Annotated in this window: 41 protein-coding genes and 4 tRNA genes; 17 read left to right on the forward strand and 28 right to left on the reverse strand. The window is 38.6% G+C overall.

What is annotated here, in order from left to right; translation table 11 throughout:
• Nucleotides 1–45: 45 nt before the first annotated feature.
• From CDOM15925_RS08490 to CDOM15925_RS08525, 8 genes are all read right to left on the reverse strand, one after another.
• A tRNA-Arg gene (locus CDOM15925_RS08490) sits at nucleotides 46–122 on the reverse strand.
• A gap of 5 nt (nucleotides 123–127) precedes the next feature.
• Nucleotides 128–204 (reverse strand) — tRNA-His (locus CDOM15925_RS08495).
• Between the two features lie 8 nt (nucleotides 205–212).
• Nucleotides 213–290 (reverse strand) — tRNA-Pro (locus CDOM15925_RS08500).
• Nucleotides 291–456: 166 nt separating this feature from the next.
• Nucleotides 457–1,125: a DNA alkylation repair protein gene (locus CDOM15925_RS08505; protein ID WP_169942986.1), complete on the reverse strand. Its 669-nt coding sequence runs from the start codon at nucleotides 1,123–1,125 to the stop codon at nucleotides 457–459.
• Nucleotides 1,115–2,455: an MATE family efflux transporter gene (locus CDOM15925_RS08510; protein ID WP_169942987.1), complete on the reverse strand. Its 1,341-nt coding sequence runs from the start codon at nucleotides 2,453–2,455 to the stop codon at nucleotides 1,115–1,117. Before CDOM15925_RS08510 ends, CDOM15925_RS08505 begins: the two co-directional genes overlap by 11 nt.
• 420 nt (nucleotides 2,456–2,875) lie before the next feature.
• On the reverse strand, nucleotides 2,876–3,616 hold the full coding sequence (locus tag CDOM15925_RS08515; RefSeq protein ID WP_169942988.1) for a TerC family protein: 741 nt from the start codon (nucleotides 3,614–3,616) through the stop codon (nucleotides 2,876–2,878).
• A gap of 79 nt (nucleotides 3,617–3,695) precedes the next feature.
• Nucleotides 3,696–4,730 carry a threonine aldolase family protein gene (locus CDOM15925_RS08520; RefSeq protein ID WP_169942989.1) on the reverse strand — a complete coding sequence of 345 codons (1,035 nt, stop codon included), beginning with the start codon at nucleotides 4,728–4,730 and terminating at the stop codon, nucleotides 3,696–3,698.
• A gap of 394 nt (nucleotides 4,731–5,124) precedes the next feature.
• Nucleotides 5,125–5,199 (reverse strand) — tRNA-Glu (locus CDOM15925_RS08525).
• 66 nt (nucleotides 5,200–5,265) lie between these two features.
• Here CDOM15925_RS08525 and CDOM15925_RS08530 point away from each other — a divergent pair.
• Genes CDOM15925_RS08530 through CDOM15925_RS08550 form a run of 5 tightly spaced genes read left to right on the forward strand, consistent with a single transcriptional unit; the run spans nucleotide 5,266 to nucleotide 11,100 of the window.
• Nucleotides 5,266–5,745: a hypothetical protein gene (locus CDOM15925_RS08530; protein WP_169942990.1), complete on the forward strand. Its 480-nt coding sequence runs from the start codon at nucleotides 5,266–5,268 to the stop codon at nucleotides 5,743–5,745.
• Complete coding sequence (gene nfo / locus CDOM15925_RS08535; protein ID WP_169942991.1) at nucleotides 5,742–6,578, forward strand: deoxyribonuclease IV; 837 nt, start codon at nucleotides 5,742–5,744, stop codon at nucleotides 6,576–6,578. The genes CDOM15925_RS08530 and nfo overlap by 4 nt, the downstream gene beginning before the upstream one ends.
• A 10-nt stretch (nucleotides 6,579–6,588) precedes the next feature.
• The gene (locus CDOM15925_RS08540; protein WP_169942992.1) at nucleotides 6,589–7,818 is read left to right on the forward strand and encodes an OmpP1/FadL family transporter; all 1,230 of its coding nucleotides are present in this window, start codon (nucleotides 6,589–6,591) and stop codon (nucleotides 7,816–7,818) included.
• Nucleotides 7,819–7,826: 8 nt separating this feature from the next.
• Complete coding sequence (locus CDOM15925_RS08545) at nucleotides 7,827–9,389, forward strand: fatty acid--CoA ligase (RefSeq protein ID WP_169942993.1); 1,563 nt, start codon at nucleotides 7,827–7,829, stop codon at nucleotides 9,387–9,389.
• The gene (locus CDOM15925_RS08550; RefSeq protein WP_169942994.1) at nucleotides 9,373–11,100 is read left to right on the forward strand and encodes an ATP-binding protein; all 1,728 of its coding nucleotides are present in this window, start codon (nucleotides 9,373–9,375) and stop codon (nucleotides 11,098–11,100) included. Before CDOM15925_RS08545 ends, CDOM15925_RS08550 begins: the two co-directional genes overlap by 17 nt.
• 65 nt (nucleotides 11,101–11,165) lie before the next feature.
• Here CDOM15925_RS08550 and CDOM15925_RS08555 read toward each other — a convergent pair whose 3' ends face one another.
• The 8 genes from CDOM15925_RS08555 to CDOM15925_RS08590 all read right to left on the reverse strand — a co-directional run bounded on the left by CDOM15925_RS08555 (nucleotide 11,166) and on the right by CDOM15925_RS08590 (nucleotide 18,777).
• Nucleotides 11,166–12,521, reverse strand: a complete 1,356-nt coding sequence (locus tag CDOM15925_RS08555) for a coproporphyrinogen III oxidase family protein (RefSeq protein WP_169942995.1) — start codon at nucleotides 12,519–12,521, stop codon at nucleotides 11,166–11,168.
• 385 nt (nucleotides 12,522–12,906) lie between these two features.
• A complete protein-coding gene (locus CDOM15925_RS08560) occupies nucleotides 12,907–13,404 on the reverse strand; it encodes a YajQ family cyclic di-GMP-binding protein (RefSeq protein WP_169942996.1) in 498 nt (165 codons plus the stop codon).
• A complete protein-coding gene (locus CDOM15925_RS08565; RefSeq protein WP_169942997.1) occupies nucleotides 13,405–14,337 on the reverse strand; it encodes a D-2-hydroxyacid dehydrogenase in 933 nt (310 codons plus the stop codon).
• 2 nt (nucleotides 14,338–14,339) lie between these two features.
• A complete protein-coding gene (locus CDOM15925_RS08570) occupies nucleotides 14,340–15,521 on the reverse strand; it encodes a glutathionylspermidine synthase family protein (RefSeq protein ID WP_169942998.1) in 1,182 nt (393 codons plus the stop codon).
• Nucleotides 15,521–16,123 (reverse strand): UPF0323 family lipoprotein, encoded by a 603-nt coding sequence (locus tag CDOM15925_RS08575; protein ID WP_169942999.1) that lies wholly within the window; start codon nucleotides 16,121–16,123, stop codon nucleotides 15,521–15,523. The genes CDOM15925_RS08570 and CDOM15925_RS08575 overlap by 1 nt, the downstream gene beginning before the upstream one ends.
• Entirely contained in the window at nucleotides 16,120–16,857 is a 738-nt protein-coding gene (locus CDOM15925_RS08580) for a DNA-binding protein (RefSeq protein ID WP_169943000.1), read from the reverse strand. The genes CDOM15925_RS08575 and CDOM15925_RS08580 overlap by 4 nt, the downstream gene beginning before the upstream one ends.
• 95 nt (nucleotides 16,858–16,952) lie before the next feature.
• Entirely contained in the window at nucleotides 16,953–17,165 is a 213-nt protein-coding gene (gene rpsU, locus CDOM15925_RS08585) for a 30S ribosomal protein S21 (RefSeq protein ID WP_169943001.1), read from the reverse strand.
• A 112-nt stretch (nucleotides 17,166–17,277) separates the two neighbouring features.
• Nucleotides 17,278–18,777, reverse strand: a complete 1,500-nt coding sequence (locus CDOM15925_RS08590; RefSeq protein WP_169943002.1) for an FAD-dependent oxidoreductase — start codon at nucleotides 18,775–18,777, stop codon at nucleotides 17,278–17,280.
• A 149-nt stretch (nucleotides 18,778–18,926) separates the two neighbouring features.
• Here CDOM15925_RS08590 and ccoG point away from each other — a divergent pair, with 149 nt between their 5' ends.
• The 5 genes from ccoG to CDOM15925_RS08615 all read left to right on the forward strand — a co-directional run bounded on the left by ccoG (nucleotide 18,927) and on the right by CDOM15925_RS08615 (nucleotide 26,697).
• Nucleotides 18,927–20,270: a cytochrome c oxidase accessory protein CcoG gene (ccoG, locus tag CDOM15925_RS08595; RefSeq protein WP_169943003.1), complete on the forward strand. Its 1,344-nt coding sequence runs from the start codon at nucleotides 18,927–18,929 to the stop codon at nucleotides 20,268–20,270.
• A gap of 71 nt (nucleotides 20,271–20,341) precedes the next feature.
• Nucleotides 20,342–20,974: a TetR/AcrR family transcriptional regulator gene (locus CDOM15925_RS08600; RefSeq protein WP_169943004.1), complete on the forward strand. Its 633-nt coding sequence runs from the start codon at nucleotides 20,342–20,344 to the stop codon at nucleotides 20,972–20,974.
• 103 nt (nucleotides 20,975–21,077) lie between these two features.
• Complete coding sequence (locus tag CDOM15925_RS08605) at nucleotides 21,078–22,196, forward strand: efflux RND transporter periplasmic adaptor subunit (RefSeq protein WP_169943005.1); 1,119 nt, start codon at nucleotides 21,078–21,080, stop codon at nucleotides 22,194–22,196.
• Entirely contained in the window at nucleotides 22,197–25,334 is a 3,138-nt protein-coding gene (locus CDOM15925_RS08610) for an efflux RND transporter permease subunit (protein WP_169943006.1), read from the forward strand. It abuts the gene before it with no gap.
• Nucleotides 25,327–26,697 carry an efflux transporter outer membrane subunit gene (locus CDOM15925_RS08615; protein ID WP_169943007.1) on the forward strand — a complete coding sequence of 457 codons (1,371 nt, stop codon included), beginning with the start codon at nucleotides 25,327–25,329 and terminating at the stop codon, nucleotides 26,695–26,697. The genes CDOM15925_RS08610 and CDOM15925_RS08615 overlap by 8 nt, the downstream gene beginning before the upstream one ends.
• A 43-nt stretch (nucleotides 26,698–26,740) precedes the next feature.
• On the opposite strand, the gene purN is transcribed toward CDOM15925_RS08615, so the two are convergent.
• Genes purN through tig form a run of 7 tightly spaced genes read right to left on the reverse strand, consistent with a single transcriptional unit; the run spans nucleotide 26,741 to nucleotide 33,739 of the window.
• Nucleotides 26,741–27,319, reverse strand: coding sequence for a phosphoribosylglycinamide formyltransferase (gene purN, locus CDOM15925_RS08620; protein WP_169943008.1), 579 nt, complete (start codon nucleotides 27,317–27,319; stop codon nucleotides 26,741–26,743).
• The gene (locus CDOM15925_RS08625; protein WP_169943009.1) at nucleotides 27,301–28,710 is read right to left on the reverse strand and encodes an NAD(P)H-hydrate dehydratase; all 1,410 of its coding nucleotides are present in this window, start codon (nucleotides 28,708–28,710) and stop codon (nucleotides 27,301–27,303) included. Before CDOM15925_RS08625 ends, purN begins: the two co-directional genes overlap by 19 nt.
• Nucleotides 28,707–30,227: a YifB family Mg chelatase-like AAA ATPase gene (locus CDOM15925_RS08630; protein WP_169943010.1), complete on the reverse strand. Its 1,521-nt coding sequence runs from the start codon at nucleotides 30,225–30,227 to the stop codon at nucleotides 28,707–28,709. Before CDOM15925_RS08630 ends, CDOM15925_RS08625 begins: the two co-directional genes overlap by 4 nt.
• On the reverse strand, nucleotides 30,224–30,742 hold the full coding sequence (def, locus tag CDOM15925_RS08635) for a peptide deformylase (protein ID WP_169943011.1): 519 nt from the start codon (nucleotides 30,740–30,742) through the stop codon (nucleotides 30,224–30,226). The genes CDOM15925_RS08630 and def overlap by 4 nt, the downstream gene beginning before the upstream one ends.
• Nucleotides 30,742–31,761 (reverse strand): GGDEF domain-containing protein, encoded by a 1,020-nt coding sequence (locus tag CDOM15925_RS08640; RefSeq protein ID WP_169943012.1) that lies wholly within the window; start codon nucleotides 31,759–31,761, stop codon nucleotides 30,742–30,744. The genes def and CDOM15925_RS08640 overlap by 1 nt, the downstream gene beginning before the upstream one ends.
• Nucleotides 31,762–31,772: 11 nt before the next feature.
• On the reverse strand, nucleotides 31,773–32,363 hold the full coding sequence (gene clpP, locus CDOM15925_RS08645; RefSeq protein WP_169943013.1) for an ATP-dependent Clp endopeptidase proteolytic subunit ClpP: 591 nt from the start codon (nucleotides 32,361–32,363) through the stop codon (nucleotides 31,773–31,775).
• A complete protein-coding gene (tig, locus tag CDOM15925_RS08650; protein WP_169943014.1) occupies nucleotides 32,360–33,739 on the reverse strand; it encodes a trigger factor in 1,380 nt (459 codons plus the stop codon). The genes clpP and tig overlap by 4 nt, the downstream gene beginning before the upstream one ends.
• Before the next feature lie 133 nt (nucleotides 33,740–33,872).
• Here tig and folE point away from each other — a divergent pair, with 133 nt between their 5' ends.
• From folE to CDOM15925_RS08685, 7 genes are all read left to right on the forward strand, one after another.
• On the forward strand, nucleotides 33,873–34,460 hold the full coding sequence (folE, locus tag CDOM15925_RS08655; RefSeq protein ID WP_169943015.1) for a GTP cyclohydrolase I FolE: 588 nt from the start codon (nucleotides 33,873–33,875) through the stop codon (nucleotides 34,458–34,460).
• Nucleotides 34,460–35,764 carry a flagellar protein export ATPase FliI gene (gene fliI / locus CDOM15925_RS08660; RefSeq protein ID WP_169943016.1) on the forward strand — a complete coding sequence of 435 codons (1,305 nt, stop codon included), beginning with the start codon at nucleotides 34,460–34,462 and terminating at the stop codon, nucleotides 35,762–35,764. The genes folE and fliI overlap by 1 nt, the downstream gene beginning before the upstream one ends.
• Nucleotides 35,765–36,113: 349 nt before the next feature.
• Nucleotides 36,114–36,728, forward strand: a complete 615-nt coding sequence (locus CDOM15925_RS08665; protein WP_169943017.1) for a hypothetical protein — start codon at nucleotides 36,114–36,116, stop codon at nucleotides 36,726–36,728.
• Nucleotides 36,729–37,236: 508 nt separating this feature from the next.
• Nucleotides 37,237–38,427, forward strand: a complete 1,191-nt coding sequence (locus CDOM15925_RS08670; RefSeq protein WP_169943018.1) for a NifS family cysteine desulfurase — start codon at nucleotides 37,237–37,239, stop codon at nucleotides 38,425–38,427.
• Nucleotides 38,428–38,496: 69 nt separating this feature from the next.
• Nucleotides 38,497–39,489 carry an iron-sulfur cluster assembly scaffold protein gene (locus tag CDOM15925_RS08675; protein WP_169943019.1) on the forward strand — a complete coding sequence of 331 codons (993 nt, stop codon included), beginning with the start codon at nucleotides 38,497–38,499 and terminating at the stop codon, nucleotides 39,487–39,489.
• A 338-nt stretch (nucleotides 39,490–39,827) separates the two neighbouring features.
• The gene (locus CDOM15925_RS08680; RefSeq protein ID WP_169943020.1) at nucleotides 39,828–40,250 is read left to right on the forward strand and encodes a TOBE domain-containing protein; all 423 of its coding nucleotides are present in this window, start codon (nucleotides 39,828–39,830) and stop codon (nucleotides 40,248–40,250) included.
• A 167-nt stretch (nucleotides 40,251–40,417) separates the two neighbouring features.
• Nucleotides 40,418–40,987 (forward strand): YceI family protein, encoded by a 570-nt coding sequence (locus tag CDOM15925_RS08685; protein WP_169943021.1) that lies wholly within the window; start codon nucleotides 40,418–40,420, stop codon nucleotides 40,985–40,987.
• 76 nt (nucleotides 40,988–41,063) lie between these two features.
• Here the strand turns inward: CDOM15925_RS08685 and CDOM15925_RS08690 are convergent, their stop codons facing one another.
• The 5 genes from CDOM15925_RS08690 to CDOM15925_RS08710 form a co-directional block, all read right to left on the reverse strand.
• Nucleotides 41,064–41,858, reverse strand: coding sequence for a class I SAM-dependent methyltransferase (locus tag CDOM15925_RS08690; RefSeq protein WP_169943022.1), 795 nt, complete (start codon nucleotides 41,856–41,858; stop codon nucleotides 41,064–41,066).
• A 91-nt stretch (nucleotides 41,859–41,949) separates the two neighbouring features.
• Complete coding sequence (locus CDOM15925_RS08695) at nucleotides 41,950–42,687, reverse strand: ABC transporter ATP-binding protein (RefSeq protein ID WP_169943023.1); 738 nt, start codon at nucleotides 42,685–42,687, stop codon at nucleotides 41,950–41,952.
• The gene (locus CDOM15925_RS08700) at nucleotides 42,687–43,688 is read right to left on the reverse strand and encodes a FecCD family ABC transporter permease (RefSeq protein WP_169943024.1); all 1,002 of its coding nucleotides are present in this window, start codon (nucleotides 43,686–43,688) and stop codon (nucleotides 42,687–42,689) included. The genes CDOM15925_RS08695 and CDOM15925_RS08700 overlap by 1 nt, the downstream gene beginning before the upstream one ends.
• An 81-nt stretch (nucleotides 43,689–43,769) precedes the next feature.
• Nucleotides 43,770–44,813 carry an ABC transporter substrate-binding protein gene (locus CDOM15925_RS08705; RefSeq protein WP_169943025.1) on the reverse strand — a complete coding sequence of 348 codons (1,044 nt, stop codon included), beginning with the start codon at nucleotides 44,811–44,813 and terminating at the stop codon, nucleotides 43,770–43,772.
• 144 nt (nucleotides 44,814–44,957) lie between these two features.
• A partial coding sequence (locus CDOM15925_RS08710) for a TonB-dependent receptor (protein ID WP_169943026.1) occupies nucleotides 44,958–46,096 on the reverse strand: 1,139 nt, incomplete at its 5' end.

Raw genomic sequence — 46,096 nt, forward strand, 5'->3', positions numbered from 1 at the left:
GGCCGTTGCTCTATCCAGCTGAGCTATGAGCGCATAACAACAAAGTGGCGCGCCCGATAGGAGTCGAACCCATAACCTACAGATCCGAAGTCTGTCGCTCTATCCAATTGAGCTACGAGCGCCAAAGTGGGGTGAGTGATGGGAATTGAACCCACGACCCTCAGGACCACAATCTGATGCTCTAACCGACTGAGCTACACTCACCACATAGATGGTCGGGGTGAAAGGATTCGAACCTTCGGCCCCTTGGTCCCAAACCAAGTGCGCTAACCAGCCTGCGCTACACCCCGAAGTATGTGTGCCCTACTTCATTGAAAAAGCGCATTTTAACCAAAATTCAGCTCAATGTCAATAAATTTTAGATTAAAATTTATTTTTTAGCTAGATATCTTCATTTAAAACTTAAAAACAACCAAATTTAACTAAATTAGCAAAATTTATCTAAAAATTTACATATCAAATTCTAAGTTTTACGAGCTCATCTTTGACGCTCTTTTGCACCCGAAAACTATCTCTTATCTTTGAAATAGTTTTGTTTTGCACAAATTTATCAAGCCTTTTACTCTCAAGCAAATTTAAAACAGGCTCTTTAAATTTGATAAAAATTTCAGCCAAAGCCCATGCCATAGCCATTTTGACATAGTATCTCTCGTCTTTTTCATTTATGCAAATTTCAAAAAATTTATTAAGCTCAAATGCCGCCAAATTTCTCATATAATAAACATAGAAAAAGCGCTTTTCATACTCCAAATTTGAGCTAAGACACTGCGAAAGAAGCAAATTTACAAATCTACTATCCTTAAATTTTATCGCGTCAAACTGATCGCAGATCGCCCAATTTGGCATAGTTTTTACAAATTCGCTTGCAAGAGCAAATTTACTCTCGTCATCTTTTAGATTGATGATTAAAAACGCTTTTATCGCAAATTCCTCATGAAAAACAGGCTTAAAAAGACGAATTTCTTCTACGTCTAACTTGAGCGAAAAATCTTTGGCTATCTTTTTAAGCATAGGCGTTCTCACGCCCAAAATTTCAGGCTGAGATATTAATTTTTGTGAAAAAATCCTAATTTTTTCTTCCTTATGAGTTTGTAAAATTTCAAATAAACTATCCTTAAACTCCACTGCTATCCTTTTTGAGTAATTTTTTAAGCTTAAAATACATATAAACCAAAAAACATCCCGCCGTAAAATAGACGTTAAAAAACATGCCGACCCAAATATCTACAAGCACCCCTTGTAGTACATAAACCACAAATGAAAATATGCAAATTTGAAGCACGATCAGTCGCATAGCGTTTAATACAAACGCCATTGTAGGTTTTTTTATCGCTTGCAGGGCGCTGCCTGAGATATTTATGACTCCGTATCCGAAAAATGCGAAAGAATTTATAAGAAGGTAGCTTTGTCCCGCACTTAAAACCTCGGCATTTGTATCAAAAAGCGAGATGATATAAGTGCCGCAAAACACGCAAAAAGCACAGGCGAACAAACAAAAATAAAGTAAAATTTTAAGTGCGCATTTATAGCACTCTATCACACGCTCATACTCTTTGGCGCCGAAATTTCGAGATATGATGCTAAGAACGGCGGCAGCTATGCCGATGGTAGGTAGGGCGACAATCTGCTCGATCCTAAGCGCGATACCGTATCCTGCAACCGCGTTTGTGCCGTAATGGCTTATAAATTTTAGCAGTATCAGTCCGCCAAGCGACATGGAAAGATAGTTTAAGCATGCAGGCACGGCTTGCCTTAAAATCTTAGAGTAAATTCGCCAATCAGGCAAAAACATAGCCGGATTTTGAAAATCAATCATACCCGTTTCACGAACTTTTTTAGACAGATAAAGAGTGCCTAAAAACTGCACGCTTGCCGTCGCAAAAGCTATCCCACCCACTCCAAGATCAAAAATATATACATAGACATAGCAAAAAAGAGCGTTGATAAAAAGCCCTACAAACAGCCAATTTCTAAGCGTTTTTGTATCCCCAAGCGCTACTAAAACGCCGTTTAATCCCTTAATCGCTAAGAAAAACGGCGAAGCTAGAAAAATCACTCTTATATACTCAAGCGCTTCGCTTAAAAACTCATCGTTTGCACCCAACAAAATAAGCAATCTAGGCGTGATAAGATAGCCTAAAATTCCCATTGAAATAGCAAAAAGAAGCACGAAAGCAACGCCCTTTTGAGCGTAAATTTTAGCTAAAAATTCTCTTCTTTGCCCAAGCGAATTCCCAATCAGCGCAGTAAGAGCCGAACCAAATCCAAGCCCGATACCGACGACGCTAAGATAAAGCAAAAAGCTCATCGACATACCCGCAACCGCAGTCGTTGAGATCGTAGAAGCAAAGTAAGTTCCCGTAACGTTATAAAGAGTGTTAAACATCATAGCAAGCCCAGCAGGCGTAGCTATGGTGATGATAAGCGGACGAATCGGGTCTTTTACGAGGTTCAAATTTTGCCTTTTTGCTTAGTTGCGGATAAATTTTAGCAAATTTATTCATCCCATAGGGTTAAATTTCTAAATTTATATAGGTCTTTTGATTAAAAACGAATTTAATCGAAGCCTGTATGACTTTATAAATTCCACAAATAATGCGTTATAAATATTTCATTTTTAGCTATTTGCAATTTATCGGCAAGCAAGCTACTCTGCAAAAAATCATTGCGAAAAACTAGCGAATTTACGATTATAAAGATCGAGTTTTGCTCATAAGGCAAATATAGTATATAGTAGAAAAATTTCGCTTTGAGCCGTGCGGATGTAGGTTTCTAAGCGCTATACAGCTATTAAGATAAAGGCGGATTTGTATTTTATAGATTTCAAATTTGTCGCCCGCATAAAAGCGAGCGAGCAAAATTTGATTTTTAAATTTTAGGCTTTACTTTCGTCTTCAAGTCGTTTTGCTTTTTTGCGAGCATAGATATTTAAAAGCTCGACCGCAAGCGAAAATCCCATCGCAAAGTAGATATAAGCCTTAGGCACGTGCAAGCCAAGTCCTTCGCCCACAAGAGCAAATCCGATTAGGATAAGGAAAGCAAGAGCGAGAATTTTGATCGTAGGGTTATTGTCCACGAAATTTGATATCGATTTTGAAGCAAACATCATCACACCAACCGCGATGATAACAGCTAAAATCATAATCTCAATATGGTCTGCCATACCGACTGCCGTTATAACGCTATCAAGCGAAAAGACTATATCAAGGATAGCGATTTCAGTGATGATAACTAAGAAATTTGCCTTTTTCGCCGTCTCTTTGTGCGATTCGCCATGCTCGCCGGTTACGTTTGAGTGTATCTCAAGAGTTGATTTGGCAATAAGGAAAAGTCCTCCTAAAATAAGCACCAAATCACGCCCCGTAATAGTAAAATCAAATACGCTAAAAAGCGGTTTTGTAAGCTTCATGATCCAAAATAGCGAAAGCAACAACAATATACGAGTAATCATCGCAAAACTTAACCCCATCAGTCTAGCCTTATCGCGCTGATGAGGAGGGAGCTTGCCGACTAAAATCGCTATAAATATGATGTTATCGATACCCAAAACTATCTCAAGTCCGGTAAGCGTAACTAGCGATAGCCAAGCTTCAGGAGAGCTGATCCATTCAAACATTCCGATATATCCTTTGTAGAAATTTAAATTTGATTATATGTAAAATTTGGTTTAAACTTTATGAAATTTTATTATTAAATCAAAGCGCCTTAATATCTCGCACAAGAGCTTCCACATCCTCTTTTGCGCTGGACCAGCTTGTGCATACTCTAATGAAATTTCTGCCATCTTTTGTCTTATAAAAATTTGCAAATAGATATTTTTTACTCAGCTTTTCAAGCTGCTCATCGGTTAGGATAAAAAACTGCTGATTCGTATAAGAATTCGCCTGAGCCTTTATGCCTTTTGCCTCAAAAGCTTCTCTTATCTTAAGTGCGTAAGAGACTGCATTTTTGCAAATTTCAAAGTATAAATTATCACCAAAAAGTACGTCAAACTGAAGCCCAAGCATCCTGCCTTTGGCTAAAAGTGCGCCCCGCTGCTTCATAATATGCCTAAAATCTCTTTTAAGAGCGTCATTTGTGATGACAACGGCTTCGCCAAACATCGCTCCGCACTTCGTGCCTCCTATATAAAAAATATCGCTAAGTGTTGCGACATCGCTTAAATTTAGATCGCAATGCTTGCTCGTAAGTGCGTATCCAAGACGCGCGCCGTCTATAAAAAGAGGTAAATTTCTTTGTTTGCAAACCTTACTTAGCTCGCTAAGCTCCGCCTTAGAATAAAGCGTGCCGCTTTCTGTGGGAATAGAGATATAAACCATCCCCGGAGCTACGGTGTGACATCTTACTGGATCGTTTTCGTAAAGCTCGCAATACTCCTCAACCTGAGCGGCACTTATCTTGCCGTCTATTGAAGGCAGGATCAAAACCTTATGTCCGCCGGCTTCTATCGCGCCTGTTTCATGTACGGCTATGTGTCCGCTATCAGGAGAGAGCACGCCTTGATGAGGTCGCAATATCGAAGCTATAACGACTGAATTAGTCTGTGTGCCGCCTACTAAAAAATGCACATCCGCATTAGGCGTACCGCAAGCCGTTCTTATCTTGTCCGCTGCGCTTTTGCAGTATCTATCATCGCCGTATCCCAGAGTTTGATCATCGTTGGTTAAAGCAAATTTTTCAAGTATTTTTGGATGAACTCCGCTTGCATAATCGCACTGAAAATGTATCATATTTCCTCTTTGTTATTTTATTCAAGCCCGAATTATACAACAAAATTATTTTTAAGGCTTCGAATTTAATTAATCAAATTAAATTTTTTGACATTGCTACAAGCTTACCGAACTATCTTGACAGCAACACGAAAGACTTAATTATAAACGAAGCAGAATTTAATTAAAAATACTTTTTAAATACAAGCACAAGAGTTGCGGGAGGAAGAAATTATTACTCAGATCCAAGAAATTTCACACTAACTATCAACTATACTTATTAAATTTAAATTTTTATGTCTATCTTAATAGGCCTAAAAATAAAAACCGCTTTAAAACTTACATAAAATAATTGTCTATTAAGAAGTGTAATGCTACAATTTGTAATTTTATTTTTGAGATTTTATAAGAAATTTGGTGACCCATACGAGACTCGAACTCGTGTTACCGCCGTGAAAGGGCGATGTCCTAACCGCTAGACGAATGGGCCACTGAATTGCGGAAATGTGATTTTATCTCAACAATATTTAAAAATAGCTTAATAAAAAGTGAGTAAATGTATAAAATATTAAAAAATTTGTTTTTTGTGGCGATAGTTTTTTTGATTTCGGGTTGCGCTTCGCTTAAAACTCCTAAAATTTCAAACAGCTTTCAAATCACTATACTTTCGCCGGCTATTAAAATAAACGACGTAGGGTTTTTGCATAAGAGTAAAAATTCCATAAATTTGCAAATTTATAGCTCGGGCATAAATACGCTAAATATCAAAATTAACGATAAAATTTGCACAAATCAAGTGTGTTACGAAAAGCTGGAATTTAATAAAAAATTCTTAGGAAATGAACACTACGAGGAGCTTTTTAGCGAAATTTTGCAAAGAAAGCCGATATACAACCAAGCGAATTTAGAAACAAATTCGTGCGGATTCAAACAAGATATAAGCAAATATTCATTAAAATACGAAGTTTGCCATGAAAAAACAAGTTTTCAGGACACAAAAAATCGTATAAAAATAATAATTAAAGAGCTTAAATGAAATATATCGGAGCGCACGTAAGCGCAAGCGGAGGCGTAGAAAATGCGCCTTTAAATGCGATGAAAATCGGCGCAAACGCATTTGCATTGTTTGTTAAAAATCAACGCCAGTGGAGTGCAAAGCCTCTAAGCAAGGAAAATATTAGCCAATTTAAAGAAAATTTGCGCCTTGCAAACATAAGCCCCAAGCACGTCTTGCCGCATAATAGCTACTTAATAAATTTAGGCCATTTTGACGATGAAAAACGCCAAATTTCAATAGACGCTTTTTTAGACGAAGTCGCGCGCATAGAACAACTCGGGCTTGAGCTTATAAATTTTCATCCGGGCTCACACTTAAAAGAAATTTCAACCGAAGCTTGCTTGGACAACATCGCAAATTCTATAAATTTCATCCTTGAAAATAGCCAGAACGTAAAACTTGTCATCGAAAACACGGCAGGTCAAGGAAGCAACCTCGGCTTTAAATTCGAACACCTCGCATACCTCATCAACAAATGCAACGACAAATCCCGCATAGGCGTTTGTCTTGATACATGCCATACGTTTGCCGCGGGTTATGACATAAAAGAAAACTACGATAAAACCATGAAAGAATTTGACGATGTAGTAGGTTTTAAATATCTTTGCGCGATGCACTTAAACGACACCAAATTCGGTCTTGGATCAAAAAAAGATAGGCACGAGAGTCTAGGCAAAGGGTGTTTGGGCTCTAAGACTTTTGAAAACATAATAAAAGATAAAAGAACTGATGAAATTCCCCTGATACTTGAGACTATTGACGATAGTATTTGGGCGGATGAAATTAAATTTTTAAGAAATTTTACAAATTAGGAGGTAATTTATGAAAAAATATCTGATCGGCTCTTTGGTAGCCTGCACTTTTTTAAGCGGTGCGGGATTTAAAATTTCAGAACAAAGCAATGACGGAACGGCTCTTTTAAACTCGAACGTCGCCACAAGCTTTGGTCCTGACGCATCTTATTACAACCCTGCAAACATGATGTTTTTGGATGATTCTAGGCACTATTTTGAAAACTCGTTTTCGTATTTGCACCTTAACAAAATAAAATTTACCGATAAAAGCGGTCAAAAATACGAATCAAAAGCGGCAAGAGCTTTTGTTCCGACATTTCACTTCGTATCGCCTGAATACTACGCAAACTGGAGATTTGGTCTTTCTTTATTTGCTCCTGCAGGAATTGCCATGAGATGGGATCATCCTGCCGCCAAAGCAACCGCACAAAAATTTCAGCTAAAAGTTTTTGAAGTAAATCCAACCGCAGCTTATAGGATAACTGACGATCTTGCCATAGGTTTTGGTCTAAGAGCGCTTTATTCGCAAGGTAGCGCTTCAAGCGAAGCGATGATACCTAGGGCTGGAGCAACAAGTCGCACACTAAAAGGCGACGGTATAAATTTCGGCTACAACGTAGCGCTTACCTATAAACCTACCGAAAATTTCAGCCTAGCTGCGACTTACCGCTCAAAAGTAATGATGAAACTAAAAGGAGATGCCAAGATAGACGTGCCGGTAGGTGCTGATTACGATAACAAAGCAAGAGTAGAGGTTCCTATGCCTGCTGCTCTTGTTTTAGCTACTTCATACAAATTTAAAGACACGACATTTATGTTTGCTTATGAGAGAACCTACTGGTCGGCGTGGAAAGAGCTGGACTTTAACTACGATAACGCAACTGCGGCTCAAAACGCAAATCCATTCTTTCAAGCATATGACAAAGCCCACCCAAGAGATTGGAAAGATACCAACTCATACCGATTAGGTGTAGCTCATGATGCTACAAACAAACTAAGAGTAATGGCAGGCTTTATGTATGACGAGGCGGCTTCTCGTGCCGATAAAACAGGATTTGAGCTACCTGATACTAAATCATATGTCTATTCCGCAGGTTTTAACTACAAATTTAGCGACGACTTGGAATTCGGGCTTGCTTATATGTACCAAGACAGAAAGGCTAGAGAGGTTACTAGGACTATAGATTTTTATCCGAACGGGAAATTTGAAAAAGCAAACGCCCAAATCGTAAATCTAGGTGTGAAATATAAATTTTAAGGCACAAAATGAGTTACATTTATCAAAATTTCTACGAGATGTTTAACGCCTCTTACCATAAAGGCAAAAAGAGCATAGCCATATACGGCGAAGGATACAAAAGAAGCTACGGCGAGCTAAAATTCGAGATAGACGCCGTAGCGGCATATCTGCAAAGCTCAGGCGTAGGTTTTGGCGACAAAGTGGCAATGATAGTTTCAAATTCGGAAGAATTCATCACATCTTACTTTGCTATTTCGGCTATCGGAGCGGTAGCCGTGCCTATCAACACCTTCTTAAAATACGAGGAATTTGAATACATACTAAACGACTGTTCGGCTAAAATTCTCTTTGCCGCGGCAAATTTGGCCAAAGAGATCAAGGGGCTTGAAAACAAAACAAACATCAAAAAGATAATCTGGATAGGCGATTTTGAAAATTTAAACGAAACAAACATCAGCTTCAATCAAGCTAGAATGTGCAAGATAGAGTTAAATTTGACCAAGCAACCGACTCTTGACGATCTGGCTCACATCATCTATACCTCAGGCACGACCGGCAAGCCAAAGGGTGCGATGCTAAGCTACCGTAACGTATTTTCAAACATCATGGGAGCGATGGAGCTTTTTTATATCGGTAAAAAAGATAGATTTATGGTCTTTTTACCGATGTTTCATAGCTTTACGCTTACGGTCATGATACTGCTTCCGATATTTTCGGCAAGCTCGATGATACTCGTTAAGTCGGTCTTTCCTTTTTCAAACGTGCTTAAGCAAACTCTGCTTAAAAGAGCTACGATATTTCTTGGCGTCCCTGCCATTTACACGGCTATCGGCAAGGCGAAAATTCCATGGTATTTTAAGTGGTTTAACTGCGTAAGGCTCTTTATCAGCGGCGCGGCTCCACTTGCAGAGCAAACGATAATTGATTTTAAAAAGAAATTTCCGCGTGCAAAACTTCTTGAAGGCTACGGTCTTAGCGAGTGTTCGCCAGCAGTCGCGATAAATCCAAGCAACAAACAAAAGATAGCAAGTGTAGGGCTTCCACTACCCGGATACGAGATAAAAATCGTAAATGACGAGATGATGGAAGTGCCTGTAGGCGAAGTGGGCGAGATCATCGTAAAAGGTGATTGTGTCATGCAAGGCTACTTAAATATGACTGACGCAACGGACGAGACGATAATGAACGGCTGGCTAAGGACGGGCGATCTTGGTAAAGTCGATGAAGACGGATATCTCTTTATCGTGGATCGCAAAAAGGATTTAATCATTTCAAAAGGCATTAACGTATATCCAAGAGAGATAGAAGAAGTTCTGTTTAAGATCGAAACCATCGAGGCTGCGGCAGTAGTAGGCATACGCGATGCGCACGCGGACGAAGAGGTCGTGGCGTTTATACAGTTTAAAGACGATATGAGCACGGATGAAAAAACCATAAGAGCTCATCTTAAAAAGCATTTGGCTAATTTTAAAATTCCAAAACATATACATTTCGTAAAAGAACTGCCTAAAAACGCTACGGGCAAGGTTTTAAAACGAGTTTTAAAAGATCAAATCGCAAAGGGCGAACTAAGTGAAATATCTTCTTGAATTTATCGGCTCAAACGCCAAAGACTCAAATTTAAGCGCGCTCATAAACTGCAATGAAAACGAGGCCAAAATTCTTCAATTTCTAAGCAAAGCCTACATAGACGGTAGCGCTCAAAACAGCGTTTATGACGTGCTTAAAGCTATATTTGGCGATGAGAGCGGATATAAATTCCTAAATCATTTAGAAGACATCAGATCACTTATTGATAACGGCTGGATAAATCAAAGCTTTAGTATATTTAAAACTGCCGAAACCAAACCCAATCAATCAAATTTACTAACGCTTTTGCACGTAGAAATTTCACTCTCTGCGGCATTTTTAAAGATTTTAGAAAACGGTGATGTCAGTATTAAAATGCCCCAAATAACCGCATACGATGATCACTTAGAATACTTAAAAGATCAATTTTTACGTATCGAGCTTTATGCAAGACTTGCTCTTTTTGATCCAAATAGTACAAATGAGGCTAAAAACAGGCTTCAAAAAGAGATTCAAACTCTTGGTGAAACGATAAAAAAGCGCCTAAATTTAAGCAAAATCGCCCTTGTCGTAGAGCAAATTTTTAAAGAAAATTCGCTTGATGAAAATGAGCAAATTATCTTTTTAACTCTTTTAAAAGAAGAATATGCCGGCGAATTTGACGGAATGCGAGATCTAAACGCTCTTGTGGGAATTCTAGGCGGAGATGAGTTTCAAAGAGCGAAAAACAGATCGCTGCTTGATGAGGGCTCAAAGCTGATTGAGAGCGGGTTGGTTGATTATGACGAGGTTTTAAGCGCGCTTGGAAACATAACGCGAAGCTTTTTTATAAATGATGATATTTTGCAGCGCATAATGCATCCTAAAAACGAGAAAAAAAGCAAAAAACTTGAGCTTGCCAGCATAGTCAAAGAACAAGATATTTTTGAGCTAATCGAACCTAGCTCAAGCATCGAAGATGTAGTTTTAAACGATAAAACAAAAGAGCTAATGGATGCGATTTTAAAGCAAGTTGATAAAAAAGTCTTAACGCGTCTTTCAAGCTGGGGGATCAAATCTCGCCGCGCCATAGACGTCAAGATCATCTTTTACGGAGCTGCGGGAACAGGCAAAACGATGAGTGCAATAGGGCTTGCAAAGAGTCTTAAAAAGATGGTTTTAAGCTTTGACTGCTCTAAAATTTTAAGCAAATACGTGGGTGAAAGCGAACAAAACGTTCGTAAAATTTTTGATACGTATAAGGAAATTTGCGCTAAGAGCAAGAGCGAGCCAGTGCTGCTTCTAAACGAGGCTGATCAGTTCTTAAGCACAAGGACTGAGAGTTCAAGCGGGGCTGATAAGATGCACAATCAAATGCAAAATATATTTTTAGAGCAGATTGAGAAATTTGAAGGCGTCTTAATCGCTACGACGAATTTCTTGCAGAGCCTTGATAGCGCGTTTTCAAGAAGATTTGACTATAAAATAGAGTTTAAAAAGCCGGATTTTGCGGCACGCCTTGCAATTTGGCGTAAAGTTATGCCTGAAAATGCGAGCTTTGAAGATGGATTTGACATAAAAGAACTTGCGAAATTTGATCTAAGCGGCGCGCAAATCATGCTCGTGCTTAAAAACACGGCTCTTAAAGTTGCCATTAGAGATGATGGAATTTTTACTCTTAAAGACTTTGAAAACGAGATTAAACGCGAAATTTCAAGCGCCTTTGACGAAGAGAAAAAAGTAGGGTTTTAAACTAATATTTTCAAATACAAAAAAGATAAAATCAAGCAAAATTCGCTTGATTTTATGTAGTTTTATCAAACCGCAGCCTTTGGCGATATGACCGAGTTATCGAAATTTGGCTCGGTGTTTTCTTCCATTATACGTAGTTTTTTGCTTCGCTTAATCTTTGCATCATCCTTAAATATCGCTCTAACCTTATCCATACCCGCATAAAAATCGCGCATCAAAACAAGGCAGATATACTTACCAAAAAACGTAGGTTTAATCACTCCGTTTTCTTCATAGATAGCATTTACAAGTTTAAGCAAATTTAGCTCGACAAAGAGCTCTTTATGGATGTTTGCACGATTAAATTCGTTGTATTTGGCTATATCGACTCCACCGTCAAAAAGCTCAGTTAAGAAGATGTATTTAAGTCGATCTTTTTTAGTAAAGCTGCATTTTGCGATGACCGGGCTTTCGTGGTTTTTAACCATTCTGCCGTAATCAAGCAGGTTAAATGCGTTTATGAGAAGTTCTCCGTTTAAGAAGCTAAACGCACCGCTTCCAACGCCAAGATATTCATGGTGGCTTCCTACATATTCATCGCGTAAATTTGCATTATCGCGACCAAATGCCCAGGCGTTGCTTTGGTGATAATCGCTGAAATTTTCACAAATTATCTCATAAAACTCGCGCTCGTTATCGCTATCATCCACGCCAAGAGATCTGGCTATCGCATCGCGAGTAAGAGGCGACTTCATCAGCGGATAGAACGTTATCTGCTCCGGAGCGATTGATTTTGCGATTTTTATATCCGTTAAAAGTTGCTCTTTGGTTTGATTTGGCAGGTTAAAAATAAGATCAAGGCTTATCGTAGGCAGCACTCCCATAGCCTTTTTTAGCTTTTCTTGAAGCTGCTCGCTTGAACCGAATCGATCATATCTGGCTACTTTTTTTAAGATGTCATCGCTAAAGCTTTGCACGCCTACGCTTAGACGGTCGATCAATCCTTGAAACCTATTTAAATTTTCAGGCTCTATGTGATTTGGATCGCTCTCACAGGATATGTCTTTGATATCAAAGAGTTCTTTTGCAAGCACAAGCGTCTTTTCAAGCTCAGGTTCATTTATAAGTGTGGTTCCGCCACCGACATACATCGACGTGAAGTTAAATCCCGCCTCTTTAACCTGTCTCATCTCTTCGCGTAAATTTGCAAAATAATGCACCGCAAGCTCTTTTTCGTAGTGATATTTATGAAATGAGCAATAAGGGCAAAAAGTGTGACAAAACGGCACGTGCGCATATATCATATATTCGGTATCAGGCTTTGGAATTTTGTTAAATTTGTTATCCAAAATGTTTATATTCAGTCCGTTATAAAGTGACTTTTGCATAGAATTATGAGCATAATTAACTGCAAATTTCTCTATAATATTCTTAAAACCCATAATTAATTATCCTAACTAAAATATTTTTTAAACTTTAAATAGTAGCTAAAATTTTATTAAATTCTTCTTTTTGTTTATGACGTTGATCTATAAAACAACCGCTAAGTGCTAATTTTACATATCTAAAATCAAAATTTTATATATCTTGCATCAATGGCTTATTTTCTAAAATCTATAAATTTCAAGCTTTATAATTTAATTTAGAGCTAAAACAAAAGTCAAATTTGCTCTAAAAGCTTTTACAATTAAAGATAAATTTGACCTTATAAAATTTACTTCGATACAGCCACTTACGATATCTTGCTTTGCTATAAATTCATTTTTTTATAGATATCTCAGGCTTAAAATCGCTTTTATATTTAACTCTTGCGTTTTAAGCGAAAAATTATTTTAAATTTTTAAAACTAATTGGAAGATCTAAGTTTAAGCCCTTAACTATCCTTATACACTCTTGAAGATCGTCAATTGACTTGCCGGTTACTCTTACCTCTTCACCTCTTATTGCGGCGCTTACTTTTAATTTGGCGTCTTTTATTGCTTTTGTAATCTTTTTTGCGTTATCGCTATCAAGTGTATCGTTTAATTTAAGCGTAGCTTTTATATTGCCTCCGCTTGCGCTTTCTCGTTTGGTTTCGCTAACCGCCACAGGCGGTATATTGCGCTTGATAAGCTTTGAGATGACGATATCTTTTAATGCATCGATTTTATTATCGCTTGAGCTAAGAAGAGTGATAAATTTGTCCTTTTCGTTTAGCTCTATTTCAGCGGCGATACCTTTAAAGTCATACCTTGCGGCAACTTCCTTTTTGGCGGTTTCAAGTGCGTTTTTCACCTCCATCAGATCAACTTGCGCACTTATATCAAAGCTATGTTCGCTAGCCATTTAACTCTCCTTTATAAAATCTTCTATATTTTTTACTATCAAATTTATGAGCTTCTCTCTCGCTTCTTTGCTAGCCCATGCAACATGCGGAGTGATTATCAAATTTTCTTTGTTTTTGATATTTAAAAGTGGATGGTTTTGTCTCATCGGCTCACTTTCAAGCACGTCTATGCAGGCTTTTAAATTTCGCTCGTCTATAGCCTTAGCAAGTGCGGCTTCATCAACTATACCACCGCGTCCGAAATTCATAAGCACTACGCCTTCTTTCATCAAATTTAGCTCTTTAGTAGAGATTAAATTTGCAGTTTTTTCATTAAGAGGGGCGTGTATACTTACGATATCACAGCTCTTTAAGAGCTCATCTAAATTTTGCCTTTTAAACTCGCCATTATCGTTTGCTCCGCTTGTTGAGTAGTAGCTCACGTTTGCGCCAAAAGCCATAGCTATCCTAGCCACGCTTCGTCCTATCTCACCAAGTCCTATGATGCCGAAATTCTTGCCGCTTATCTCGCCGATAGATCTATCTAAATTAGTAAAAATTTCGCTCTTTACCCACTCTCCGCTTTGCACATAATTATCATAAAATTTAATGCGATTTACTAACGCTAACAAACAAGCAAAAGTATGCTGCGCAACACTGTTAGTCGAGTAGCCTGCGACATTTTTAACGGCTATATTTTTAGCTTTTGCATATTCTAGATCGACATTATTCATACCTGTTGCGCTTATGCAAACCAGCTTTAAATTTGTCGCATCCATAACATCTCGGTCGATTATAACCTTGTTAGTTATCACGACATCAGCGCCTTTTAAACGCTCTATGGTTTGACCCTTACTCGTCTTATCATAGCTTACAAACTCGCCGAATTTGCCAAAAACATCAAGGCTAACATCACTTCCTAAAGTTGAAGCATCAAGGCAGACTATTTTCATGTTTACCCCTTTATGTAGTGTCCCACGAATTTAGAAGCGTTGTTTAAAATTTCTCCGCCTTTTCTATATCCAAGCGCGCAAGCCTCATAAGCAAAAAATACTCCCGCCTGATAACTATCACCTCTTTCGTCTTTGTTAAATTCGTAAAATTCTTGATACACGGCTCTGTTTTTATCGTATTCGCCATCACTGCTAACACTAACGCTTCCGTCAGATTCTATAATGCTAACGTTTGCTCCTTCACGCCCAAATATAGGCTTTTTAACGCATTTTTTACTTACTAACGGTTTGTCTGAAGCCTCAAGCAAAAGCGGATGATTTGGGTAAAGCTCCCAAAGAATTTTTAAAATTCCCTTGCTTTGAAACATCAGCGTATAAGCAGGATTTAAGATAATGGCTCTTTGATTTGCCATTATATTTTTAAGAATTAATGCAAGCTCACCCTCCTGCACGGCGATATCTTCCCATGGAATTAGCTTAAACCAGTACTCGTAATTTTCACCACCCTTAAATATACCCTCTTCATCGTTAAATTCAACCTCATCGACATAGGCAAAATTCGTATGAAATCCGGCCTCTTTAGCGATATATTCAAGTAGTTTTACGCTCTGCTCATCCTCGACACTACCGGCAATAGAGCTAAATAGAATTTTCCAGCCCTCATAAAGCTTGTTAAATTCGCTTGTGTCCTCACTAAGCGTTACAAGACGCTTGAAATTTTCTTTCAAGGCTTCATAAAGATCGTTAAACTGCGAGCTTTCGTCCATGCCGTTAAATTTCAAAATCGCCCATTGGATGATCGCCGTTTCAAATATCGCAGTCGGCGTATCGGCGTTAAATTCAATTAGTTTTATAGGCTTTCCGTTAAGTCCGCCCGCCAAGTCAAATCGCCCGTAAAGATGCCAGTGCACATCGTTTTCCCAGCTTTCTTTTACAAGATCGACAAGATTAAAAGGTATGCCAACCTCGTGATAGAGGTTATTATCTATTATATGCTGGCCTGCGGTTACAAACATATCGTATAGCTCGTTTGCCGCCTCATAGTAGGCTTCAGCCTCCTGCTCGCTAACTTCCATAAGCTCATCTGTGATATAGGAGCTATCGTCACTATCGGTATGCCAAGCAAAGCCTATGCTTTCTAAAAATGCCTTATCTAAAGGCTTAACTTTTTTTAAATTTATCATCATCCACCTACCGATTGATTAGTCTTGCTTCCGCTACCGAAAAATCCACTCTTGCCACCCGCAGGCTTGCTCGCAGAGCTTGTAGCCTTGGCTTTATTAAAGCTATCAACGCTTCTTGAGTAAGTTGAAGGATTTTTATAAGCGCTCTGGCGATGGTTTTGAAAACCTTGGTTATTAAACAGTTTGCTACCTATCCAGCTTCCTAAAATAGCGCCCGCAGCCGAAGCCAGTAATGTCTCGCCAAGACTAAGCCCGCCGCTACTAAGCTGAGCATCAGGCTTTGTCAAATTTGAAGTGCCGTTATCGATCTTAGCGTTTTCTTCGGCGATTAGCTTATCCATCTCCTCTTTTGTTAGCACTCTTTCAGTGCCGTCAAGCTGCTTTAGCACGACTCTGGTTTCGCTGCTCGGATACTCTTCAAGCACCTTATAAGACCCTTTCGCCGTCTCTTCGATGACAACAAACGCTCCTTGCGCTTGAGTATCCTCGCGCACCACGCTTTGATCTTCTCCTCCTCCGCTACATCCCGCAAGTCCCGCCATAACTATCGCGCCAAATCCGCCAACAGCTGCATAAGTCGCTATTTTTTTGATTCTTTTCATATTTCACCTACTATCTGTTTTATTGATTTTTCGTTTCTTACCCATATCACGCCGTCTTTAAATTTGATAAATTTCGACTTGCCGATATTTTTAATGATCAATTTTTGTATCTTTTTTTTCTTTTTGTTTTTTGAATTTAATCCATTTAAAAACTCGCTCAAGCTAAGCCACTTTTTGCTCTTATTTTCGTCTTTTTCTTCGCTTTTAAATTCGCTATAAGCTTGAGTTTCATGAATCTCTTCGCCTTCGTCAAATTCCACATCGATCGGGCGGATATACTCGCCGTTTTGTCTTGCTAAAAGCGGACGCTCAAGCATTTGTAAAAAATATCTAAATTTCTCGTCGTGCTCTTTATAAATTTCAGATATTTCATCTTTATTAGCGATTAAAATTTCCTCTTTTTGAACATGCAAACGATCCTTATCCTCTTGCAAATTTCTATTTTGCTCTTTTAGTTCCTCAAGCTGCATTAGTAGAAATTTGATAAATTCGCTTTTTTCTTCTGTCGTTTCGCCTAAATTTTCACTAACATTTTTTGTAGATTTTTTAGCGCTCGGCTTAGTTGTTTTAGATTTTGTTTGTGGCTCGTTAGCGGACTTATCATCTTCGATTAAAACGTATTTAACGCCATCTTCGTCAATTGATTTTAAGCTTTTTCGTCTTATCCTGTTATAAATCGCCTCTTTTGTTATACCTAAAACTTCGGCGGCTTCGCTAACGGATAACTTACGCATAAATTTCCTTTTCTTTAAAAATACAGATATTATGGCAAATTTAGGCTAATAAAGAAGTTAAACTAACTAACACTAGGTTAGTTAGTTTAATTTGGTTAGAGTTTTGACTCGTAGCGTCTAAGCATATAAAGACGTTTAAGCATTTTTTTACGAGCTGAAATTTTTTGCTTTTTGCGAATTTCAGTCATAGGCTCGAAAAATCTTCTTGCGCGAACTTCCGTTACGATAAGATTTCTATCGACTTGCTTTTTAAATTTCCTATACGCTTCGTCAAAAGACTCATTAGGATGTACCTTGATTCCTGGCACGACCCTCACCACCTTTCGATTAAAATAGAGTGCGATTATACTTAAATTTTCTTAAATTTCAAAATTTGAGCCAAATTCTACTATCGTTTAATTTAGCTCGCATATCACCGTTTTACTTTACTATATGCTCGGCCGCTATCATAGCCGAAGTTATACAATCAGGCACAGAGCAGCTTGTAAGCCTGCTATAGCCGTGAACTCCGCCCGTAGCTTCGCCAACCGCATATAGATTTTTAATAGGACTATCATCATAAACGCTAAGAACTTCAAAATTTAAATTCGTTCTAACACCGCCTTGAGTGTAGCTTATACCCGGCGCCCCCAAGATAGCGTAAAACGGCGCTTTTGCTATCGGCGCAACGCTCTTTTTGCTTAGATCTTTCTTAAAGTCGGTATCTGCTTTTTCGCTTATTAGCTTATTATATTTTTCTATTTCGCTATTTAAAGTTTGCAAATTTAGCTTGAATTCCTGCGCAAGAGCCTCAAGCGTGTCAAATTTCTTAAGCTTTCCGCTGGTTATAAATCCTTCAAGACGCTTTGGGTCGTGACTTGAATTAAAGCCGACACTATCAAAAATAATCACAGGAAAAAGTGTCGAATCGTTATTTTGCATATTTTCCAAGATATTGTTTGACAGAGTTTGTCTATCGCCGTCCTCGTTCATAAAGCGTTTTGTGTTTTTGCCATCTACTATGATAGAAAATATCAAATCCTCTGTAGGAATTCCAAACGAATATCTCGCGAGGCTAAGTTGTACTGGCGTAGCTCCGGCTTTTAGCATTATCTTAAGAGCTCCCGCCGTTGCGCCTGCATTTGAAGGAGTATTAGCCAAAGAGAGTCTTGGATTTTGGATAAATTTAAACTCCTTATCCGCAGAATATCCTCCGCTGGCAAAGATAACCGCTTTGTTAGCTTTATAGAATTTAACCTCTCCTGAAGTGTTTTGGGCGTCATCGTTTTTGAGTTTTCTGTCAAATTTATAATCCTCTCTTACTTTTAGCCCGATAACTACGCCGTTTTGATCTTTGATTATCTCATCGGCTTTTACTCTTTTTAGAGTTTTTCCGCCTTTGCTTTCAAAGTGCGCATTAAGCGTTTGTATGCACGCTCCGCCGCCATCAATTGTCTCTAGGCTTCTTGCTACGCTGTGTCCGCCAAGATGCTTTAATTTATCTGCGTATTTTACGCCGCGAGCTTTCATAAACTCATACGCCCTTTTTGAATTTTCAGCAATTCTGCGAGTTTGGTCAATGTGGTTAAAGCCTCTACCTGCTTTATTTAGATCCTTGATAAAAAGCTCGACTGAATCCTTAATGCCCGCATTAACCTGCACATCTGATCCTACACAAGCAAAATCAAGCTGAGATATCACGGAATTTCCGCCAGTTCGAGACATCTTTTCAATTAGCACGGTATTAAGTCCCGCTTCGGCGGTTATGATACCCGCGACATTTGCGCTAAGTCCGCTTCCTACGATAAGCACGTCAAATTCACTGTCCCATTTGATCTCGTTTGTCTGATCGTTCGCGCTTAAATTCATAGCACCTACGGCGCTGATAGAAGCTGCCGCAAAGCCTGTTTTTAAAAACTCTCTTCTTGATAACTTTTTCATTCCGCCTCCTGTTTAAATTTTTCAGCTAAATTATAAAAAACAAAGCATAAAAGCTTAATTAATAGATATTTAATAAGTTTAAAATTATAATTTAGCAAAAAATATAATTATTTTGTAACTTACTGTTTTCAAATTTCAAAAGGATTTTTATGAGCGAGCAAAATTTAAAAAACAATCCGAACTACGCTAAAAAGCGTTATATGTTCTACGCAATCTTAACCTGTATCGCGCTTATCTTGCCTTTTGTTAAGATAAACGGCAATCACTTCTTCTTGCTAAGCTTTGACAAAAAGCAACTCCATCTGCTCTTTAACAGCTTTGACACGCAAGAGCTTTATCTGATGCCATTTGTGCTTATCATATTTTTTCTTACTATATTTTTTCTTACAACCCTTGGCGGCAGGGTTTGGTGCGGCTGGAGCTGTCCGCAAACGATATTTCGCGTGATTTATCGTGATTTAATCCAAACTAAAATTTTAAAGCTTCACAAAAATACGAACAATAAACAAAAGCCTATAGAAGGGCAAAATTTCAAAAAATTTGCAGGCATAGTTATATGGTCGGTCTTAGCCTGTTTGGCAGCGGCAAATTTCTTATGGTTTTTTGTGCCGCCTGAGGATTTTATAAACTACGTTAAAAATGCCACGGAGCATAAATTTTTAATGGGAATTTGGTTTTTTATAACGGCGTTTATAGTATTTGACGTAGTTTGGTTGGCGGAGAAATTTTGTATATATGTCTGTCCTTATGCGAGAATTCAATCGGTTATGTTTGATGAAGATACGATACAAGTTATCTATGACGAACAAAGAGGCGGTAAAATTTACGATAAAAACATCAAGCTTTGGAAAAAACCGCCAGAGGCTGAAAACGAATGCACCGGATGTGAGGCATGCGTTAAAATTTGCCCTACTCATATAGATATAAGAAAAGGCATGCAACTTGAGTGCATAAACTGCCTTGAATGCGTGGATGCGTGTAGTAAAGTCATGGGCAAGCTTGGCAAAAAGACGCTTATAGACTGGACGAGCGACAACTCGCTAAAATCCGGCAAAAGGGTTAATTATCTAAGATTTAGAACGGTCGCTTATATGGCTGTTATCGCCGCTACTACCGTTATCTTGGCATTCATGAGCACAAAAAAAGAATACATGCTGCTTAACATAAATCGCACGAGCGAACTATATAAGATAAAAGACAACGGCGAAATCGAAAACGCATATACGTTTTTATTCCAAAATACCGACAATAAAGATCATAGCTATTACTTTGACGTAAATGACACCAATATAAAAATAGCACGCCCTAAAGAGCCTATCGAGCTAAAAAGCGGAGCGAAAAAGAAAGTCGTAGTCGTTTTAACCTCTAAAAATTTAAACTTAAACGATAAAAACGATGCGCCGATACATATCAAGATAAACGCTTACGCAAAAGACGAAAAAGAGAAAATAAGCATCGAAAGAGAGACGATATTTGTCTATCCTAAACAATAATGAATTTAAATCTTAAATTTATAAATTTAATGATATAGTAAAAGCCAAATTTAAACTCGCAAGGAATAGCCATGACAAAAATGTCAAAACGTGGTCACGAAAGATATGAAAAAATAACGCAAGTCGCGCTTGAGCTATTTTTAGAAAAAGGCTATGAAAACACCAGTTTAAACGATATCATCGACAAAAGCGGAGGCTCGCTTGCAAGTATATATAAATTTTTTAAGAACAAAGAGGGGCTTTTTAAGGCGATAGTAGATAAAAGCATAGATGAATTTTGTAACGAAATCGACGAAAAGATAGATCTAAAACTCTCTCATAAGCTTGAGGATTTTTTGCATAAATTCGCAACCGTATTTTTTGATATCATCTGCGAAAGAAAAACGACTTATATAGCCCGCACTATGATAATTGAAGGCTTTAAAAACGACGCCGCGCTGGGCAAGATGTTTTTAGAGCAAATTTTAAATAAGATACATAAAATTTTAGTTGATTTCTTCAACCGAGATGAGATCAAAGCCAAGCTTTCAGGCATAGATGCAAATCTCGCCGCAGGCTTGTTCTGCGCTCTTATAAGAAGCCCTTATCACTATAATGCCGTACTTCTAAATAGCGATATAACATTATCAAAACAGCAACGCGAAGAGCATGTTAAAATTTGCGTTGATATATTCTTAAACGGAGTTTGTAAATCTAAAAATTAAACCAAAGTTAATTGACAAAAAAAATGAATAATAATATAATTTCGCAAAATAATTGTAACTTAAATTACAAAATATTCAAACCAAAATATCACAAGGTCACTATATGAAAAAATTTGCAAATTTTTCTCTGATAATGGGAATTTTAATATCTTTTTCGGGCTGCTTTAAAGACGATAAAGCAAATACCGCAGGTCAAATACCGCAAATGCCGCCTGCCAAAGTAGATATCATAAAAGCCAAAAAAGAAGACATCCCGATAACTTTTGAATATCCCGCCAAAATCGTAAGCGACCAAGACGTAACGCTTCGTCCTAAAGTTTCAGGCACTCTTATTAAGCAGTATTTTAAAGCGGGCGATAGTGTAAAAGCGGGCGATAAGCTCTTTTTAATCGATCCTGAAAAGTATCAGGCAAGCTATGACGCTCTTGAAGCAAGCGTGGGCGTAGCGAACGCAACTCTTAAAAACGCTCAAACCGAATTTAATAGAGTAAAAAAACTATATGAGAAAAAAGCCGTAAGCCAGAAGGAATTTGACTCTGCAAAAAGCGCTCTTGATATCGCAAACGCAACCTTGCTAAGCGTAAAGGCAAATTCCAAAAACGCAAAGATAGATCTTGGATATACGACAGTTGTTGCGCCGTTTGACGGAATTTTGGGCGAAAATTTAGTTGATGTCGGTTCGTTTGTTTCAGCTAGCGCAACGGAGCTTGTAAGGCTAACCAAAATCGATCCGATAAGCGTTAAATTTTATATCGCCGATGTTGATAATCTAAATAGAATCAAAAACGTACAAAGCGGCTCTTGGGCGCAAAACGGCGCTAACGCCACGCTAAAAACGGGAGGCGAAATTTTTAAAGGCAAAGTAAACTTTATAGATAATGTAGTGGATGTAAACGTGGGAAGCGTTTTGGCTAAAGCGGAATTTGAAAACAAAGACGCAAAGCTAATGCCGGGAGCTTTTGCAAGCGTAGTCATGGATGGATTTTATCAAAAAGACGGATTTAAGATTCCTCAAGTCGCCATCCAGCAAGACGCTATGAACACCTTCGTACTTGTGCTAAAAGATCAAAAAGTAACGCAAAAAAACATAGAAATTTCATATCAAAAAGAAGACTATGCGGTAGTTAGCGGCGGACTTGAAGAGGGAGATTTGATCATCATAAACAACTTTAAAAAGATTAGAGTGGGAGCGGATGCGCAAGTTGATAAGGAGAAAAACTAGATGTTTTCTAAATTTTTTATAGACAGACCGATCTTTGCTACGGTCGTATCTATAATCATAGTAATAGCAGGCGCAATGGCGATTAAAGGTCTGCCGGTAGAAGAGTATCCGCAACTTACCCCGCCTCAAATTTCAGTAAGCGCGGTTTATACGGGAGCTGATGCGCAAACCATTGCGGATTCGGTTGCAACTACTATCGAAGATCAGATAAACGGCGTTGAAAATATGCTTTATATACAAAGCACTTCAAGCTCAAGCGGCACTATGGGCATAAACGTATATTTTAAGATAGGCTCTGACTCAAAACAAGCCGCAATCGATGTAAATAACCGCGTTCAAGCGGCTCTTGCAAAGCTTCCTAGCGAAGTTCAGCAAAGAGGCGTAACGGTAAGGGAAAGAAGCTCAAGCATACTTGAAGTTATCACTTTTACATCCGAAGATATGGATATCATTAAGATGCACAACTACGTGCTTGCAAATATCGAAGACGAGATAAAAAGAGTAGACGGCGTAGGCGATACTGCGGTAATCGGCAACAAAGACTATGCTATGAGAATTTGGCTCAAGCCAGATCTGCTTGCGAAATTTAACATCTCAACAAGCGAGGTTATAGCCCAGATAAATCAACAAAACAAACAATACGCAACAGGTAAAATCGGAGAGCAGCCAAATACCACCGATAACCCTTATGTCTTTTCCATTAGGCCGGAGGGGCGATTAAAAAGTGTTCAGGAATTTGAAAATATCATCATAAGAACTTCAAAAGAAGGCACCGTGCTAAAGCTAAAGGATATAGCAGAAGTTGAGCTTGGCGCAAAGAGTTATGTATTTGAAGGTATGCTAAACGGCGAAAAGATGGTTCCTATGCTAATCTTTTTGCAAAACGGCGCAAACGCTCTAGCTACGGCTAACGCGGTCAATAAAAGACTTGAAGAGCTAGCAAAAACTTTTCCTGCAGGCTTTAAGCACACGGTCGCTTACAATCCTACCGAATTTATACAGGTGTCGATAAACGAAGTTATGAAGACCTTTATAGAGGCGATGATACTCGTAATGGTCGTTATATATATGTTTTTAAAGAGTTTTAGAGCCACAATCATACCTATGATCGCCGTTCCCGTATCTATCATAGGCACATTTGCGGGGCTTTATGCGATGGGCTTTACGATAAATTTGATAACTCTTTTTGCTCTCGTGCTTGCTATCGGCATAGTCGTGGATGATGCGATTATCGTCATAGAAAACGTGGAGAGAATTTTACACGAAGAAAAAGATATAAGCGTAAGAGACGCTACCGTTAAGGCTATGGGGGAAATTTTTGCGCCCGTTATATCCATAGTGCTTGTTCTATCGGCTGTTTTTATCCCGGTTGCTTTTATGGAGGGCTTTGTAGGCGTTATACAAAGGCAGTTTGCGCTAACTCTTGTTGTTTCGGTTTGTATCTCAGGGCTTGTGGCGCTTACTCTAACGCCTGCGCTTTGTGTTGTAATGCTTAAAAAGCAAGAGTCAAAGCCATTTTGGTTTGTGCAAAAATTTAATGACTTTTTTGACTGGAGTACAAAAATTTTCAGCGCAGGAGTAGCTAAAGTGCTGCGTCATATAATCCCAAGCTTCATCATCATAGCCATAATGGGATATGCTATATTTACGCTGTTTAATAAAATTCCTTCAAGCCTAGTGCCATCAGAGGATAAAGGCTCGATCATAGCTATCACATCTCTTCCGCCGGCTTCGGTAATGGATAGGACAAAAAAGGAAATGAAGGATATAAGCAGCGCATTTACCAAAAATCCAAACATCGAATTTGTAACAGGGCTTGTAGGATATGATATGTTTGCCGGCGCACTTAAAGAAAATTCAGCCGTAGCCTTCATCAGACTAAAAGACTGGAGCGAAAGAAAGAGTCCGGATAGCTCGGCAGGTGCGCTAGTAGGGCAATTCAATAAGATATTTTGGGGTTCAAAAGAGTCTATGACCTTTGTCGTCAATGTCCCGCCGATAACCGGGCTTAGTATCACGGGCGGATTTGAGATGTATCTACTTAATAAAACGGGTAAGACTTACAACGAGATCGAAAAAGACGCCCTTAAGATAGTCGCCGCGGCAAATGCACGCCCTGAGCTTACCAGTGTGCGAACTACGCTTGAAACAACCTATCCACAGTATAATATAAGCGTAGATAAGCAAAAAGCAAAGCTCCTTGGAGTAAGCGAGCCTGATATATTTAGCACGATAGCTGCTACAGTAGGCTCATACTACGTAAATGACTTTAACATGTTAGGAAAATCCTACGACGTTCAAGTAAGGGCTTTAGATAAATATAGAAATTCTCCTGAGGACTTTAGAAACATATTTGTTAAGTCAAATTCGGGCGAGATGATACCTCTAAATTCGCTCGTTACTCTAAAAAGAAGCGTAGGTCCTGACATAGTCGATAGATTTAACCTCTTTCCTGCGGCTAAAATTTTAGGCGATCCAAAGCCGGGATACACTTCAGGCGATGCGATAAGGGCCATAAGTGAAGTGGTTGCGCAAAATCTCTCAAGCGACGAATACTCCATAAGCTGGTCGGGAAGCGCCTTTCAAGAGGTTAGCTCACAAGGCACGGGTGCGGTAGCATTTGCTTTCGGTATGGTGTTTGTGTTTTTAATCCTAGCCGCACAGTATGAGAGGTGGCTTATACCGCTTGCGGTTATTACCGCGGTTCCTTTTGCCGTATTTGGCGCGCTAGTAGCCACTTGGCTAAGAGGGCTACATAACGATATATATTTTCAAATAGGTCTGCTTTTACTCATCGGACTATCGGCTAAAAACGCGATATTAATTGTGGAATTTGCGATGCAAGAGCGTCAAAACGGAAAGAGCGTCTTTGAAGCTGCGGTAAATGCCGCAAGGCTAAGATTCCGCCCGATAGTAATGACATCTATCGCATTTACGCTTGGAGTTTTTCCTATGGTTATCAGCACGGGAGCGGGTGCGGCTTCTCGTCATGCGCTTGGTACGGGAGTTATAGGCGGCATGATAGCGGCAACCACTATAGCGCTGTTTTTCATACCGATGTTTTACTATCTGCTTGAAAATTTAAACAACAAATTTTGGGATAAAAAGCCAAAAACACAGGAGGTAGCCAATGCGTAATCTAATCACTATCATCGCTGCGATATTTTTTGCGGGCTGCTCATTTAGACCCGACTTGCCCAATGTAGATACGAAATTTGAAGCGACTTATCAATTTACAAGCGATATAAAAGACAGATGGTGGGAGGAATTCGGCGATGAAAATTTAAATGCTCTTATAAACGATGCTCTTAACAACAACATAGATCTTAAAATCGCATTTTTAAATTTGCAAAAAGCGGAGGCAACGCTTGGAGTAAGAGAGGCTGATACTTTACCCAACGTAAATTTAAACGTCAGCACAAACAGAACCAAAAACAGCGGTCAAATACGCGGCGAGCAGACGATTGACTCTATATCTTTAGGGTTAAATTATGAGATTGATTTTTGGGGTAGAGTTAAAAACAGCATAGAAGCGGCTAAATCAAGCCTGCAAATGAGCAAATTTGACTACGATACGGCAAGACTTAGCATAAGCTCTATTGTGGCGCAAAGCTACTTCACGCTGGTTTCTTTAAATATTAAAGAGCAAATTTTAAAAGACACGGTTAAAAACTATGAAAACACTCTTGAATTTAGAAACTCGCAGTTTGAATTAGGCGCTATAGACGAGGTAGTTTATCTGCAAAGTAAAGCCGCCGTGCAAAGTGCTAAAGTAAATCTCATAGAAGTTCAAAATCAAAAAAGTTCGCTAATCACATCTTTAAGCATTTTAAGCGGTAAAACAAACGATGAAATTTTAAAAAGCTCCATAAAAAGCTCGAAAAATCTACCAAAAGAGCCTGAAATAAAAGCCGGAATCAGCTCTGACATACTCTTTCAAAGAAGCGATGTAGCAAGTGCTTATGAGAGCCTAAAGGCGACTAATGCCCTAATCGGTGTAGCAAAGGCTGAGTATTTCCCGACGATTTCGCTAACGGGATTTTTTGGATACTCAAGCGACAATCTAAAAAATATTTTTAAAAACAATGCCAATACATGGAGTTTTGGCGCTACATTAGTTCAAAAGATATTTGACTACGGAAGAACTAAAAACAATGTAAAAATAGCTCAAACGAACGAGCAAATAGCGGCTTTAAACTATGAAAAAACCATCAAAACCGCCTTAAGCGAGGTAAAAGACGCTCTTACAAACAGAGAAAATGCCAAGCGATCTCAAGCCGAGATTAGTGATCTTTTAAGATCTCAGCAAAAAATTTATAATATCGCTCAAAGCAAATTTGACGAAGGCTACAGCAGCCACCTAGAGCTACTTGACGCTCAAAGGAATTTGTTATCGACTAAATTGCAAGATGCAAACGCCAAACTAAATTCCATAAATTCGGCAGTTGGTATTTATAGGGCATTTGGCGGAGGATTTAAGCTACAAGATACGAAGGAATAATTCTTTCGTATCGTATTTGCAAAATGCAAATTTTATAAAATATCTACGCTTTACAAAGAATTTTTACTATGCTTTCAGGCAAAATTTCATGCTCTATGGCGTGGATTTTTGCCTCAAATTCTTCAAGACTCATATCATAGGTTTTCTCAAAAGCTCTTTGCATTATGAGCTTCCCGCCGTCAAGCTCTTCATTTACATAATGCACACTAACACCTCCTACCAACATCTCGCTTTCAAAGCTCTCCTTGATAGCATGAGCCCCTTTAAAAAGCGGTAAAAGCGACGGATGAAGGTTGATGGCTTTTACGTTAGTCGTAAAAATAGGAGTTAAAATCCTCATAAATCCTGCAAGAACCGTTAAATCAATATCATGCTTTTTAATCTCACTAACTAACGCCGCATCAAATTCCTCGCGCGAACTAAATTTCGTATGTTCTATAATCACGCTTTCAAGCCCGTATTTACGAGCTCGCTCTATGCCGTAAGCGTTAGCTTTGTTTGTGATTGTTAGCGCGACTTGGATTTTGATGTCGTTAAAAATTTTATTATGAACTCTTTGAAGGATAGCTTCTAAATTTGAACCGCTTCCGCTAAATAAAACCGCTATTTTTTTCGTAACCATTTAAGCCCTTTTATGATATCTTTAGGAGTTATCGAGTAGTTGTTTCGCTTTGATTTTCGCACGCTTAAAGCATGTGCCAAAATACCGCTTATAGCCGCATCAAGCGTAGTGTATCTTTGAGCGAGTAAAGCGATAATTATGCCACTTAGCGCATCTCCGCTTCCCGCTTTTGCAAGCGCTGCGCTGCCATAAGGCATCAGGTAAATTTTCCCCTCAAAAGCAATTATGGTGTTAGCACCTTTTAAAACTAACACATTTGGAAATTTTTTGCTCCACATTCTGGCAAGTTCAAATCGATTTCCTTGAACCTCTTGCACACTAAATTTGCCAAATCCGCCAAGCTCTAAAAGCGAACAAAATTCCTTCGGATGAGGAGTTATCACTATCTCTTTTTTTGATTTTAAAAGCTCTATAGCAAGCTCTTCGTAGCACATATCAGCATCAAGCACTAACGCCTTTTTGCTTTTAAGCGTGTTAAAAAGCTCTATTTTTTTAGCGTTATCAAGCTTTCCAAGCCCCATTCCAAGAGCTCCGTAAGCCATTTTTTCAGTTATTGAGCTTACATTCATCAAAAGTGGATCGGTTATTAAATTCTTAGACTCACTAACGATACTAACAAGCCCTGCTCCCATAGCTAAAGCCGATTTACCGGCTATTTGAGCAGCTCCGCTAAGCTCACCGCTAACTATAAAAACATGCCCGAATTCACTCTTGTTAGTGTTAGCTTTAGTTCTAAAAGGCAAATTCATATCGCTTTTTAAAAGCCTGAAAGTATCGGTTGCTCCTTCAAATTTACTAGCTGCAAGCCCCAAATCAGCCACTTTTATCTTGCCTGTAAAATCTTTAGCAAAATCAGAATAAAGTCCGATTTTAGCAGCTCCCATAGTTATAGTTACGTCGGATTTAAAAACGGCGCCGCAACTATTTCCAAGCTCATTAAGCCCGCTTGGGATGTCGCATGCTATCTTGTAAGCTTTTATTTCGTTTAAAGAATTTATCAGATTTATCGTTTTTTTATCCAAATTTCGATTAAGTCCCGAGCCAAAAATCCCGTCGATAACGCATTTATATTTGCCTATTTTTTTAACGGGTTTAACTCCGAGCTTAAATGCCATATCAAGCTGGGTTTTAAGCATCTCGTTTTGCTTATCAAATGCCAAAAAGAGCTCACACTCATACTCGCCGCTTAACATTCTAAGAGCGGCTACTACGTCTGCAGCGTTATTTCCGCTACCGCAAACTCCTAAAATTTTTGCACCCTTCTTAACTCTCTTGCGCACATGTTTTGCAAGAGCATTTGCGGCATTTTCCATCAAAATTTCGTTGCTTAAACCAAATTTTAAGCAAGCCGTTTCATCAAGCTTGGAAGTGTTTAAAAACAGTTTTTTCATGCCTCGCTCCTTACGCGAAAGCTTAAAGCCTCCAAGATATGAGGCTTTTTGATAATCTGCGAGCCGTCAAGATCGGCAATCGTGCGAGCTACTTTTAGAGTTTTATTTATGCCTCTTTGAGTAAGAGCAAATCGCCCGATAGACATATCCAGCACGCTTTTAGCTTCACTATCGCAAACGCAAAATTTAGCTATCTCCTCATCGCTTAACTTGCCGTTTAGCTCGCTTTGACCTCGCTTCATCTGCACCTCAAAAACTCGCAAAACTTCACGCTGCATATCGGCACTCGCGACATCGCTCTTATCGCTACTTGCAACCTCGTCCATAAGCACGTGCAAGTCGATCCTGTCCAGAAGAGGATCGGAAATTTTAGCCTTGTATCGCTTGATATCGGTTTCTAAACATCTGCAGTTTAGCTGCTTTGAAAGCAAATTTCCGCACGGGCATGGATTCATAGCGCCCACAAACATAAATTTCGTCTTGTAGGTTATCTTGGAATTTACTCTTGAGATGTGAATTTGGTTATCTTCAAGCGGCTCTCGAAGGCTTTCTAAAATTTGCTTGCCAAAGTGCGGAAGCTCGTCAAAAAACAAAATTCCGCCGTTTGCAAGAGCGACCTCGCCTATCCTTGCACTTGCCGTTCCGCCTCCAAAGATAGAGCTTTTAGTCGATGTATGATGCGGGCTTCTAAAAGCTCTAAGCGCGCTAAACTCATGATCTTGTAAATTTAGCGACGAGTATGCCGCACTGAGTAAAATTTCATCCAAATTTTGAGGCGGCAATATATATCTTAAGCGTTTTGCGCTCATGCTTTTACCACACCCCGGGCTTCCTTCAAAGATGATATTGTGCATACCGCAAGCTGCTATAAGGCAGGCTCTTTTAGCTCTGGCTTGACCTTTTACGTCTTTGAAGTCAAGATCAAATTTTGAGTTTATAACATAATTTTTACCGCAAATTTGAGTCAAATTTGCAAATAAAGGATGGGTATCTTTTACTAAACACTGCTTCTTAAATTCGTCATCAAGAAAAAATTTGATCGCTTCATCAAGCCTATTTACGGCATAAATTTCCAAATTTGGTATCATACCTGCGCTATTTGCTATCTCTTTTGGAACTAAAACTTTAGCCTTTTTAACACTTGCGCTTAGAAATAGCAGTATAGAAAAAAGAGTTGTCGTACTCTTAACGCTTCCGTCAAGTCCAAGCTCGCCAAATACGAAAAATTCGCTAAAATTTCCGGCTTCTTTTTGTAAAGCTATCAAAAGCGCGATAGGCAGATCAAAATGACTTCCCGTCTTTGGCATATCCGAAGGAGAAAGATTTATGATGATTTTTTGTGCGGGAAAGGAGAAATTCTGAGCAAGAAGGGCTGATTTAACCCTTGCTTCACTCTCTTTTATGCTTGCGCTTGCAAGCCCTACGATGCTAAGTGCGGGAAGACCTCTGTTAAAGGTTGATTCAACATCAACGATCCTTAGCTCGTCGGTGTAAGTCGCGCACTTTAGCGATTTCATAGATTTTTATCTCGAAGCTTCTTATACTCTTTATCAAATTTTTTTCGTTTATTGTAACCGATTTTTTCTATAAACAGATGTCCGTCAAGATGATCCATCTCGTGCTGAATAGCTACGGCTAAAAGCCCGTCCGCTTCAAGCTCACACTCTTTGCCGTGCCTATTTTGATATCCTAGAGTTATCTTTTCGGCACGCTTTACTTCCTCGTAAAATCCTGGCACGCTAAGGCAGCCTTCTTGGAAAATTTGCTCGCCTTCTTTACGTAATATTTTCGGATTTATTATCTCAAGCAAATCGGCTCTTTCTTGAATTTCAGTTTCTTCATTTACTAAATTTATAATGAGCGCACGAATAGGATTTTTTACCTGAATCGCCGCCAACCCAATTCCGTTTTTGGCTATCATCGTATCATACATATCGTCTAAAAATTTATGCAAATTTTCATCAAACTCGTTCACCTCAACCGATCTTTGATATAACCTCTTATCGGGATAAGTTAAAATTTCAAGTACCATTATTTACTCTCTACGATTACATATTTTTCAAGGCTTCTGCCACTTTTTATAAGGCTGTCAAGAGTTTGTGAAAGCACTTCTTCGACCGTTTTTGTAGTATTTAGATCACAAACGGCTATCTCCATATCGATTTCAAATTCCTCGTCGCTTATTAAAAACGTAGCCGCATAAAACATATCGGCAATCCGTTCGCAAGCCTTTTTCGCGCCCTCTATATCTGTATGCTTCATAAGCATGGCAAAAATTCCATCTCCATAGTGAGCTAATATATCGCTTCTTCTTGAAGTTTTTAGCAAAAATCTTGAGATATTTTTTAGCACTATTTGCTTATCTCTAACTCCAAGCATATCAACGGCACTATCTTTTGGTTTTACAAGCATGAAAGATGAGTTATATCCGTATTTTTTGACATACTTCATCTCTGAAGTCATGGTTTTTAGGAAAAATTTCTTGTTATAAAGATCAAATTGAGGATCATAAATTGACTGCTCTTCAACTACCTTAAAAACCCTGCTTATCTCTTCATAGTTCGTTTTGATAACGTCTATATGCTTGTTCATAAGCGTATTTAGCTTGTCTAAATCCTCATTAAAAGCGCTAAATACATTTTGCACGGTGAGCAAATTAGCATTTGATTCAAGGCTATCGGAGCGTTTTTTAATGATAGTTTTCATTATGCCTAAATTTTTATAGATAAGCGCAACAGCTTGAAGCATACTCTTTATCTGAGCAAAACTCTGCTTAATCTCTCGCTCAATGTAAATTTGTCTATCGTCTTCGATTCTGCCTATCTCATCTTCAATCTCTATGATCTCGCCCATCTTTTTTTTAAATTCATCGGGCTTTTTTTCAAGCATTTTTTCAAAAAAGATCGAATAATTTTTAGGAATGGAAGGGATATTCTCTTCGTTTAGCTCTTTGATGATATCTTCGGAAAAATCATAGATATTAAACTCGACTTGATCTTTTTCCTTGATAGTTACGGTATTTTCAGCCTTTTTTTTATTAACTTTAATCAAATTTAACCTCGTTATTTAAAGCTTTTCTCCAAAACTTTATCGATTAGCCCGTACTCTTTAGCTTCAAACGAACTCATGAAAAAGTCCCTATCGGTATCTTTTGCTATTTTGCTTAATTTTTGACCCGTGTTTTTAGCCAAGATAGAGTTTAAAATTTCTTTCATACGTAAAATTTCTTTAGCTTGAATTTCTATATCGGTAGCTTGACCTCTAGCACCGCCCAAAGGCTGGTGTATCATGATGCGAGAATTTGGAAGCGCATATCTTTTGCCGGGAGTTCCACAACTTAACAAAAAAGCCCCCATTGATGCGGCTTGACCTATGCAGATCGTGCAAACATCGGGCTTTATATAGTTCATCGTATCATATATACTAAAGCCGCTTGTGATAACTCCGCCGGGGCTGTTTATGTATAGGTAGATATCTTTATCGGGATCTTCGGCCTCTAAAAACAGCATTTGAGCCACGATAGAAGAGGCTATACCGTCTTCTATCTCTCCGCTTAGCATTACGATACGATCTTTTAATAGGCGAGAATATATATCATAACTTCTCTCGCCTTTGCTTGTTCGCTCGATTACGTATGGGACGTAATAGCTCATTTATCCGCCTTTTTTGTTGTCTTTTTTTCAGTTTTTGGTTCGTCTTTTTCTTTAGCCGCTTTTTTAGGCTCTTTTTCAGCTTTTTCTTCTTTTTTATCAAACATCTCGTTAAATAGCTTTTCTTCTATCATAGACATTTTTATAGCCGGTAAAACTTCTTGGTTTTTGTAGTTTTCAAGGTGTTGTTTCGGATCAAGTCCTGATCTGTAAGCCTCAAAATAAACAGCTTGGATAAGCTCTTGATCGCTTACGGCTACATTTCTTCTTCTAGCAAGCTCATCTATGATAAACGTTAGTTTTACGCTCTTTTGCGCATCTTCGCGGAATGTCTCGCGCTTTTTAGTTAGAGCGTCTTTATCGTCTCTGAAGCTCTTCATCTCATCTTCGCTAAAGCCGTTCCATGCACCGCGGAATTGCATATCTATCTCTTGTTCTACGATGTTTTTTGGTATATCGAATTTATACTTTTCGACTATGGCTTCTGCGAATTTCGGCTTAAGCTCTTCGTTAACCAGCTTGTATTGCTTATCGGCTCTGATTTGATCTTTGATTCTCTCTTCAAGAAGCTCAACGCTAGCGTTTTCTTCATTTGGCATAAGTTGTTTTAAAAGCTCTGCGTCTATCTCTTTTGCTACATTTTTGCCTTGAATTTCATGGAGTTTTACTTTAAACACGGCCGGTTTGCCTGCTAAATTTGGCGCACCGTATTCAGCTGGAAATGTTACTTCTACATCTTTTTCTTCACCGACTTTTAGACCGATCATTCCATCTTCAAAGCCAGGTATAAACTGACCTGAGCCTATCTCAAGCACATATCCTTCAGCCTTGCCGCCGTCAAACGCAACGCCGTCTACGAAACCTTCAAAATCAAATTTAGCAAAGTCGCCTTTTTCTAGCTTTTTCTTATCAACTTTCTCAAGCGGAGCTACCATTTTTAAAAGTTCGTCTTTTTTCTCGTCAATCTCTTTTTTCATAACGCGAGGAGTTGAAAATTCAGGTATAAGCTCTTCGTATCCGTCCAAATTTACGACAGGTTTAAATGAAATTTCTATCTCGGTATCGATAGCGCCCTCTTCTCTTTCGAATTTTATAAACATCGGCTCGCCGATAACCTCATCTGTTTTTCTATTAAGCTCTTTTAAAGCGGCGTCTATAAGATCTTTTAAAGCGTCTTGTTCCGCATCGCTGGTTAGCTCTTTTTCGTATCTTTTTAAGACTAAATTTACAGGCACTTTACCGACTCTAAAGCCTTCCATTTTCATATTTTTAGCTGCTTTTTTAGCAAGATTTTCAAGCTTTGATTTTATCTCTTCGCTTGAGATTTTAGCCGTTACCGAAGCGTTGGCAGTGTCTATAACTTTGGTTTTGAGTTCCATTTATTTCCTTTTAAAAATAAAAATTTTCTAATGAATATATCAAATTTTTCCTTATTAGTTGTATAAATTTGAAATTTATCAATGCAAAAGGCGCTTTAATGTAAAATGTGGCTAAATTTTAAGGAAATCAAAAATGCAAGAAAATCGGCAAAAAATTAGCTTTGAAAATTCGGTTAAAAACATGCTTGAGATAATCGGCGAGGACGTAAATAGAGAAGGTCTTATCAAGACTCCCGAAAGAGTTTTTAAAGCATTTAAATTTCTAACTCAAGGCTATGAACAAGATCCAAAAGAGGTGCTAAACGACGCGCTTTTTGAAAGTTCAAACAACGAAATGGTTTTGATGAGGGATATTGAATTTTATAGCCTTTGCGAGCATCATCTGCTTCCTATAATCGGGCGCGTTCATGTGGCGTATATACCCGACGGCAAGGTTGTGGGGCTTAGCAAACTTCCTCGCATGGTAAATATCTTTGCAAGAAGGCTTCAAATTCAAGAGCAGATGACCGAACAGATCGCAAGCGCGATTCAAGAAGTTATCAAACCAAAAGGCGTTGGTGTGGTGATAGAAGCAAGGCATATGTGCGTGGAGATGAGAGGAGTTGAAAAGATAAACTCAACTACCACGACTTCGGCGTTAAGAGGAATTTTTATCAAAAATGCGGACACCAGAAGAGAGTTTTTCGCTCTTATAAATTCTCCAAAAGAGGTGAGATTCTAGTGAGTTTACAGCGTCTAAAATCCAAGCTAAACTCAAATTTATCCCTTTCAAACGTCTTTGGAGTGATAAATAAAATTTCATCAACTACTATTGAAATTTCAGGGCTTCGTCCAAGCATTGGCGATATCGTCCAGATCGTAGCGCGCGACAAAAGCAAAAGAGGTCTTGGCATGGTTACCGAGATCAAACAAGACGGAGCTTTTATATCGCCGTTTGGATTTGTCGAGGGCTACAAGATAGGAGATCTTGTCTATCTAAGCGATCAAGGCATGAAAATCCCTGTCGGAGATGCGCTTCTTGGGCGCGTAGTGGATCCATTTATGAGTCCTAAAGACGGCAAGGGGGCTATTTATACCGATGATTTTGCTCCCATCATGAAAGCGCCGATTGACGCTATGAAAAGAGGTCTTATAGATGAGATTTTTAGCGTAGGAGTTAAGAGCATAGACGCGCTTTTAACTTGCGGTAAAGGTCAAAAGCTGGGAATTTTCGCAGGAAGCGGGGTTGGTAAAAGTACTCTAATGGGCATGATCGTAAAAAATTCCGAGGCTCCCGTTAAAGTAGTAGCGCTCATTGGCGAAAGAGGTCGCGAAGTGCCTGAATTTATCGAAAAAAACTTGCATGGAGATCTAAGCGGAACGGTGCTTGTAGTAGCTACGAGCGATGATAGCCCTCTTATGCGAAAATACGGCGCATTTTGCGCTATGAGCGTGGCGGAATACTTCAAAAACCAAGGCAAAGACGTGCTGTTTATCATGGATAGCGTGACAAGATTTGCCATGGCGCAGCGCGAGATAGGGCTAGCGCTTGGCGAGCCGCCTACATCTAAGGGGTATCCGCCTTCCGTGCTTACGCTACTTCCGCAGCTAATGGAGCGGGCGGGAAAAGAAGAAGGAAAAGGCTCTATCACGGCGTTTTTTACGGTTTTGGTTGATGGAGATGACATGAGCGATCCGATAGCCGATCAAAGCCGCTCCATACTTGACGGACACATCGTGCTAAGCAGGGAACTAACGGACTTTGGAATCTATCCGCCGATAAATATCCTAAACTCGGCTTCGCGCGTGATGAACGATCTAATCACGCCCGAACACAAGGCAAACGTGGCTAAATTTAAAAGATTTTATTCACTTATAAAAGAAAATGAAATTTTGCTTCGTATCGGAGCTTACCAAAAAGGCAACGACAAAGAGCTTGATGCGGCGATCTCAAAGCGAGAATTCATCGATAAATTCCTTAAGCAAGACGAAGATGAAGGCTTTAGCTTTGAAACAAGTCAAGAGATGCTAAAAGAGATAAATTAAGCGCAAAACAGCGCTATAATCTTAGCTTAAAATTTGCACTTTAATTTCTTTTTTATCGAGTCTACGAAAAGCTAAATTTATAACTTCCAAACCAAGCAAGGCTTAAAATTTGAGTCGTTTCAGAATAAATTTCAAATTTATAGCCTCACTGTTTATGCACAAAAGCCCGATAATGACGCAGCAAAATCCTAAATGTAAAAATTTATAATATAATACTCATTACAAAGAATTTAATATATAGTGGCGCAAGCTAAACCAAACAATACCGACAAATCAATCGAATTTGCGGGATAAAAAGGAGTTTGGTATGAAATTTATACAAAAATACGGTGAATTTTAAGGCATTAAGATGCTGATAATATATCCGTTTTATCTTTTGATCTGCATTTTTATCTTCATATTTGCCATCAAAAAGATGAATTTAAACAAATTTATAGGCTCTTTTATACTGATAATAGCTCTTTTAACCCCTTGGAGCTTTTATCTAATCGCAAAAATTCTAACCGTTAGCTACTGCAAAACGGCTCAAAATTTTATGTTTGAACTGCACGAAAATCCTAGCTTTTTATTTACCGATTATGCGTTATATAACGAGGCTAAATTTTCTTGTGAAAAAGCAGGCAAGCACGCCAGAATCGGATTTGTAAAAAGAGAAAATATAACCGTAATAACATGCGATCCGGAAGATAAAAATATAATCCCTTTAAGCGGGTATAGCCTGTTTGATTTTAACGTAACTGCCGAAAAGATAGGATTTTTGCCTCTGATGCAAAATTTTATAGACGGCAAGAGAGTGGTTGTGGTTGATAACAAAAGCCAGAAAAAAGTAGCCTCGAACACATCTATCGTAAATAGCTATCATAGCGCTTTTTTAAACGAAAAAAACGGCGAATTTCTGTTTCAAAGCGGTGAAGCATGCGGAGATATGCTCGGCTTTTACGAAAGGCTGTTTTATCCAAGATGATTTTATATATCTTATATCTCAAAACTTTATGTTTAAAAGTAACAAAATATAAATTTCTCAAATAAAATTACGCATTAAGAGAAGTTAAATTCGAGCTATGGTGATTTTATATTGAAATACTTTAAGCTTACACAAGCTCATGGCTCTTAAAAAGCATAAAAGCCGTGTAAATAAAATAAAGCGAGTGAGAAAAATCTTTTGATGGGACAAATCTTTAAAAATTTAAGAGATAAATTGTAAAATATCTATGAAATTTAAGAAATTCCCGCCTGAAATCTTAAAAAAATTTATTAATTTTAAAAGCGCTAAATCTCAAATAATGGGTGCTTGTAGTTCAATTGCGAATAATTCATAAATTGATAAAGAATTTCAATATAAATTCAATATCAAAATCATCCCAAATTTGAAAAAATTAAGCCTAAATTTTAAACTAAATTTTATGCAATTTGTTATAATATCCTGAAAAAATAAAAAAGGATAAAATCTATCCTAATTAAAAGGCAAAAATTTGAGAGTTTATCTAGATAACAACGCAACTACGATGGTTGATCCCGAAGCTTTCGAGCTCATGAAACCGTTTTATTGCGAAAAATATGGAAACCCAAACTCGCTTCATAGATTTGGCAGCGAAACTCACCCTGCTTTGCGCCGCGCAATGGATCAGCTTTATACGGCCTTTAACGCTAGGGATAAAGACGATATCATCGTAACAAGCTGCGCGACAGAGAGTAATAACTGGGTTATAAAAGGCGTATTTTTTGATCATATGTTAAATAAAGACAAAGATCATATCATAATCAGTTCTGTAGAACACCCGGCGACTGGCGCGGCATGCGAATTTTTGAAGCAATTTGGCATAAGAGTAAGCCACATTCCAGTTGATGAAAACGGGCTTTTAGATCCAAACGATTTAAGAAATTTGATAGATGAAAAGACCGCACTTGTAAGCGTAATGTGGGCAAACAACGAAACGGGGACAATTTTTCCAGTTAAGGAGCTTGCGGCTATAGCGCACGAATACGGCGCGCTCTTTCACACCGATGCCACACAAACGGTCGGCAAGATAAAAATAGACGTGCAAGATATAAATATGGATTTTATGAGTTTTTCCGCACACAAATTTCACGGTCCAAAAGGTATCGGCGGTCTTTATATCAAAAATTCTCAGCCGCTTACCAGCTTGCTTCACGGAGGCGAGCATATGGGCGGCAGAAGAAGCGGAACGCTTGACGTAGCAGGCATCGTAGGTATGGCGCAAGCGCTGGAAAACAGCAACAAACTAATGGAATTTGAAAATTTACACGTTAGAAAATTAAGAGACAAGCTTGAAGACGCTCTACTTGAAATTCCTGAAATTTCAGTTGTGGGAGATAGAGCTCATCGCTTGCCAAACACTATTTTAGCCGCAGTTAAAGGCGTTGAAGGCGAAGCTATGCTTTGGGATTTAAACCAAGCTGGTATTGCCGCTTCTACGGGTTCTGCTTGTGCGAGCGAAACGCTTGAGAGCAACCCTATAATGGAAGCGATCGGTGCTGACAAGGAGCTTGCACATACGGCTTTAAGGCTATCCCTTTCAAGATTTAACACCGAAGAAGAGATTGATTACGCGATAGTGCATATCAAAAAAGCGGTTGAAAGATTAAGAGCGATTTCAAGTACGTTTGCTTATACGCCGGATTGGCACGTAAGCGGGCTTTAATAAATTTATAAATTTAAAAAGAAGGAGCTGATTTAGCCAAGTTGCTAAACAAGCCTCAAAAGGAATAAAATGGCAAAACACGATTTAATCGGTGGCTCGATTTGGGATGAATACTCACAAAAAGTTCAAGACCTAATGAATAGCCCTCGCAATATGGGACAGATAACCGAAGAAGAAGCAAAAGAGCGTGGCGGCAAACTTATAATCGCCGATTTTGGCGCAGAGAGTTGCGGCGATGCGGTGAGGCTTTATTGGTTGGTTGATGAAAAAACAGATATCATCATGGACGCGAAATTCAAAAGCTTCGGCTGTGGAACGGCGATAGCAAGCTCTGATACTATGGCTGAGCTTTGTATCGGCAAGACTGTTGATGAGGCGGTAAAAATCACAAATATAGACGTGGAAAAGGCGATGAGAGACGATCCTGAAACTCCTGCCGTCCCGCCTCAAAAGATGCACTGCTCGGTAATGGCTTATGATGTCATCAAAGCGGCTGCGGCAAGCTACAAAGGAGTAAATCCCGAGGATTTTGAAGATGAGATCATAGTTTGCGAATGCGCCAGAATAAGTCTTGGCACGATTCGCGATGTAATCAGAATGAATGACTTAAAAACGGTCGAAGAGATAACTCAATACACCAAAGCGGGTGCATTTTGTAAATCCTGCATTAAGCCGGGCGGACACGAAAAAAGAGAGTATTATCTGGTTGATATCCTAGCAGAAACCAGAGCTCAGATGGAAGCTGAGAAGCTAAAAGCCATCGCGGACGCTAAAATTTCAGGAAACGATAGCGATTTGGCATTTGAAGAGCTTACGGTAGTAGGTCAGCTTAAAGCGGTTGAAGCGGTTATAGATGCCGAAATTCGCCCTATGCTTATGATGGACGGCGGAAATATGGAAATTCTTGATATCAAGAAAAACGACAAAGGCATTATCGATATCTACATCCGATATCTTGGGGCTTGCTCGGGATGTGCAAGCGGTTCGGGCGGAACGCTATATGCGATCGAAAACGTGCTGCAAGAAAATTTAAGCCAAAATATCAGGGTCTTACCTATTTGATTTAATATACACTGACGGCTTTGGAGTTAAATTTGACTTCCAAAAGCCGTCGATCTATCTTTCAATAAGCCAAATTTCTTATTAAATAACTCGAATTTAAAATAATTTATATAATTAAACCGAATTTGGCTGTCTGAATTTATATTTAAATTTTAAATTTGAAATATTTATTTTAAACATTTTAGTGATAAGATCGCGAATTTACGAAGCTTTTAAAGTATTATCAAAAATCAAATTAAATTATTTTTCTATATAATTTTATTTTAAGTTTTGCCAAAGTTTAGGCTGTTAAGATTTCACAAAGATTTAAAAATCGAACTAAAAACAAAGGATTTAAGATGTCATTCAGCGCAAGAAATCAACTTCAAGCAGAGATCGTTGAAGTAAAAACAGGTGTTGTAAATTCACTTATCGTAAGTAAACTCCAAGGCGAACAGATAGTAAAAGCAACAGTTACAGTCGAGTCTGAAAAAGCCCTTGATCTTAAAGTTGGCAAAAAAGTCGTTTATCTATTTAAAGCCTCAAGTATAATTGTCGCAAAAGGCGAAAACGAGCTTAAATTAAGCGCAACTAATCAAATCAAGGGTAAAGTTGTCAGCGTTAAAGAGGGTGCGGTAAATTCAGAGATAGACATCAAGATAGCAGGCGGAGATAAGCTAAGCGCTATCATCACAAACGAATCCACCAAAAGCTTGGCCCTTAAAGCCGGTGATGATGTAGTTGCGGTTATCAAAGCAAGCCAAATTATTATCGGTGCTTAATTAATATAAAATTTGTCCGTGCGACTTTGTGCGGACTTTATTTTCATAAATTTATCTTAAATTTAAATTCTAAATTATTAAAATAAAACACAAAATATAACTGATTTATTATTCATTATAAAATATCAAATATAATCTTGAAAATTATTTCAAACAAGGATATATTAATGAAAAAATTAATCAAAATATCGGCTATTGCGGCGCTTTTAGCAAGCTTTAGCTATGCGCAAAATTATGCTATAGACCATGCTCACAGTACATTAGGGTTTCAAGTTAAACACCTTAAAATAGCAAAAGTAAATGGTAAATTTAAAGCTTATGACGCTAAAGTTGATTACGACAAGGCAACAAACGAGCTAAAAATGCTTGAGGTAGCAATAGACACTAAATCAATAGATACAGACAACAAAAAACGTGACGAGCACCTATCTTCAGAGGACTTCTTTGATGCGGGCAAATTTGACAAAATCACTTTTAAAATGACCAAATTTGAAAAAGAAGGCAATGATGAAGGCAACATTTATGGCGACTTGACCATAAGAGGAGTAACAAAACCCGTAAAACTTGACTTTGAATACGGTGGAGACACTAAAGATCACCACGGAAATGAAAAAATCGGCTTTAGCATCACAGGCGAAGTCATGAGAAAAGACTTCAACGTAGGCTCAAATTTTGGAGATGCTATGATCTCTGAAAAAGTAAAAATTCAAGTCGACGTAGAAGCTGCGGCAAAATAATTTCATACACAAATTTGACCTTTTAAAAAGGTCAAATTTTCTTCATATATCCTAAATAAATTTTACAACTCAAATTTCAGACATCAACTCGCACAAACGCCCAAATCATAGGCTCATTCTTAAGCTCATAGCCTTCGTTAAAATAGTTTCTCAAACGCTCTTTTTCGACATCGCTTAACTCGTTTCCTATACCCCAAGTTACTTTTTTGATAAGCTCCTCTGCACTTGTGGCAACGGAATGCTTGTTTTCGCTTTTTATAAAATCAAGCCTTGGCAGATAACCCATCTGAGCCAAGATATTTACAAGATAGATATAATCAGGCTTTGGCTCAACCTCTTTTTGCATAGCTCGTAAAATTTCCTCATCGACGAAGCTGGCTCCCACTTTAAAAGTGATATAAACAGCATTTTTCGCCTTTGAGATGAGCTTAGCGAGTGCGCCACGCAGATCGTCCACCTCAAGGCAGCGCGAAGCAAATACGATATCGCAGATCGGTACATCGCTCCAGTCGTCTTCAAATGCCTTTTGTGCGGTTTTTATGTTAGTTAAATTTAACTTAGCCGCATTTTGCTCGGTAAATTTAAGCATGTTTTTTGAGTAGTCATAAGCATACACGCTTTTTACTTTAGGCGCTACTTTTAGGCTCAAAGTTCCCGGACCGCAAGCAAAATCAAGTACGCTTTCAACGCCGTTAAAATCAACCCTGCTTAAAAACTCATCGATATAAATGCTATCATGCACGCTCTCGTTCATTCCTGCGGCTTTATTATCCCAGTCCTCTACGCTTTTTGAGCCAAACGAGCTTTTGGCTCGCTGAGCTTTATAAAGCTCGTTAAAGTCGATTTTATCGTAGTTTGAAGGTAGTATCATCATAAATCCTTTGAAATTTTATACAAATTTATCAAATCAAGCCGTATCAAGACAAGCATCTTGCAAGATACAAATTTGGATTTAAAGCAAACTAGAGACTATCTTTATACTTCTCGTAATTTACCCCGTAAATTTTATCTATATTTTGAGCATTTATCAGCTCTTTGCTGCTACCGAAGTTTAAAATTTTGCCATCTTTTAAAAACAGCACCAAATTCGAAACAAATTTCGCGTGCCTTGGATGGTGTGTAGTCTGCACGAAAGTATATCCGTCATCTTTTAGTATCTTTATCATCTCTAAAAGCTTTATTTGATTTCCAAAGTCAAGCCCATTAGTAGGCTCATCCATAAATATCGCCTTTGCGCCTTGAACTAGCGTGCGCGCGATATAAGCAAGCTGCCTTTCGCCACCGCTTACGCGAGTATATGGCTCGTCCTTAAGCTTTAAAATTCCCATCTTATCAAGCGCCTGCTCGGCTAAAATTTTATCTCTTTTGGCAAAATTTGAAAACATCGGCGTCCTGCAAAGCGCCCCCATTAAAACCACATCAAATACGGTGTATTCGTATGACGGCGCATGAGTTTGAGGCACGTAAGCTATAAGACTTGCTAGCGAATTTTTAGAGTATTTTCTCACACTTTTGCCGGTAATTAAAACCTCGCCTTTAAATTTCAAAAACCCGAGCATTATGCGAAGCAAAGTGCTTTTGCCGCTTCCGTTTGCACCCAAAATACTTAAAGTATCTCCTTCGTCTATACCAAAGCTTATGTCATCAAGTATAGTGCGCTCTTTATAAGCAAAACTTAAATTTCTAACCTCTATCAACATCAAAAGCCCTTTTTAGCGTGGCGCAAGATGATGACAAACATAGGAATTCCAAAAAGCGATGTCACTATGCCGATAGGAATTTCAAAGGTAAAAATAAGTCGCGAAAAGCTATCGCAAAAGAGCAAAAAGATCGCACCGATCATTGCCGAGCTTACTAAAACGGCTCTGTTGTCCGCACCATAAACAAACCGTGCTATGTGTGGGACTATAAGCCCGATCCAGCCGATTATCCCAGCAATCGTGACACTTAAAGCGCTTATAAAAGTAGCTACTAAAATAACAAAAATTTTAACTTTCAGCATATTTACGCCAAGGCTTTTTGCCTCCTCTTCGCCAAGGCTTAAAGCGTTTAGATATTTACCGCAAAACGCAAGCAAGATGATGCCCGCAAACATCGGTAAAATCGAAATTTGCATAAAACTTTTTGAAGCAAAGCTAAGGCTTCCCGTTAAAAAATAAGTAATGCTAGGCAGACTATCGTTTGGATCTGCGGCGTATTTCAAAACCGAAAGCAAAGAAGAAAACAATGAGCCGCTTATAACACCGCCAAGAACCAGAACTATAACGCTTCCTTGCCGTGAATAAAGAGCCGAAATAAGCAGCGAAAAGATAACCGCCAAAAAGCCAAAGGCAAAGGTGCTAAACTGAATCAATACGTCACTTAAGCGAAAGAACATCCCAAGAGCCGCTCCAAAGCCCGCACCCGCCAGCACGCCAAGTATCGAAGGTGAAACGAGAGGATTTACAAACATCGCCTGATATGCAGCGCCTGAAATCGCAAGGCTAGCGCCGATCAGCAAGCAGGCCAAAATTCTAGGCAGACGAATTTCACTTAGTAGCGTGTGCATGATCTCAAATTCTTTAAGATCTTTACCGCCTAAAAGGGCCTTAAAGTAAGCTATGTATTCGTTTGCGCTAAAGCCGTATTTGCCAAGCAAAAGCGAAGCAAAAACGCAAGAAAGCAGCAAAAAAAGCAAAAACAAAAATGCTTTTTTACTCATCAATGCTCGCTAATTTTGTACTCAAAAGACTCGCTAAAAGATAAATTTGCCCAAATTTTAACCCAAGCTCATATATTATCTTCATTTTTTCCCTAAAATTCTTATCGCCTGCTCGTCGCTTAACGAGATGTCCAAAAACAGCTTGTAAAACTCTTTGGTTTGGCTTATCATATCAAATTTAAAAGCGTCGGGATAGGCTAAATTTATAAGCCATTTAATCCCTAAAAACCTCATAAAAGAAGGCGGGCGATCAAACCAGCTAAAAGGCTCTCTTGGAATATAATACACTCTTTTGTTTTTTACCGCATCAAGCAAAGCCCACTTGGGATCAGAGTAAATTTTATCGTAAAACTCACGCTCATAAATCAATATCATATCCAGATTATACTTAAGAACCTGCTCAAAGCTTACCTTCACTCGCCCGTAAGAATTTGCATTTTCTTCACCGCATTTATGTACGACTTCACCTCCGCTTTTTGGTATAAGCGTAGCGTGATACGAGCCTTCACACTCGGTTGAAAGACCGTCTTTGCCTTGAGCATAATACATTCTAACTTTTTTAAGACCGTTTTTAGCGATGTAAGCTTCAATTTTCTCAGTCAAATTCAGCGAATTTTGCGCGTATAAAGTAAGCTCTTTGGCTCGCTGCTCTTTGCCGATAACATGACCTAAAATTTCAAAGCTTTGCACGTAGTCTTCTAGGCTTGTAGCACTAAGATAGAGCATCGGCTTTTTGATAGAGCCGAAGACATCTTTCATCTTTTTGCTGTTTTTAGAATTTGCGTTTATGAGAATAAGCTCGGGGTTTATGCGAAGTAGCATCTCGATATTTGGGATCTTGCCCTGCCCGAAAAATCCGCCGACCACGGGCTGATTAAGCACAGACTCTTTTATATACGGTCGCTCGTAGTCGTTCCACTCGAAATTTGAATCGATGATCTTTTCCGGAGCTAACGCATAAAGCAGGTAAAGAAGCGTTGGATTGCTCGCGTAAATTTTACTCGGAGTAGATTTTAAAAGCTCGTAATTATCGCTATTTTCCTCTATATAGCTTTTGATCTCGGTCTCGCTCATGCCAAGAGCGAAAGAAAACGACAGTAGAAAAACCAAGAATTTCTTAAGCATTTTTGATCCTTTGTGGTTGTAGTTTATTTTAAAAATCTAAAATTTTGCTTAAAAGCTTAGATTTTTAAAACTAATTTGGGAGAATTTAAAACTCTCCCAAATTTTAGCTATCAAAAAGTTTGTAAGATAAAGCTTTGGTTGCTACTAAAATTTATATCGAATATTTGAGAAAAATACCCTTCCTTCCTCAGGAAATCCCTCGCGATATTCGTAGTTTTTATCAAACAAATTTGAAATTCCCGCATCGATCATCAAACTTTCAGTCGGTTTATAAGTAAATTTGAAATTTGTTACACCAAAACCGTCCATTTTGGTTATCTCTTGTGATTTTGAATAAAAGCTTGAACTCATGTATTGAGATAGATACAAGCTAAATTTAGGCAGGATTTTAAAATCAACATAAGCAAACGCCTTATGTCTTGGCAAATCTTCTATTTTATCGCTTCTATCTTTGTATTTTGCGCTTATGTAAGTGTAATTACCGCCAAGCTCAAAGCTATCGGTTGCAAAATAATTAGCCCCAAGTTCAAAGCCTTTGTATTCGGCTTTGTCTATGTTTATAGCCTGCTTTAATTTATTTGCGCCCACTGTTACTTCATGCTCGCCGATGGCGTCTTTAACTTTTGAATAAAACACGGCACTTTCAAGTCTCAAATTCTCCCCAAAGCTTCTTTGGTATCCTATCTCGTAGTGATTTGCTACTTCGGGCTTTAAGTAAGGATTTGGCTCGTTTCTGTTAAATCTCTTTGAGTAACGCTCCTTCATGCTTGCAAAATATGTCTTTTTAGCATAGCTAAGACTTAACTCATCGCTTCCGTCAAAGCTGTGTTTAAGTGCCGCTTGATAATTAAAGGCGTGACGTTTGCCGACTTCAAAATCATAAATTCCATACACGTCTCTTCCACCCTGCTTTCTTAAGACTATATAATCCTGCGCACTTACGGCATCTCTCGTGTCATAACTTGCGCCAAGTATTAGTCTTGTCGTATCGGTAAATTTATATGTGTTTTCAAGCCCGAAAGAGTAAGTCTTATCGGCCATTTTTTGCCAAGGCTCCTCGCCTAGCTTTTTGCCGGCATTATTATATATATCGTTTTTTTCTTTATGAACGTCATATTTGTAGCCGGTTGCGAATTTCAAACTGTTTTTATCGTTCATATCCCAGCCAAGCTCCAACCCGCCGCCGTAAGAGTGATCATCATAATAGCTCGGAGTATTTTTTCCATCATGCTTACTCATAGCTTTATCGCCGTAAATTTTTAAAGAATTATTAAATGAGTCGT

Source organism: Campylobacter sp. RM15925, assembly GCF_012978775.1.
GTDB lineage: Bacteria > Campylobacterota > Campylobacteria > Campylobacterales > Campylobacteraceae > Campylobacter_A > Campylobacter_A canis.

Coding starts and splice junctions, on each gene's coding strand:
- CDOM15925_RS08515 (WP_169942988.1), bottom strand. CDS start 3,616: ATGTTTGAATGGATCAGCTCTCCTGAAGCTTGGCTATCGCTAGTTACG.
- CDOM15925_RS08520 (WP_169942989.1), bottom strand. CDS start 4,730: ATGATACATTTTCAGTGCGATTATGCAAGCGGAGTTCATCCAAAAATA.
- CDOM15925_RS08530 (WP_169942990.1), top strand. CDS start 5,266: ATGTATAAAATATTAAAAAATTTGTTTTTTGTGGCGATAGTTTTTTTG.
- nfo (WP_169942991.1), top strand. CDS start 5,742: ATGAAATATATCGGAGCGCACGTAAGCGCAAGCGGAGGCGTAGAAAAT.
- CDOM15925_RS08540 (WP_169942992.1), top strand. CDS start 6,589: ATGAAAAAATATCTGATCGGCTCTTTGGTAGCCTGCACTTTTTTAAGC.
- CDOM15925_RS08545 (WP_169942993.1), top strand. CDS start 7,827: ATGAGTTACATTTATCAAAATTTCTACGAGATGTTTAACGCCTCTTAC.
- CDOM15925_RS08555 (WP_169942995.1), bottom strand. CDS start 12,521: ATGGGTTTTAAGAATATTATAGAGAAATTTGCAGTTAATTATGCTCAT.
- CDOM15925_RS08560 (WP_169942996.1), bottom strand. CDS start 13,404: ATGGCTAGCGAACATAGCTTTGATATAAGTGCGCAAGTTGATCTGATG.
- CDOM15925_RS08565 (WP_169942997.1), bottom strand. CDS start 14,337: ATGAAAATAGTCTGCCTTGATGCTTCAACTTTAGGAAGTGATGTTAGC.
- CDOM15925_RS08570 (WP_169942998.1), bottom strand. CDS start 15,521: ATGATAAATTTAAAAAAAGTTAAGCCTTTAGATAAGGCATTTTTAGAA.
- CDOM15925_RS08575 (WP_169942999.1), bottom strand. CDS start 16,123: ATGAAAAGAATCAAAAAAATAGCGACTTATGCAGCTGTTGGCGGATTT.
- CDOM15925_RS08580 (WP_169943000.1), bottom strand. CDS start 16,857: ATGCGTAAGTTATCCGTTAGCGAAGCCGCCGAAGTTTTAGGTATAACA.
- CDOM15925_RS08590 (WP_169943002.1), bottom strand. CDS start 18,777: ATGAAAAAGTTATCAAGAAGAGAGTTTTTAAAAACAGGCTTTGCGGCA.
- ccoG (WP_169943003.1), top strand. CDS start 18,927: ATGAGCGAGCAAAATTTAAAAAACAATCCGAACTACGCTAAAAAGCGT.
- CDOM15925_RS08600 (WP_169943004.1), top strand. CDS start 20,342: ATGACAAAAATGTCAAAACGTGGTCACGAAAGATATGAAAAAATAACG.
- CDOM15925_RS08605 (WP_169943005.1), top strand. CDS start 21,078: ATGAAAAAATTTGCAAATTTTTCTCTGATAATGGGAATTTTAATATCT.
- CDOM15925_RS08610 (WP_169943006.1), top strand. CDS start 22,197: ATGTTTTCTAAATTTTTTATAGACAGACCGATCTTTGCTACGGTCGTA.
- CDOM15925_RS08615 (WP_169943007.1), top strand. CDS start 25,327: ATGCGTAATCTAATCACTATCATCGCTGCGATATTTTTTGCGGGCTGC.
- purN (WP_169943008.1), bottom strand. CDS start 27,319: ATGGTTACGAAAAAAATAGCGGTTTTATTTAGCGGAAGCGGTTCAAAT.
- CDOM15925_RS08625 (WP_169943009.1), bottom strand. CDS start 28,710: ATGAAAAAACTGTTTTTAAACACTTCCAAGCTTGATGAAACGGCTTGC.
- CDOM15925_RS08630 (WP_169943010.1), bottom strand. CDS start 30,227: ATGAAATCGCTAAAGTGCGCGACTTACACCGACGAGCTAAGGATCGTT.
- def (WP_169943011.1), bottom strand. CDS start 30,742: ATGGTACTTGAAATTTTAACTTATCCCGATAAGAGGTTATATCAAAGA.
- clpP (WP_169943013.1), bottom strand. CDS start 32,363: ATGAGCTATTACGTCCCATACGTAATCGAGCGAACAAGCAAAGGCGAG.
- tig (WP_169943014.1), bottom strand. CDS start 33,739: ATGGAACTCAAAACCAAAGTTATAGACACTGCCAACGCTTCGGTAACG.
- folE (WP_169943015.1), top strand. CDS start 33,873: ATGCAAGAAAATCGGCAAAAAATTAGCTTTGAAAATTCGGTTAAAAAC.
- CDOM15925_RS08665 (WP_169943017.1), top strand. CDS start 36,114: ATGCTGATAATATATCCGTTTTATCTTTTGATCTGCATTTTTATCTTC.
- CDOM15925_RS08675 (WP_169943019.1), top strand. CDS start 38,497: ATGGCAAAACACGATTTAATCGGTGGCTCGATTTGGGATGAATACTCA.
- CDOM15925_RS08680 (WP_169943020.1), top strand. CDS start 39,828: ATGTCATTCAGCGCAAGAAATCAACTTCAAGCAGAGATCGTTGAAGTA.
- CDOM15925_RS08685 (WP_169943021.1), top strand. CDS start 40,418: ATGAAAAAATTAATCAAAATATCGGCTATTGCGGCGCTTTTAGCAAGC.
- CDOM15925_RS08690 (WP_169943022.1), bottom strand. CDS start 41,858: ATGATACTACCTTCAAACTACGATAAAATCGACTTTAACGAGCTTTAT.
- CDOM15925_RS08695 (WP_169943023.1), bottom strand. CDS start 42,687: ATGTTGATAGAGGTTAGAAATTTAAGTTTTGCTTATAAAGAGCGCACT.
- CDOM15925_RS08700 (WP_169943024.1), bottom strand. CDS start 43,688: ATGAGTAAAAAAGCATTTTTGTTTTTGCTTTTTTTGCTGCTTTCTTGC.
- CDOM15925_RS08705 (WP_169943025.1), bottom strand. CDS start 44,813: ATGCTTAAGAAATTCTTGGTTTTTCTACTGTCGTTTTCTTTCGCTCTT.